Raw genomic sequence first — 57671 nt, 5'->3', positions numbered from 1 at the left:
TCGATTTTGTGCAGGTAGTGAAGGTGAAGGGTAGTGGTAAGACCAATTTGGCCGGTAAGATAGAGTTTACCTTGTGTAATGACAGGACCTGTTTACCGCCGAAGACTTATGTTTTTTCAGTGGGCATTGGAGGATAGTAAGACGTATGCAGAACTAAAAATATTTGATCAATATAAACGGGTTCCTGTGCAAGGAGCTCGTTTTATTTTTTCTCACAGCTACAGATCATGAATAAAAAAATCTACTTAGTAGGGGTATTCATTCTTTTATCACTTACTCGTTTATGGGCGCAGGATTCCATAGCCACCCATGTCCAGTGGCAGTTTCAGGCCTTGAAAAAAGCCAATCACGAATATGTGCTGACCCTTCAGGCTACGGTACAGCCAGGATGGCGCCTGTTTTCAACGACCGCAAAAGACGACGAACTCAATACGCGTGTTGTTTTCGACAGTGCAACTACTGCGAATATCACCAGTCAAACGGTGAGTGAGATTGGTAAGTTGCAACAGGCCAAAGAGCCGCTTCTTGACAATATGAACATTAAGTTCTTTGAAAATGAGGCGACGATCATGGCTACAGTGCAAGTAAAAGATGGATTGAAGAAGATCAGGGGTACGGTTACCTATATGGTGATGAAAGGAGAAGAAATTCCCAGCCCGGTCGAGGCTCCCTTTTTATTTGTGATCAATTCGGCTACCGGCGATATCAGCGTGCAGGCAGGCGGTATTCAGGAATCGGCTGAAGCTGCAAAAGAGCTCAAGCGCGAAAATATCGACCTCAACAATCCGGTTAATAACTGTGGAGGTACAGGTATAGAAGACGATCGTTCGAAGAGCCTGATGGGTATTTTCATCCTGGGTTTCCTGGGCGGTCTTATCGGCTTGTTGACACCCTGTGTTTTTCCCATGATCCCGCTGACCGTATCCTTCTTCACGAAGCAATCGCCTTCACGTAGTAAGGGCATTTTCAATGCCGTCATGTACGGGGTATTCATTCTACTGATCTATGTGATCCTTAGTATCCCCTTCCACTTTGTGGGAGCCAGCAACTCGCAGGTGTTGAATACGATCTCTACCAATGTTTGGCTTAACCTCTTCTTCTTTATCATATTTGTCGTATTTGCGTTGTCGTTCTTTGGGTTATTCGAGATCACCATGCCGAGCGGACTGGCCAACAAGGCGGATGCCAAAGCCAGTTCCGGTGGCCTTATCGGCATCTTCTTTATGGCGTTGACACTGGCGCTGGTGTCTTTCTCCTGTACTGGTCCTATCCTCGGTTCCTTGCTGGCAGGCTCGCTGTCGAGCGATGGCGGTGCTATGCAGTTGACAATGGGCATGGCAGGGTTTGGCCTCGCGCTCGCTTTGCCATTCACCATATTTGCTTTATTCCCCAGCCTGTTGAAGTCATTGCCACGTTCTGGTGGCTGGCTTACTTCGGTAAAAATCGTGCTCGGTTTCCTGGAGTTGGCGCTGGCCGTTAAGTTCCTCTCCAATGCCGACCTGGTTGAGCACTGGGGTATTCTTAGACGGGAAGTGTTCTTTGCGATCTGGATTATCATCGGTATCCTGCTAACACTTTACCTGTTCGGTATCCTGCGTTTCAAACACGAAGGCAAGCCTAAGCTGACCAAGGTCCGTATCGCATTAGGTATCCTGTTTGGTGCATTTACCCTGTACCTGGTACCCGGCCTCACGAATTCAAAGTATGCCAACCGTTCATTGATCAGTGGGTTCCCTCCACCGCTTACCTATAGTATCTATGGTAAAGATGCATTCAAAGGTGTGGAGGCGCAGGTAGTGAACAATTATCAGAAGGCGCTGCAGCTGGCTAAACAACAGAGCAAGCCAGTGTTGATCGACTTCACCGGATGGGCTTGTGTGAACTGCCGTAAAATGGAAGAAAATGTGTGGCCTACACCGGAGATCAAAGAGTTGATCGAGAAGGAATATGTGCTGGTGTCGCTGTATGTGGACGATCGCGCCAAGCTGCCAGCTGATGAGCAGTTTAAGTATACTTTCCACGATGGCTCGGTTACAGATATTGTCACAGTTGGAAATGTCTTCGCAGCGATGCAGAGCATTAATTTTGTCAACAGCTCTCAGCCATTGTATGTATTGATCTCACCTGATGAGCAATTGCTGACCCGCCCTGTTGGTTATACGCCCAGTGAAAAGGAATACCTCGAGTGGTTAAAATGTGGGCTGGAAGCTTTCAAAAAGGTGCAAAAGAAATAAGCTTGCAATAAGAAATTGATATACGAAGGACCCGCGAGGGTCCTTTTTTTGTGGCCTATGCCAGGCCGGAGTCTTCGTAAATGTCTTTCAATGGGATGCCAACCTGTATTGTTTGTATCATCAGGGAGGAATCAATGTCTTTGTATTCCTGCAGTTCCCAATGACCGGTAGAATGGATATAAAAGGCAGATACGCTTATAGCGGTTGAATCGATCAGGATGTATTCTTTGAGTAGTGAGGGAATGCTTCCCTGCTGTTGATTATACCTCCCGGATTTGCGTGTAGTGGCAATCATTTTGCACACTGGGAAACGACCTCCCTCATAGGGAGATCAAATCTTAATCGAATCTTTAAGACGGGCGCGCAATAACGTTATTGGGGTTGATAATGAGTGTAATAGGAGCTCAATAAGGCATTTCTACTAAAATGGCACGGTGCTTGAAATGTAGTAAGTATAGAGCATAAAAAAATCCCCGCTCTATATGTGGTAGAGCGGGGATCAATTAGGCGTCATTCTGTTCCAGCCTTCCGGCGGCAAGCAATGTCATTATTCAAAGGTCGGAGGGAGGGCCAGAATGACAGTATCTTTCCAGTCTCGTTTGGTTTGGTCACAAAGCTAATTAGTTATCCGTTCCCAATTATACGGTACTCGTTAAACTTTTGTAAAGAGACAGGTAAAATTATACTATAGGGCGATCTTTTTCTGCATCATCATTTTACGCAGGTTGATGAGCCCGTAACGCATTCTTCCCAGCGCTGTATTGATGCTACAGTTGGTAAGAGAAGCGATCTCTTTAAAGCTCAGGTCTGCATAATGACGAAGAATGATCACTTCACGCTGGTCTTCAGGTAACAGATCCAGCATTTGGCGAACACGATCGTGGCTTTGTTTTTTCATCATCTTCATGTCGGCACCTTCTTCAGTGAAATTGATCACCTCAAAGATGTCGCGGTCATCGCTCGTACGGATAGAAGGCGTACGCTTAACCTTTCTGAAATGATCTACGCACAGGTTGTGAGCAATACGCATTGCCCAGGGTAAAAACTTACCTTCTTCTGTGTAACGGCCACCACGAATTGTGTCGATGATCTTAATGAGAACGTCCTGGAAAATATCTTCAGCCAGATATTTGTCTTTAACCAGGAAAAGAATGGAAGTGTACATTTTGTCCTTGTGACGAAGCACTAAGGTCTCAAGCGCATGCAGGTCTCCGTCCTGGAAATCCTGGATGAGTTCATGGTCGGTCTTTTTGCGTAGTAAATTCATAAACTTCTACGGTTTTGAAGGTGATAGGATATTTTAAATGAATGGATTTTGTATTGAACGGCTTTTCTGTGTAGAAGTGACAATGTCGATAGGCAGTAAAATTTTAGTTTTCCTCTTTATTGTACAAATTACCAATTAAAGATAGAGAGTTTTTTCAATAAACAAAACTTTAAGAGAACTTTTAAACTTTTTATGCACTCAGTGGTAAATAGTTATACCTATTGACATATCGCAAATGCCGACAGTGCCATCCTGATATTAACAATATCTAATATTATTCACAAAACATATTTGAATCAGTTCCCGACCTTTTGCAATACTTTTGTGATCCTTTCTTATGCCTACTACAGCGAAAAAAAACGAGCAAGAAAAATCCATCCGGCCAGTGAAAGCTTTTGATAATATTTTTATCAAAGGTGCCCGGGTTCACAACCTGAAAAATGTTTCAGTAGAGATACCGCGTAATAAATTGGTGGTGGTGACTGGTGTTTCCGGTTCCGGGAAGTCTTCCCTTACTATCGATACCCTCTTTGCCGAAGGACAGCGACGCTACGCCGAAAGTCTTAGTGCATACGCCCGCCAATTTATGGCCAGGATGGTAAAACCAGATGTTGATTTTATTAAGGGTCTTTGTCCGGCCATTGCCATCGAACAAAAGGTGATCACCCGTACACCACGGTCAACCGTGGGCAGTATGACCGAGATCTATGATTACCTCCGTTTATTATATGCCCGCGCCGGCAAAACCATTTCTCCGGTCTCTGGCAGGGAAGTGAAGAAAGACGATGTGAAAGATGTGGTGGAAGCCGTCAGTAAAATGAAAACGGGCGACAAGGTACTCATCCTGATCCCGTTCAAACAGCACACCCACCGCAATGTGCAGGAGGAGTTGAACATCCTCATGCAAAAAGGCTTTTCCCGCTTGTACGATGGTGCCATCCTGCGCATCGAAGACCTGCAGGCAGATGCCGATTGGAAGCCGGCAAAAAATACCTATGTATTGATCGACCGACTGGTGGTAAAAGATTTTGATGAAGACGATCAGCATCGCATAGCAGATTCCGTGGGAACCGCTTTTTACGAAGGGGAAGGTGCCCTGACCCTCGAGGTCAATGGCAGCCAGTACCTCACCTTCTCTAATAAGTTTGAACTCGACGGTATCGTGTTCGAAGAGCCGGTACCCAATCTCTTCTCCTTCAACAACCCATTCGGCGCCTGCCCTACCTGCGAAGGTTTTAGCCAGGTGCTGGGTATCGATAGCGACCTGGTGATTCCCGATAAACGACTGAGCGTGTATGAAGGCGCGGTAGCTCCCTGGAAAGGGGAGAAACTGGGCTGGTGGAAAGAACAGTTTATCAAAGGCGCCAAAAAGATCGACTTTCCCATTCATAAACCCATCATCGATCTCACCAAGGCACAATACAAAATGTTGTGGGAAGGCAGTGGCGGTGTATTGGGAATCGACGATTTCTTCAAAGAAGTAGAACAAAACCTGTATAAAGTACAATACCGTGTATTGCTGTCGCGTTACCGCGGTCGTACACTTTGCCCCGATTGCAAAGGTTATCGCCTGCGTAAGGAAGCCCTGTATGTACAGGTGGGTGCCAGCCATATCGGTGAGTTGTGCGAAATGCCGGTCAAAGACCTGGTTCAATGGTTCGAGAACCTTCACCTGAGCGAATACGACCAACAGGTGGCAAAACGTGTATTGGTAGAGATCAACCACCGGTTGAAGACGCTCATGGATGTGGGCCTGGGTTACCTTACCCTCAATCGCCTGGCCAACTCGCTGTCGGGTGGTGAAAGCCAGCGTATCCAATTGACACGTTCGCTCGGCAGCAACCTGACTGATTCATTGTATATATTGGATGAGCCCTCTATTGGTCTCCATTCGCGCGATACGGAACGCCTCATTCGTGTGTTGAAAGAACTACGTGACCTGGGCAATACCGTGGTGGTGGTAGAGCACGATGACATGATGATGCGGGAAGCAGATCATATCATCGATATGGGACCACTGGCTTCGCACCTGGGTGGTGAAGTGGTAGCATTCGGTAATTATGATGAACTGATCGCCAATCCCAAGAGCCTTACGGGTAAATACCTGAAAGGCGAATTGACCATCGAGGTGCCTAAGAAGCTCCGTAACTGGAACCGCTCCATCAAGGTGGAAGGTGCCCGACAAAACAATCTCCAGGATCTTACAGTCGAATTTCCGCTCAATACCCTCTGCGTAGTAAGCGGAGTAAGTGGCAGCGGTAAGACGACGCTGGTAAAACAGATATTATACCCTGGCTTGCAAAAAATAAAGGGTGAGTTTGCCGATAAGGTAGGCCTCCACAAAGCAATAACCGGTGATATCGAATACCTGTCGCAGATAGAGATGGTGGATCAGAACCCCATCGGTAAATCGTCCCGTAGTAACCCCGTTACCTATATCAAGGCTTACGATGAAATCCGTGATCTCTATGCCCGGCAGCCTTTGTCGAAGATCCGTGGTTTTCAACCAAAGCACTTTTCCTTCAATGTTGATGGTGGTCGTTGTGACACCTGTAAGGGAGAGGGCGAACAAGTCGTAGAAATGCAGTTCCTCGCCGATGTACACCTCACCTGTGAGGTATGTGGTGGCAAGAAGTTCAAGGAAGAAGTGCTGGAAGTGACTTATGAAGGCAAGAGCATTTATGATGTGCTGGAAATGGGGGTCGATGAATCGCTCGAATTCTTCAAGGCAGAAAAAGACATCATACAAAAGATAAAACCCCTGAGTGATGTAGGGTTGGGGTATGTGAAGCTGGGGCAATCGTCCGACACCTTATCGGGTGGTGAAGCACAACGCGTAAAGCTGGCTTCCTTCCTGGGCAAGGGTAAAGCACAGGGGCATATCCTGTTTATCTTCGACGAGCCCACCACCGGCTTGCATTTCCATGATATCAAGAAGCTATTGACCTCTTTCAATGCCCTGATCGATCAGGGACATTCCATCCTGGTGATCGAGCACAATATCGACGTCATCAAGAGCGCCGACTGGATCATCGATCTTGGTCCGGAGGCGGGTGATGGTGGCGGCAGTCTCGTGTATGCAGGCGTTCCCAACGGACTAAAAAAGATCAAGGAAAGTCATACAGGACGCTTTCTGTAAGCTATTACTGGCTGGGCCCCGCCCAGCCAGGCCCTCGTGGCGCTGCACCTGGACAAAGGACTGCATGCCCCTTTGTAGGAGGACTGGCTACTAAAAGACGGTAATAATCAATTCTTTGAGGTACCCTGCTACAGTACCTGTACTGTCCCTCCCGCAATTTCTGACGGCCTTAACATTTCAACTGCTTTCTTTGCACAAAAAAGGATCCTGGCTATGCGCTATTGGTTGATACCGGTTATTCTGTTGGCATTGTCTCTGCAGGTCGACGCCCAGGCAAAGTTCAATATATCGAAACCCAAGCCTGTGACACGGCGACCCACGTCGGAAGCCAAAGCGGCGGCCAGGGCTAAATTGAGCCAGCCTCGGCTGGAGGTCAATGACCTGCTGGAGATGTTGGACTGGGACGATTTCCGCATGGATACGACGCTGAAGCGAAAGGGCTACCTGCTGATGCAAAAAGATGTCGATTCGACCAGCTCCTTATTCCAGTATTCCAATGTAACCCACAAAGAAGATGAGCCTATAGGCGTACGTTCCATTTCCTATATGGACGCTACTGTGCGCGATATGAAGGCCAGAATGATCTCCTACCGCACCTACGATAAAGATGAGTTCCGCGATATTTCAGGCTACCTGCTGGCCAACAATTACCAGCAGACAAACAAGTTCGACTTCGACGAAGCCAAGCACACTATCTATTCCAATGGCCATCAGGAGATCCGCATAAAAGTGATCACCAGCCATGCCGGGAAAAAGACCTTTACCGCGTATGAGTTGGAATTGGGGAAATAAGCTCCCCATTACGACGGCGCCACGATGGACGCCGTGTTCAATCATTGATCTGTGGACAGGTTACAAAACAGATAACCGGCAGCTTCTTACAAACTGACCGGTATTATAAAGTAAAATATGGTTGAATAGCGTGGAAACCTGGCTTTAGCGCAGGCGATCGAGGCTTTTCACCAGTTTTTGATCGCGGTAAATGCCGCGGATGGCGAGGATGATCATCACCGGTACCACCAGGGTAATAATAGCGGTGAGGTCAAAATTCCCTTCGTTGGGCACGAACTTGCGGCTTTGTACGTAGAAGAGTATGATGTTGAGGCCAGACAGCAACAAAGCCACCATGCTCAGCCGTAACTGGAGTTTGCGGTCTTTGAAGAGGAAGATCGCCACCAGGCAGAGCAGGGCAGTGGCTACTACGGAGATCACCAGCAATACGTTGTCGGTCGCTACCAGGGACGAAAAGATCTTGGGTTGCCCTTCCTTGATGATATTACCACTATAAAAAGAAAGTTTTAAGGTCAGGAAGGAGGCAATGGCGGCCAGTAAAAACCAAACAGATTGTATACGTTGGATCATTTGGGTAAAAATTGTTATCTCAAAAATAAGCAATCTGGTTGGTATAAAAAGTATGCCGGGGCGAGTGATGTTATCCTGGTAAGGGGCAGCCACCGTTTCTACCAAAAAAAATAAGTGGCAGGAGACGAAATCCCGCCACTTTTTCCATTTTATACTCCTAACTACAAGAGTCTGTTCTACGCCAGTTTCACTGGTCGTTTAATGCCTATCTACAGGTGCCTTTCCTAGGTTTTCCTTGTTGCCTCTGTGCCTGTTTGCCTCGGTGCCTCAGTGCCTGGCCTTTTTCTTTCATTGCCTTCCCTACGTCGTTCCGTCTTGAGACGGGGATGCCTCAGTACCTGACCGCTTCTTTCCATTACCTTCCCTACATTGCGCAGCCTTGAGGTGCAACTGCCTCGTTGCCTAATTCACTTTCCCTGGCGGGGTGATCTCGCTCATCTCTCCATTGTACACCCGCACGATCCGCCAATCTTTGCCTTCGTGGATGTGCAACAGGTATATGAACTCCCTGTTGACCTGGATCTCCTCGGCACTCGACACTATAAAGTCGAGGTAGTTGCTGCGCACGATGCGCCTTACTTCGCGGGGTAATTGTTTTTCATAGAGGTAACGGATGGTGTACAACCAGTTGCCGTGCTGATCATAGTCGGTACGTACATTGGTACTGTCGACCCTGAACTTGGCCATAAAGCCATTCTGAATGATGTACCAACGTTCATCCTGCGCTTTGGGGTAGGTGTCCTTGAAATGCCTGACCGCGCGGATGCTGATGTTGTTGCGGTACACTGTAGGGCCGATCGATGCGGTAAGTGCCTTGTCGGGCATCAGGTCTGGCGCGAGACCATTGTTGTGGTAGCTGCTGGTAACTTTTCCTGTGGAGCATGCCTGCAACAGGATAAGCATAACGGGTAGCAGCCATCCATGGAGGGTGTTGAATTTCATGGCTATACTTTTTATTGTCAAAGTGACGCGTTCTGCTCGCATATGTTACAGCTCTCAGCCTGTAATCGCGTGCTCATGATAAAGTAAACACATGATTTAACAATATCCGCCCGGTTTTAGATGTATGACACTGGTAGCCGACAGCAAACTGGTTCCTGTTCAATTGCTCGATGTACGCCGTTTGTCGAAATATGCGGCACCCTCCTTGACAATTTGGTAACTTTAATACTGCAACATGGGATATGTTTAAAAATAAACTTCTACGCACCAACCTCATTTTCTGGACCTGCTGGTTCCTCTACGAGTGGCTTGCCAATGCTGCCTACGACAGCAACTATAAGTTTCACCTCATTCAGTCGACGCTGCTGCTGCCCCTGCTCATTGGTGCCACCCTATTCACCATTTTTGTCTTGATCAAGCAGTTTTATTCCAAAGGAAAGAAGGTGGAGTTCTATATAGGGCTGGTGAGCAGCATCCTCTTTTTTGGTATTGCCCGGCGAGCCATCAACTATTTTGTCATCTACCCACCCGAATGGAGGGTTAGCCAAGCCTTTCTTTTCCCGCCCAAGATCATATTCGAGATCGCAGCCACCTACCTGGTCGTTGGTCTCAACGCCATGTTCTATTTCCTGCAGGCCTGGTACGAGCAGCAACAAATTGCACAAACCCTGCAAAAAGACAAAGCAGAAGTACAGCTGGAATTACTGAAATCGCAGGTACAGCCGCATTTCATCTTCAATACCCTCAACAACATCTATTCGTTGTCTACGCAAAACAGTCCCAAGACACCCGACCTCATCTACCGGCTGTCGTCATTGCTGAGTTATTCGTTGTACGATAGCCGACGGGCCAAGATATCGCTGGAGCAGGAACTGGAATACATCAGGAACTATATCGAGCTCGAGAAGATCAGGTATGGTGAACGACTGGATATATCGGTCAATGTGCTCAATGACATTGGGCAAATCAGCATTGCTCCCTTTCTGTTGTTACCCATCGTAGAAAACTGCTTTAAACATGGGGCCAGCAATGAGATCGATGAATGCTGGATCAGGCTGGATGTATTGTACAAAGACGACTGGCTCATCATCAAAGCCGAGAACAGCAAACCCTGCAGCGCCAGAAGCAATGGTACACACAACGGCATTGGTTTGGAAAATGTGCGGCAGCGGTTGGAGATCCTGTATCCTGCCAGTTATGAATTAAAATGTATGGAAGATGAACAGAGTTACCTGGCCGTGCTCAAAATTAAAATGATAGCTCATGAAGATCAAGTGCTTGTTGGTGGATGATGAACCGCCTGCGGTAGACCTGATGTCGGCATACATCGAACGGGTAGGCGATCTGGAGATCGTGGCCCGGTGCAACAATGCCATCGAAGCATTTGGTTGGCTGCAGAAGACAAAGATCGATTTGCTTTTTCTCGATATACAGATGCCCAAGATGACGGGGCTTGATCTGATACGTGCCCTGCACGACCGGCCCAGGATCATCATCACTACTGCTTACCGTGAGTTTGCGGCTGATGGTTTCGATCTCGATGTGCTGGATTACCTGGTAAAGCCGGTATCTTTCGAGCGGTTCCTGAAGGCGATTGCCAAATACAACCAATATAATCTGTTGCGACAAGCCGATACACCTGAAAAAGCAGTCGATGCATTTGAGCAGGCGTATATGTATTTCAAGGTCAATAAGCAGGTGAAGAAGGTGTACCTGAAGGATATCGTGTACATCGAAAGCATCAAGGATTATGTAAAGATTGTAACGACCGACAAGGCCCTCATTACCTACCAGCGCCTGAGTTATATGGAGGAAAAGCTACCCGAGAACAAATTTCTGCGTATACACAAATCCTATATCATCGCCATCGACCGGATATCGGGTTATAACAATGACCTCATCCACATCGAGGGACAGGAACTGCCACTCGGCAGAAGTTACAAACAGGGATTTCTGAAGGTAGTAAATGTATGAAGTTGGAAGTGGAACAACGGGACACGGCCAGCGCGTGGCAATAGCCGGGGCGAAACCTGCAGCCCATGCTGCCATTGAAGGCTACAGTTTTTGCTGTCTGCCGATCAGGTAGTATAGGATGGTGCCTACAAAAGGAATAAAGATCACAATGAGTACCCATACGATCTTCGTAATATCATCCCGGAAGCGAGCATTGACGATGTCAACCAGTGCCCAGATCCAAAGAATGAGGCATAATAAGCCAAACAAGCCGAAGCCAAAAGTGAACATAGTTGATTGTTTAATTCATTAGTCGATAAAGATATTCGTTTATTACAATCTCCATCAGCTACCTCAATAAAAAGAGGCTGCCCGGGGAGACAGCCTCTTCTTGTAATAGCCTGGTAGTGAACCGGCTCGTATGTTTGTTGGCCGTTGGCCAGTTGGTTATCCTAACTCGGGATACAGGGGGAACTGCTTCATAAAGGCTTGTACATCGCCTTTGACTGCCTTGATCACGGCTTCGTCGTCGGCGTGGGTCAATACCTTGTCGATCATGGCAACGATCGTTTCCATATCGGCTTCCTTCATACCTCGTGTAGTTACAGCAGGTACACCCACACGGATACCGCTGGTCACGAACGGACTTTTGTCGTCGAATGGAACAGCATTCTTATTGAGGGTGATATGTGCTTTGTCGAGCGTTTCCTGTGCTTTCTTACCGGTGATGTTCTTGTTGCGCAGGTCGATCAGCATCAGGTGGTTGTCGGTGCCCTGGCTGATGAGGTCATAACCGCGGTTCACCAGTGAAGTGGCCATCGCCTGTGCGTTGGCCAGGATCTGTTTGCCGTAGGTCAGGAAGCTGTCGCTGAGGGTCTCTCCGAAAGCGATGGCTTTGGCAGCGATCACGTGTTCCAGCGGACCACCTTGTATACCGGGGAATACGGCCAGGTCAAGCAGCTGGGTGATGGTACGGGTATTGCCTTTGGGATCTTTGATTCCCCAGGGGTTTTCGAAGTCGTGACGCACCATGATGATACCACCACGGGGTCCACGCAATGTTTTATGGGTAGTAGAAGTAACGATGTGGCAATGATCGAAAGGATCGTTGAGTAATCCTTTAGCGATCAGACCAGCAGGGTGCGCGATATCGGCGAGAATGATGGCGCCAATTTCATCGGCTACAGCACGGATACGGGCGTAATCCCAATCGCGGCTGTAGGCAGAAGCTCCACATACGATCATTTTAGGTTTCTCGGCGCGGGCAATCGATTCCAGTTGCTCGTAATCTACGAGGCCGGTTTCTTTCTTCACACCATAGTGAAGGGCGACATAGTTTTTGCCGCTGAAGTTGGCAGGGCTGCCGTGAGTCAGGTGACCACCCATGCTCAGGTCGAGACCCAGGATCTTGTCGCCGGGTTTCAGACAAGCTAAAAATACAGCTGCGTTAGCCTGTGCACCACTGTGCGGCTGCACATTCGCCCAGCTGGCGTTAAAGATCTGCTTCAAACGGTCAATAGCCAGTTGCTCGATCTGGTCCACGATCTCACAACCGCCATAATAACGCTTACCGGGGTAACCTTCTGCGTATTTGTTGGTTGCTACAGTTCCCATTGCCTGCATTACCTGCAGGGAGGTAAAATTCTCGGAGGCGATGAGCTCTATGCCATGGCGTTGACGATCAAGCTCCTGATTGATGAGGTCAAAAACTAAGGTATCTTTTTGCATGGCGCAAAAGTAGGTTAAAACGAATAAATGCGCTAGTCTGCGATGTGGATAAAATTTGCCGGAATAAGTAAATACCATGCTAATTGTCAAGCGACTTATCACAAAAATACCCGTACGAATAATTTTCCCTATTTTCACGGCTTCATAAAAACAAACTACTTGTTTTTCAATGAAAGCGATCATTCCCGTAGCTGGTGCAGGAACCAAGTTACGTCCCCATACTTATACACAACCCAAGGCACTGATCCCTCTCGCGGGCAAAACAATTCTGAGCATAATTGTTGATCAGTTGAAAGAGGCCGGCATCAATGAATTCATTTTCATTGTCGGCTATCTCGGTGAGAAGATACAGGATTACGTCAAGGAGAAATATCCCGGACTACAGGCGCATTTCGTATACCAGAGTGAACGGCATGGCATTGGGCACGCGATACAGCTTACACGCAATATCGTTGCCGATGATGAGATGTTCATCGTATTGGGTGATACCATCGCCGAATACGACGTCAAAGCGTTTCTGGATATGCCTGGTTCGGCATTGGGCGTTAAGCGGGTAGATGATCCACGCAATTTTGGTGTGGTGGAAATGGGTGAAGATGGGTTTATCAGCCGGGTGGTGGAAAAACCGCAGATTCCAAAGTCGAATATGGCGCTGGTGGGTATCTACCGCATCAAGGAATCGAACCTGCTGTTCAACTGCCTCGACAACAATATACGCAACCAGGTTATGAGCCGGGGTGAGTTCAGCATCACCGATGCCCTTGAGTGTATGATACAGCAAGGGGCCAGGATCCAGCCTTTTAAAGTGCAGAACTGGTTCGATTGCGGCCGGAAGGAAACCCTGCTCGAGTCGAACGCCACCCTGCTCAAGAAGTTTGGCGGTGTCATTGCCCCCGAGCTCAATCTCGATAACACGATCATTATACCGCCCGTAAGTATTGCAAAGGGGTGTAATATAAAAAACTCCATTATTGGTCCCAATGTCACCATTGGTGAAAAAACCACCATTAACTACTCCATCATCAAAGATTCGATCATCGGCTCCTTTGCCGATCTGTATGACATCGTGCTCACTACCTCACTGATCGGCAGCGATACCGAAGTAAAGGGGGAAAGCCGAAGCCTCAACATCGGCGACAATACGGAGATCGACCTGGGCGAATCTTGATAAGTTGTTTGATTAAAATCCACGCCTGATGCGGGAGAGTGCCGAAGTTTAAGTAACTTTCTGGTCAAATATGCAACATTCTTAATGGACCGCGTGTCTTTTACAGCGTGAGGCATACAGACCCCGTGATGAGTGGCCGCAACCAAACTACACAACCTTTTAAACGCTAAGTGTATGAGAGGAACGAAACAACTTCTATTGCTTGCAGCAATGCTTCCTCTTGCCTTGATTGCCAAGGCTACTGATAACAACGAAGGCCGTGGAAAACCCGAGCCAGCCATCTCTGGATTTGTTTCCGAGACAGGTAGCAAGAAACCGGTTCAGGGTGTTACTGTTTCCATCTCCGGAAAAGGCCAACAATCCAAAGACAAACAAGAGTTTATTACCGATGCCACCGGCAATTTCAAGGTTCCCCAAATGCCCGCCGGCGAACTGATCATCATCCTCGAAAAGAAGGGGTACAAGACTTTCCGGAAGGAAGGTGTTACGCTGAAAGAAGGCGTTCCCCTCAAATTGAGCTTCGACATGAGCAATGACGGACCGGATGATGAGAGCGATACCTTTCATCCGTTGCGGATGATGGATGGAGAATAATAACCAATCTCACTACAAGATAGTAACCGGTCGCGCCCCTGGCGTGACCGGTTTTTTTGTGCGCAAATGAAGCTGACTTGTAACCCATTTGTTGCTAAGCGGTTGTGGGTGTGCAGAGCCAAGGTCGCACTGGGTATTTGCCCATATTGGCCGTTAAACTGTACGTAACTAGCTCATAAACAGCCTGTAATAGCTAGCTTGGTAGCACCGGCATACAGGCTATGTAGCACTGTGTAGGCCAGTGCAGTGCGACCTTCAGTACTACTCAGTGCGACCTTGCAAGCTGTTGCTGGCTATTGGCAGGCAGCAACCACACCAGTTGAGCATTTTCGGAAGCCTGGCGAAATGGGTTGAAGCGGATAGCCTAAAACGACCACGGGGCCGCGCAGCGGCCCCGTGGGTTGATCCGGTAGGAGAGTGGCTAACTTAATCAACATCTACATCCATCTTCCCGTTCTCTTTACGGATCGTTGTTTTGTCATGGCTAAAATACTTGCTATACTTATCGGCGGTCACCTTTGACTGGGCTTTATCGTTGATGAAAAGGTCGCCGTTGTTGAACTTAACGCTATAATCGCCTTTGGTGCTCAGCAGGCCCGCTGCTTCCATATCATAGATCATTTCCTGGTAACCCTTGATTTCGGCCTTGGCTTTGTCAATGTCTTTCCAGGCACCTTTGAGATCTTTGCGCCATTCGCCCTTTTCGGTTTTCAGCTCCTTCAGGGCTTTGTCGAAATCGACCTGCGCCTTCTCCAGGTCCCGCTGTAGCTTGTCTGAGTTGAGCTCTTTCAGGTCGGCCAATTCCTTGTTCCAGTCTGTCTTCTTCATCTCCCGCGTCACATCTATTTTAGCTGCATCGAGCTGCTTGCGGATATCAGCTGCATCGATCGAGGATAGTCCTTCCTTCACGGCTTTATCGATATCTTCCCGCAGGTCTTTAAAATCTTCCTTGTCCATCGATTCGTTGATCTCCTGTTGAAGCTTCTTGAAGTCGATATCTTTCAGCGAAGCATCGACCTGTAATTGGATCTTTTCAAAGTCGATGTCTTTCATCGCTTTATCGATATCCAGCTGTATCTTTTTCATATCCACCTGCTTCAGGGCATCGTCTACCTGGCGTTTGATATCAGCATTGTTGAGCTGAAAGCGTGCGCTTTCCAGGCTTTCGGATATTTCATCCCAGTTGATGTCTTTCAATTTTTCACGGGCCGATTCCAGCTGTCTGAGTTCTTTATCAAAATCCTTGTCCTTGCTGTCGGTCGCTTTGGATTTGGGTGCAGGCACGGTATCCTGTACAGACGGGTTGGGCGTGCCGGCACGGCGCGGACCTTGCTTCCAGGCTACCAGGGTGATGACAGTTGCGAGGCCTAGGGCGGGGATGCTCCAGCTGAGCAGTTGCTTGTTGATTTTCATCTGTAATGGTTTGTTTGGGATGGCTAATACGATGTTCTTCGTATTAAATGTACGATGCTTTTCGTAAAATGTTGCATGCAGGGAGAAAATTGCGGGATTTTAACAAATATGTCTGGTCTGGCGGATGGGCTTTTAGTGGATGATGAGTCTGGCGGTGGGAGCTTTTGGTGGGGCGGGGAGGGTGACTTCAGTGAGCAGCGAAAGTCGGATGTGTGTAGGGGGTAATGTACCCGGAATGGTGCAATGTCGTCCGGAATACCTTGTATTGGCGAAAGGATAGGTTATCCTTAGCCTTAGCCGGGTTTTCTTCGGGAATTCTTCGTGTTTTCATTGGTAATCCCCCGGTATTTCCCGAAGAAGACCCGAACAAGGGGCGAAGAAGCCTCGAAGCAAACCCAGCTGAAAAGTGTGCTGTATTCAAGGTGAAAGACTGCCCCATAGGGATAAAAAGAAGTGGCAGACCAACTGTAGGGATCAGCTGACTGCCACGGTATCTGGTTCTTCCTTTCTAGCGTTTTCGATCGCCGGCCTTTGATCGGGTACGGACAGCGATGCATTCACCTGGTACTTACCTTTTCGCAGTAACGCGCTGCGTGGACGCCATGGTCTTACCGGCCAACGCCCGGTACTACAGGCAGGCTTTCATTGCCTTCCTCACCCACTGCCTGTACAGCAAAGAAATAGTTATCCTTCGAGTAAGGCAGTTGCATCTCCGTTTGCGTAGTATAGAACTTCTTCTGCCAGAAAGGCCAGTTGCTTTCCCGCATCAATACAAAGTACCCTTTCGGCTTTCCGTATTGAGGGGCTTTCCAGTTGAGGATGGTATAGTTGGTCAGTTTACGTACTTCTATCTTCACCTCCTGGGGCATGCCGGGCGATTTGGCGAGGTTGGCCAGCGAACTCAGGTTCATGGCGGTGTTCTTGCGCAGGTACTCGAAGTCCATGAATTCGGGCAGGTCGCCGTATTGTATACCATTCTCCACCCGTACATCCTGGTGCTGGTGGTAAAAGTTTTCGTTCATCTCCGTAATGCGTACAGCGGCATAGCCATTTTGTACATAGGGGGTATGATCGCCACCCCGCAGAAAACGATCGTTTCTATAGATCAGCACCACTTCGAGGTTGTCGACATAGCGTTCGCTGGTCTCTTTCACGTAACGGGCCAGTTGACGGGCTTTACCATCGTTTTCGAGGCCGAGGTTACGGATATTGGCGGCTGCTTTGTCCAACTCATACGCCGGCAACCCCTCGCTGAATACCCGGATCTTCGTGTTGTTGATGATATTGGTTTCGCTACTGTTGTTGCTGCCCATGATATCATTGTTCAAAACGGCTTCGATGTACTTGTTGTCTTTCTTCAGCTTGTCGGCCATGAATTTGGCGCCCAGCAATCCTTGTTCTTCTCCACTCACTGCAATAAAAATGACGGTGGCGGGAAAGGATTGACGGCTCATGATGCGGGCGCATTCCAGTACAGCCGCCACACCGCTGCCGTCGTCATTGGCGCCTGGGGCATCGCCGATACGGTCCATCACGCTGGTACGCATATTATCCAGGTGACCACTGATGATGAACAGGCGGTTGTCGGTGGGATCCGTGCCTTTCAGGGTGGCGACCACATTGCCCAGTAGCAGTGGCGCATCGACCCGGCGGCCATCGGGGGGCAGGGTAGTGGTGTCGATGAGGGCGGTTAAGCGGCCGCCGGACTGTTGGGCAAACTGGTTGAATTTGCCGAGCACCCATTGACGGGCAGCTCCGATACCTCGTTTGGGATCGGCTTGTGTGCTGAGGGTATTGCGGGTGCCGAAGGCGACGAGATGGGTGATATAAGATTTGAGGCTGTCGGCGCTCACGCCTGCCACCATCTTTTCAATGACGGGGTCGCGCTGAACAATGGTTTGGCCAACGCCTGTATAGGTGGCAATAGCCGATAACAAGAGCAGTAGTGATCTTCTCATAAACAGCAGATAGATTAGTAGACGAAATGCACAACCGGGCAGGCTGCCTGTATATAGACGTTAACGGCGGAGCTGCCTTGCCCTGTTGGCCCAATAAAAAACGGAGCTTTCAGTACAGAGGCGATGACGGTCGTAGAGTTAATGGCTGGCGATGCGATTGGCCTGCTCCTGGTGAGGGTATAAAAGGAAAAGGGTGTATCAAAACATTTTGATACACCCTTTTCTGCTATTGGCATTGGCTTAATTCTTTCTGAAAGCCCATTTTACCATTTCCTTCCAGGTAGGCTTCTTACCATACATCAGGATGCCGGTGCGGTAGATCTTGCCGGCCAACCAGGTGGTACACATAAAGCCGGCTACCAGGATCACCATGCTGAGGATCAATTCCAGGGCGGATACGCCATCTGGTACGCCATGCGCGATCCGGGCCATCATCACCACCGGTGAGGTGAGCGGGAACAGACTGCCAAATACGGCCAGTCCGCTGGTAGGGTCGTTCACTGCTTTGGTCATGATCACGATCGCGAAGATGATCGGCATGGTGATGGGCAGCAATAGACTTTGTGCTTCCTGGGGATCTTCGTTCACCGCGCTGCCTACTGCGGCAAACAGCGAAGAGTACAACAGATAACCACCGAGGAAGTAGAAGAGGAAGCAGGGCAACAACAACATCCAGTTGATCTGGCTGAGGTTGCCTAAGATCACGGCCATCGCACCAGATCCCTGGGCGGCCATGCCACCGCCGGCGCCCGGTACATTTTGTATGGCACTGGCGTCACCGCCGCCCATTAGCAGGGGCAATAAGGCCATAGTGGCTGTACCCAGCAGTATCCAGATGATGAACTGCAGCAGGCCCACGGCGCCAATGCCAATGATCTTGCCCATCATCAGCTGAAAAGGTTTCACGCTGCTGACGATCACTTCGGCTATACGGGAGGTTTTTTCTTCGGTCACCCCACGCATGACCATCGTACCGTAAATGAAGAGAATAATATAAATGAGAAAACCGGAAATAAAACCAACGGCGTAGGCGAGCCCGGCCTTGTTCTTATCGGCTTCGCCAGAGAGGGGCTTAAATTCTACGGCAGCGGTGCGACGAGCGCTATCCAATTGCGACTGGGAGATGTTGAGCGACAGCAAGCGTTTCTGTTCGATCACTTTATTGATCTTTCTGCCGATGCGCTCCTGGCTGATCAGACCGATCGTTTTGCTATAAATAACATTGATCGTATCTGTCGAAGAAAGCAGGTTGTAGTTTTCGGGAACGTATACATAACCGCTGATCTCCTTTTTGGTTACTTTTTCTTCCAGCGATTTTGCACTGGCATCATTCATGAAGATGAAGTTGACTTCCTTGTCGTTGTCCAGTTTCCCGTTGAACAGGTTGGCGTGGTCAGCGATCCCGATATTCAGGTCTTCATTGCCTTTTACGGAGAAATAGATCATCAGGCCATAGAAGCCAAAGATGACCAGGGGAAACAGTATGGTGCTCAACAGAAAGGTCTTCTTCTTTACCCTGCTGTTGAATTCGCGTTCGGCGACGATCCAGGTCTTATTCATATAATAAGTTTATGCAGTTATTTTTTCAAATTGGCGGGCGGTGGGGGTGTCGTTGACAACCCGGATAAAGATGTCGTGCAGGGAAGGCAGCTGCTCGGAGAAGCTGGTAATGGTGGCGCCGGTCGACAGGAAGTGTTGCAGCACTTCATTCGAGTTATGGCCTTCGTTTACCTTGAGCAGTAACTGGTCGTTGTCTGATTTGACGACCTCAAAAGCACTGGAACTGACGGTGGCAGGCAATTGATCGAGCCCAATGGTAAAGAGGTTTTCCTTGTATTGTTGCTTGATTGCCTTCACCGTACCGTCGAGCACCTTGATGCCTTTGTTGACGAGGATGATATGGTCGCAGATCTCTTCCACCTCTTTCATCCGATGGGTACTGAATATGATGCTGGCGCCTTCCTGGGCAAGGCGGAATATTTCATTTTTGATCAGGTCGGCATTGACAGGGTCGAGGCCGCTGAGGGGCTCGTCGAGGATGATCAATTTGGGGGCGTGGGATACGGTGGTCACGAACTGCAGTTTCTGCTGCATCCCCTTACTGAGGTCTTCCACCTTTTTATTCCACCAGCTTTCCATTTCAAAGCGTTTGAACCATTGCCGGGTCTTTTCCATGGCGTCGAGCTTGCCGAGGCCTTTCAGCCTAGCCAGGTACAGGGCCTGTTCGCCGATCTTCATTTTCTTGTATAAGCCCTTCTCTTCGGGCATATAGCCGATCTGTACCATGTCTTTGACGGGGTCGAAGGGGCGGCCATTTAAGAGAATTTCTCCTTCATCGGGAAAAGTGATACCGGTCAGCATGCGGATGAGGGTAGTTTTGCCGGCTCCATTGGGGCCGAGCATACCAAAGATGCTGCCGGGGGCAAGGGTAAAGCTGATATCGTCTACCGCCTTTTGGGTAGCGAAATACTTCTTCAGGTGTTTGACCTCCAGGATATTCATGAGTTGCGGTTTTAAAGTTGGAACGAACCTTACCTTGGAAAGGTAACTGAAACCGCTTTCTTAGTAGCTGAATTGACTGATTTATTACAACAATGTTTTAACAATTTCTGAAACTACCCGTTCGCCGTCCATGGCAGCACTCACAATACCGCCGGCGTAACCTGCTCCTTCGGCACAGGGATATAGCCCGGCTACCTGGGGATGCTGCAGTGTTTGTGGATCGCGGGGTATCCGCACGGGCGAAGAGGTGCGGCTTTCGGTAGCCACCAATATGGCTTCGTTGGAGAAATAGCCCCTCATTTTTTTGCCAAACTCCCGGAAGGCACCACTGAGGGCCTGGTAGATAAAATCGGGCAATACTTCGTTGAGTGGGGCCGATTGAAGCCCGGGCACGTAGGAGCAGTCGGGCAGGGTAGTGGATACTTTCTTTTGGGTAAAATCGGCCATACGCTGTGCGGGGGCTACGAATTTACCACCGCCATAGTCAAAGGACTTTCTTTCCACCCATTGCTGAAAATACATGGCCGATAAGGGGTCTTGCTGCGTAACCGGCGCTTTGTTGCCGGCCTTTTTGATCCAGGCTGCAATATCCGGCATTTCGACAGAGGCTACCATACCCGAATTGGCATAAGGGTTATTGCGTTTGGAGGGTGACCATCCGTTTACCACCAGCTCGCCCGGATCGGTGGATGCGGGGGCGATGATTCCGCCAGGGCACATGCAGAACGAGAATACGCCGCGTTCATTGACCTGCTGTACCAGGCTATAAGAGGCAGGCGGCAAAAAGGCGTCGCGTGTCGTGCAATGGTATTGTATACTATCGATCAGCGATTGGGGATGTTCGATACGTACGCCCAGCGCAAAAGGCTTGGCTTCTATGAGTATATTTTTGTCCCGCAACAGCACAAAGATATCTCTGGCCGAATGGCCGGTTGCGAGTATTACGGCATCGCCTTCAAAGCGGTCGCCGCTGGCTGTTGTAACGGCTTTAATGACGCCATCGGTTACAAGTAAGTCGGTTACTTTTTGTTCGAAGAGAAAGAGGCCACCACAATCCACGATCTTTTCCCGGATTGCGGTAATGATCTGGGGTAATTTGTTGGTGCCTACATGTGGGTGGGCATCATATAGGATTTTTTCATCGGCGCCAAATTGCGCCAATATGTTGAGTATGCGGTTGACGTCGCCGCGTTTAGTACTTCGGGTATATAGTTTACCATCGCTATAGGTGCCGGCACCGCCTTCACCAAAGCAATAATTGCTATCGGGGTTGATCACGCCCTCCTTATTTAATAAGGCCAGATCACGGCGGCGTGAGCGCACATCTTTACCACGCTCCAGCAGGATGGGTTGGATACCTGATTCGATCAGTTTTAAAGCGGCAAACAAGCCGGCCGGTCCTGCCCCCACCACAATGACTTTATGGGGAGCTTTGGACACATCCTTTAATATAAGGTGTTGTATTTCCCGTTCATGAAATGGCTCACCGATGAATACACGGAGGGTTAGTAATATCCAGGGTTGTCTGCTACGGGCATCTATGGATTGTTTGAGGATATGAAAGCCGGTAATCGCAGCGGGTGCAATACCAAATTGGGAAGCCGCATATTGACGCACCTTATCAGGTGATGCTGCTTCGGCTGGTAGCAGCTTGATCGTACATTGTTGTTGCATGATGTTAGGCAGTTAACCTAAAAATCGGTTGATGAAAGGTTGATAAAGAGCGGCCCCTTGGCTGAAGTGCAAAAATAGATATATATAATAAGTTCAGCGCTAAAATTAATACGGCAGATTGTCATGTCAGGTTATGCAATTGCACGACACAATTTGCATAAACTAACTATTGTTCTATTGCTCAGGGAGATCAAAGAAACCGTGTTTATACCCGAAAGTGGGTAGTGAAAATATTTGTTTTTTTGCAGGTAAAAAATGGGCTGATGATTATTAGCATGTTTTGGAAATGAGGCGCAAAAAAAGTCTGGTCAATATGCGCGCCGTATCAAAATAGTTGTATCTTCAATAGCATCACAACTTACATATGAAGAGAGCGTTTGTATTCCATATGACATCCTTTTCTTTCTTCATACGGTATTCCTGCAAAACTATCCTGAATTTCTTTTTTGTATTGTGTAGAATGCTATTTCAAGGATCGCATCAACCAGTAGTTGCCGGTGTCCGTAGCCGGCGCTTAAAACCTTGTATCGCCAATAACAACGTGTTGTATTGAGGGAGTATAGTAAAATAAGTTGGCATCGCTAACTTAATTTATTATTCGGTAGTACTTTCTTATTTAACGGTCGTTATATATACGACTGCCACCCTGTGAACTGACTGTAGCACAAGCTGATTTTATAGCAATAAATTAAATGTTGCCATTCGGGTCATACCCGAAAAAGAAGGCAGCAAATTTGCAGAGTAGGTATCTGTGCGCGCGATCAGATTACCAAGCAATAAAAAATTTTTTATTCAAATAGAAATTTTGATATTCGCACCCCTGCAAAACTTTTTTTGGAAGTATAGCACCATCCAACATCCATAGAAAAACACGGTTCAAGGCGGCATGATTTAGTTCAGAATAATCTTAACTCAACATAATAAACTGCTGTTAGCGTAATGACAAAGTCTTTTGATAAAGTTTGGGTCAATTGTTTGGAGATAATAAAGGACATCGTTGAGTGGCAACATTTCAAAACTTGGTTCGAGCCGATTAAACCTGTGGAGATAAAAGGCAACGTGTTGGTGATTCAGGTTCCCAGCCAATTCTTTTATGAGTACCTCGAAGAGCATTATGTAAACTTACTGGCAAAGACTTTGCGCAGGGTGTTGGGTAAAGAAGCGCAGCTGGAATACCGGATCATGGTAGATAGTGGAAATCATAACAACAAACCGTTGACTATGGACATTCCTACACATGGTTACAAAACTTACTCCAGCAATGAAATGGATTTTCCGCTCATTATTCACAATCCGGTAAAGAATCCATTTGTGATTCCCGGGTTGAAGAAGATGCAGATCGATCCACAGTTAAATCCCATTTACACATTTGAGAATTTTGTGGAAGGTGATAGCAACCGGGTTGCCCGCCGTGCCGGTAAAACGGTTGGAGAGAAGCCAGGTGCCAGCTCCTTCAATCCACTGGTAATATATGGTGGCGTAGGTTTGGGTAAAACCCACCTGGCCCAGGCCATTGGTAACGACGTAAAACGACTCCACTCAAACAAGGTCGTTTTATATGTTAGTTCCGAAAAGTTCATCAACCAGTTTCAGGACCATAGCCGCAACAATGCGATCAATGACTTCATTCACTTCTATCAGCTGGTCGATGTGTTGATCATTGATGACGTTCAGTTCTTCAACCGGGCCGAAAAATCGCAGGATGCCTTCTTTGCGATCTTCAACCACCTGCACCAAAGTGGTAAGCAATTGATCCTTACTTCCGACAAGCCTCCCAAAGACCTGGAAGGCGTACAGGAGCGTTTGTTGAGCCGTTTCCGCTGGGGGTTGAGTGCTGATCTGCAGGTGCCTGATTATGAAACACGTATCGAGATCCTGGACAGGAAAATGAAAAACGACGGCCTCGATATGCCGCGTGAAGTAGTCAAATACCTGGCCTATAATATCAATAGCAACGTACGGGAATTGGAGGGTGCCTTGATCTCATTATTGGCACAATCTTCGCTAAATAAGCGGGAAATCGACCTTGATCTCGCTAAACGCGTACTCCGTAATTTTGTGAAAACAAGTAGCAAAGAAATTACCATCGAAACCATCCAGAAAATGGTCTGCGAGTATTTCGATGTATCCTATGATAAGTTGCTGCAGAAAACCCGTAAACGGGAGATCGTGCAGGCAAGGCAGATCACTATGTATCTTGCCAAAGCTTTCACCAAGAATTCACTGAAAACCATAGGAGAACATTTCGGCGGTCGTGACCATACCACCGTCATTCACTCCTGCCAAACCGTTAAGGATCTTATGGACACTGACAGCACCTTCCGCGAAAGCGTGATGGAATTGCAACAGAAGGTTCAGCTTGCCGCCATGTGATAATAACATTAATTGCTTATAAAAAGTCCCGCTTCATCCAAGCGGGACTTTTATTTTAAGGATATCGCGGTATCCTGGAACAAGGAATGTGATTTAATACCGGCCGGAGTTGTATGCCCAAAAAACGAGCAATTTGCTACCGGAATATAATACACCTTTAAGAAAAATGGCAGAACTTAGCAGTAATAACTTCGACCCTGCCTGCCATCAGATTACCCGTGCACCTATTAAATTGTACAATATGCTGATCAAACCTGTCGGCTGGATTGCTATTATAATGCTTCTGATGATCTCCTGCATCAAGGACCCTCCCTTAAACCCGGAAGCGGACATCGAATCATTTACTATCGATAAGGATCTGCTGCTGGCTGATGTTTTCATTGACCAGGTAAACAGCAAGATCGTATTGCATCTTACTGACGATGCCTATGATAGCGGTTTTGCACCTTTCATTACTACTTCGGCCGGGGCAACGGTAACGCCTGCTTCCGGAGACTCCATTTTTTTTGGTGGCGACACCATTCATTACGTGACCCGCTCACAAGATGGTCGGTATGCCAAACGTTATACCGTTGAGCTCGCTTCCATCGGCAATTGGGCTTTCGATTTTGAACACTGGGAAATACAACCAACCGATAAGTATGCATACCCGGTAGAGGATGATGGAAGCATGGTGTGGACGACTGGCAACCCGGGTGTAGCTTTATCCGGTGTCAGTAAAGATCCTTCATCTTATCCCACCCGCTCTACCTCAGATCATATGTATGGTATGAAAGCGGCTGAACTGGTCACCTTGAAGGGAACAGCGCTCTCGGGACTTGTTGGTATCCGGCTGTTCGCTGGTTCGTTGTTTACCGGCACTTTTAATTCGCTGAATGCTTTCGTCAATCCGCTGACCGCAACGGAATTCGGCCAGCCTTTTGCCGGACGGCCCAGACGCTTTTCGGGATATTTTAAGTACACAGCGGGTTCGATTTTCCAGGATAAAGAGGGTAATGCAGTACCAGGCATGAAAGACAGTTGTTCGATCTATGCGGTATTGTTTAAAGGTAATACCCGGCTGGATGGCACTAATATCAATACATCCGACCGGATCGTAGCCACAGCTCGTTTGAAGACAACCGGGGATCATGCTCAATTCACCCGTTTCGATATCCCCTTCGAGTATGCAACGACAGCCCCACTGACGGGCAAACACATGATGGCCATTGTGGTCTCATCAAGTCAGTATGGAGATACCTATCGTGGGGCTATTGGCAGCCGCCTGGTCGTTGACAGTTTGCGTATTATCTATTAACACGATCTATGAAGCAATCTCTATTGATCTATTTAATGTTATTGACGGCTATAGCTACGGTTGCCCAGTCGTCTGACAAGGAAACGGTACGAACGCGCCGGCATGAAAGCAATGTATTGGCTGGCTTCAACCTCGGTGCTGCGGCTCCTGTACCATTTCCCAATACCATCCGAAAGATAGATGGATGGTGGCCAAGGATGTCACCTTCTATCGGGTATGAATATATATACCTGCTGCCCCAAAAATGGGGTATCGGAGCTTCTGTGAAGCTTGACTATAAAGCAATGGGCACACGTGCACAAGTGATCTATTTCCCCACCATCATTTCTGTGAAGGACGGCGACCAGACCAATGATTTCACCGGCACCTTCTCCGGTAGTAACGAGACCCGGATGAGTAATGCTTATGTAACCGTTCCGGTATATGGGGTTTACCAGTTCAATCGCCGCTGGAAGGCCAGGCTGGGCCTGTATATGTCATGGTTATTCAGTTCCGAATTTGAAGGCAATGTATCAGATGGCTATATCCGAAATGGAGGTCCTACCGGTGAAAAGGTAAATATAGACGTGGCTACCTTCGATTTTGGCGATGAGATCAACAGTTTTGACGTGGGATTATATGGTGGCGGTGACCTGCTGATCGCCCGTAAATTATCGGCTTCGGTACAATTAAGCTGGGGTCTGCGCCCTTTGTTCCCGTCTTCCTTTCAGGGCATGGATTTTCCGCTCTATAATATTTTCGGTACGCTGGGCATCACCTATCACCTGCATTAGTTGACCAGTCACACGGATTAGTTTGTATATTGGTTGTCGAAACATGCCAATATGATCAAACTAACTGTTACTGCTTTATTTGCGGGTATTATTATCTCCTGCCAAACGCCACCTGCGCCGGTCAAAGCGGCGCCTGCCCTGATAGGTACCTGGAAACTGCAAACCGGTACACTCATCGAAAAAGGGGATACGGTGGTGACCGACTACACGAAAGGTCAGTCCTTTATCAAGATCATCAACGACGATCATTTTGCCTTTTTGCACCACGACCTGGCGAAAGGGAAAGATTCGGCAGCCATCTATTCTTCTGGTGGGGGCAGCTACACGCTGAAGGACTCCCTGTATACCGAACACCTGGAATATTGCACTGCCCGCCAATGGGAGGGAAATTCGTTTGAATTTACTGTGACTATCAAAGGTGATACGCTGGTACAGCGTGGGGTAGAGCATATCAAAGATCTTGGAGTTGACAGGCTGAATATCGAGCAGTATGTTCGCCTAAAATAGCGTCTAATACTCATGATGAAATCGCTTTCTCTTACCTGCCTGCTGATGATGGGTGTTGCCGCCTTGGCCCAGCAGCGAACGAAACCCTATTTTCCGCCCCGGGACCGTTGGGCGCATCGTTTGCCACAAAACCTCGGGCTGGACCCGGTAAAGATCGATTCTGCCATAGCATTTGCCAAGCGTTATGAATCGAAGCAGCCCCGGAATATGGTGGCGGCGCAACGGCAGTCATTTGGGCGGGAGCCTTTCAGTGAGCCGGTAGGTGCCTTGGAAGACCGGGCAGATCCCAGCGGACTTATTATTTACAAAGGATATGTGGTCGCAGAATGGGGCAATCCCTGGCGGGTCGATATAACCCATAGTGTTACCAAGAGTTTTCTATCTACCGTGGTAGGATTAGCGGTGGATCGGGGATTGATTCGAAGTGTAAATGACACAGTAGCTAACTATATACCGCCGATCGAAGTGTTTCATCCGGGCGGCGCTACGGAAGTGATCACGCCTTTTGCCTCGGCTCACAACCGCATGCTCACCTGGGAGGTGATGCTACGGCAAACGAGTGACTGGGAAGGTACGTTATGGGGCAAGCCCGACTGGGCCGATCGTCCGCAGGGCGATAGCAGCACCTGGCGTACCCGGGCACGCAACAATCCTGGTACGGTCTATAAATACAACGATGTACGGGTAAATGCGTTAGCACTGGCTGCTACGCAGGTATGGCGGCAGCCGCTGCCCCAGGTACTAAAAACCCAGATCATGGAGCCGATCGGCGCTTCCACTACCTGGCGCTGGATGGGCTACAACAATTCCTGGATCGTGCTCGATGGTGTTCCGGTACAATCCGTGAGTGGCGGTGGGCACTGGGGCGGTGGCATGTACATACATGCCTATGACATGGCCCGTTTTGGCTTGTTGACCTTACACCGGGGCAAGTGGGAGGGCAAGCAGCTATTATCGGAACAATGGGTGAAACAGGCATTGACGCCGACTGCCGCCAACAACACGTATGGTTATATGAACTGGTTCCTGAATACCGACCATAAGATGGCCGCCAAGGCACCGGTCACCTCCTTTATACATGTCGGCAATGGTACCAATATTATTTATGTCGATCCGGAACACGAGTTGGTAGCCGTGGTGCGGTGGATAGAGAACAGGAATATGGGAGAAATGATCGGCAAGATATTAGAAGCGCTGCCGGCTCAGAAATAGATGAATGCATTATACCTTCCTCAATTAGATTTATTTGTAATTCACTGATATTCACTCTTCCTAATATATATTTAACAGGCTGCTGGCGCGTTTATTTCGGCTTTTGTCTATATTCGCAAGGACATGCAAAGCCTTGTTAAAATATTGACCGCAATTTGTTTCCTGCTGTTGCTGGGGGTGAACTTCTACCGCCTGACGACACCCGTGAAAACGAAGCTGGCCGATATTGAATCTGCGCTTTGTGCCGAAACGGAAACAGAAGCGGTGAAACACCTGATCGATGAAGATCCTTCTTTCATGGAGGAATACGACCTGAGTCACTGGACCGGAGATCAATTTAAGCCATCGGGTAAGATCAGCTTTTATGTTCATCGCACGGACAATCTTCCCTGGCAACATGGCGATGATCTGTTATTACCTCCCGAGCTTTCCACTCATTTGCTGTAACCAGCCTGTTCTTATTGACCAGTTGCGACAAGCGTAACCGGCTATCCCCTACATTTTTGAATCAATATGCCCAACCCTGGTCTTTACACGACTGCGGTATTGAGCTGTTATTTTATACATCCCAAAAACAAACAAAAAACTTCGATCATGAGGACACATAATAAAGAAACGCAGTCAACGACGACTCCTGAAATGGCCCTGGAATTCCTGAAGGAAGGCAATAAACGCTTTATCAGCAACCTGAAATACAACCGTGATCTGCTACAGCAGGTAAACGAAACCAAAGAGGGGCAATGGCCTTTCGCGGTGATCCTGAGTTGTATCGATAGCCGTACTTCTGCTGAGCTGGTATTCGACCAGGGGCTGGGTGATGTATTCAGCGTACGTATTGCCGGCAACGTGGTGAACGACGACATCGTGGGCAGCATGGAGTTTGCCTGTAAAGTGGCTGGTTCCAAGCTCATCGTGGTGTTGGGACACAGCAAATGCGGCGCTATCAAGGGAGCCTGCAACCATGTAGAACTTGGTAACCTGACCGGATTGCTCAAAAAGGTGCAGCCTGCGATCGACAAAGTCAGTGAAGAGGGTAAGGAGGGATCCGGTCCTGAGTTTGTAGAGGCAGTAGCCCATGCCAATACCCAGATCTCCCTCGAAGAGATCCTGGAGCGCAGCCCCATTCTCCGTGAAATGTATGAAAATGGTGAGATTGGCCTGGCGGCCGCTTTTTACCAGGTGGAAACTGGTGAAGTGAAATTTGAAAAAGAGAAGATCCGTAAACCTGAGCCTGTCGCTTAGTTAGATAATTATATTATAAGTGTTCTGGCCTGTCGTTCATTCGGCGGGCCAGTTTGCTTTTCAGCAGGCCGGTTGGGTTGGCTGACTCGCCGGTTGGGTTGCTCTCAGTGGTCCGCTGTACGAGGTTAGGTATCAAAAAAGCGCAAACTGGTAACGGTACGGTGAGGGGCCTATTTTACGGCTTGCCTAATTGACTAACTTTAACCTGTTGCCGAAACCAACCAAAATGAAAAAGCTTGCGCTATTGATAGCTGTTGTCTTTCATTGCTCCATAGGCTATGGGCAGTATTTGCCTGGAGAAATTTGGATAGGTCAGGAACGGATACCTGCCTTGCTGACCGAATTACAGCATAACCGTACAGATGGCCGAAAGGTCGCCACCCTATTGCAGCTTGGCTATGCCTATCTATATAAAGATGGACAGACCCAGCGTGATCTTGACAGTGCATTGGTCTTCGGTCGGTTACTGGGTGAAGTCGGCACCCGCCTTCATAGTGAGACCGTGGTGCAGCAAGCCATGTTGCTGAGAGGTATGATCCATGTGGAACAGGAAGATTTTTCATCGGCCGAGAAATTACTGCCGGTAATGAATGATACCACCAGGCTTAAGCTATTGTTGTGTCTGACGATCTTCAATTGCCATAGGTCAGCTTCTTTCCCTACAAGCCGAAAAATCCTGGACTCTGCAATAGCCTATAGTGAGGTTGCCCAGCGATTGGCACGCAAAACAAAAGCACAGTGGAATGGAACCGTATTGGCCCTGGAGCAAATTGCTAACCAGTACAAAGGACGACACCAGCCGGCACTTGCAGAAAAATATTATTTCCTGGCACTTACGTATGATGATGGGCAGGGGTATACTTCCCGGACAAGGGTATTGTGTGATGCAAGCCAATTATATGCTGGCGAAGGTAATTATTACAAAGCCATGGACTTTGCCATACAAGCGGAGAAAACGCTGCAGGCAAACAGCCGTGATGAGGATGTTGCCTTGGTCTACTTCTGTTTGAATGTCCTAAACGGCCGTCAGGAAAAGCACGACAAGGTGGTCTATTACGGCGGGAAACTGCTCGCTGATCCGTTTCGATTTGCTAAGACTGTTAGTATGTATGCAGTGGCCATCAATTACTGTTATAGCCTGCAGATGCTTGGGCGAACGGTGGAAGTGTGGCCGGCGCTACAATCGCTGCAACGAAAATTGCCTATGCAGTCGGATATCGATCGAAGTTTTTTTCATTTGGCACAGGCCCGTGTGCATGGTGAAATGAAGCAGTACCGGGAGGCTGAATTGAATTATCAGCAATCTATTCATTTCGCCGAATTGAATAATATGCCGCATGGCAAGGTGTATCATTACCTGGGCAAACTCTACTATGACTGGGGGAATATTAAAAAGGCCGTTGAATTTCTGCGTAAAGCGCAATCCATGTTGGGTGTCGAAAATAATTCCGTGATCGCCAATAACCTACAGTACCTGGCCAATGCGGAAGCCGCGATTGGGCAATATGAACAAGCGTACCAATTGTTGTCAAAAAGCAAAACGCTCTCCGACTCTTTGTTTACGGTGGGTAAGGCCCGGCTCGCGGAAGAGCTGGAGACGCAATACCAAACCAGTAAAAAGGAAGCTGAACTGCGTGCCCAGAAAGAAAATATTCTGATCCTCCACCACAACGCCGAGAGAATGGAACAGGAAGCGCAGATCCGGGAGGCCAAGTTGACAGAGACATCGCTGCTTAGCCAAAAAAATCAAATTGCCTTGCAACTCAAAGCCCGGGAATTTGAAATCCTCGAGAAAAACTCTCTGGAGCAAAAGGCGAATATCGACAGAGATAAAGCACGCCGGAAAGTTACGCTGCTTGTCATCGCCCTTTTATTGGTGATCGTTGCTTTGCTCTGCTGGTTGTTCTGGACCAAACTGAGGTCGAACAAAGTTATTTCCGATAAGAATGCCCTCTTGCAGCAACTTGTGAAAGATAAGAGTTGGCTATTGAAGGAAATGCATCACCGCGTTAAAAACAACCTGCATACGATTGTCAGTTTATTGGAGTCGCAATCCACCCACCTGCAGGATGATGCTTTGGAGGCAATACAGCATTCCCAATCACGTATCTTTTCGATGTCACTCATTCACCAAAAGCTTTACCAGACAGACGATAACAAGACGATTGATATGGCCGACTATATACCTGAACTGGTAGACCATCTGAAAGAGTGCTTTAGCCAGTACCGTTCCGTTCGTATTGATTTGGACATCGACCACACGGCCTTCAATGTAGAAGAAGCGGTACCCCTGGGCCTGATCATCAACGAGGCGGTAACCAATTCCATGAAATACGCATTCGGAGACCACTTGGGAAAGATCAGCATTTGCCTGAAAGCGACCGATGATGATGTGTATGAGCTGGTGATGGCGGATAATGGCAGAGGACTTCACCATGATTTTGATTTTACCAATTCTACTACCCTGGGTTTTCAGTTGATAAAGGGATTGACCGAGCAGATCAAAGCCCACCTTCAAATTGTCAATGAAAATGGGTTGAAGATCATCATTTCGGGTATATCAGCCTATCGCACCATGAAGGTGAGGGCTATGGAGCAGGAAGTGAAAGAGCAGGTCGCGCTGTAAGCCGCTGCGGTGGCCTTATTGGTAAAGTCCTGGTTGGGATTTCTCTGCAGGTTATGGGGATTTTATCCGCTTTTGCTGTAGGTTGACCGGGAATGACGTAAATTAGGGAATAAGCCAGCCATATGCGTTATGCGCGCCTTCTATCCTGCTTGTTCTTGTTCTTTTCCCTATCGGTCCGTGCTCAGGATATCGATGCCATCGTAGCCAGTATTGAAAAGAAATTGCCTTTGAGTGACACCGCGCGCGGTGTAGCCGACCTGTATCTTCATACTGATAAATCTGTCTATGCCCATACAGATGATATCTGGTTTACTGCCTACCTGTTACATAGTGCCGATATAAGCCGCTACCATACTTTGTACATAGCACTCGTCAACGATATGACGCAGCAACCTGTCTGTTCGGGCAGGTATGTGTTGCAGCAAGGGCTGGGTAGTGGCAATATGCCTGTGCCAGATTCCCTGCAAGCAGGTGAATACAGTCTTATTGCGTATACCAATCGTTTTTTAGAGGCTGATCAACTGCCTGTTTTCCGGCAACCCATCACCTTATTAGGGGCCGGTAAACCTCCTTACGGGATCAGGTTTTCGGTAAAGCCTTCGCAGGCCAATGATTCACTGCGCCTCCTGGGACGAATTACCACAGCAAAAGGCGGGTTGGCGGGCAACACCAGTTGCCGGTATTTTCTGTATGCTGACGGGCAGCTTATCGGACAATCAACTGGTAAAACCGATGCTTTTGGAGAATTTCCGGTCAGTGTGTCCACTTCTCATGCGGGAGGTGTATTGGAGATCAGGGGGCAGGTAGGCGGGCCAGACAAGTGGATGCCTTTTAAACAAGTGGTGCAATGGGAGGCACCGGAATGGCTAGCCCGCTATTATCCTGAAGGTGGTCAATTGGTCAGCAGCGTAAAGACGCGTATGACGGTGCAGGTGCACAATAGGAATTACCACACATTGGCGACGCGGCTGGTGTTGTTGGAAAACGGAGACAGTGTTGCCAGCTTTCAGACTGATCGTACAGGTATAGGGGCCTTCGTATTTACACCAGTGGCGGGTAGGGAGTATACATTACGCATGCCAGGCGATGCAGTACTACATGGATCGTTTCCTGCGATACAACGATCGGGCTATGGACTGCACGTACGCAACCCTATAGTGAAAGACAGCCTGTTGATGGAGGTCATGGTGCCAGCACCCGGTAAGCAATGTCTGTTGGTCGCGCACGACCAGCGGAGTTTGTTGTTTAATATGATGGTGGCATTGCCTGCCGGTAGAGGTTTGGTAAAATTGCCGGTAGCCGACTGGCCGCAAGGGCTTATCAACCTGGTGATGTACGATGAACAGGGAACCTGGCAACAAGCCTGCAGGGTAGTAGTGCTGCCACGCGATCATATGATTGCCAACGTTATAACCGATTCCAGTCAATACCGTACGCAATCTATAGTGACGGCAAGGATTTCCTTAAAAGATCAACAGGGGCGACCGGTAAAAGGTGCTTTTTCCTTCTCGGTGGCCGCTGCCAAAACGCTTGGTAGTCAGCCGGTCGATATTGTGCAGTATGATGGTATTGGGCGGCATATCGGGCAACCGCCCTCGTGGGCTTTTTCTGACATGCCACCCGGACGATTGGAAACAGTGCTGCCTATGCTGGCAGGTCATGTTCCGGATGCTTTCCGGGATATAGTTCCTGCCGGACCTTTGCGTGGTGGAGCTGTTGTGTATACGGGACGCAAGTTGAAAAAGCCAGCTCAGTTGCTACTGGCCGGCGAGTCGACCATCATCCTTTCAACCGACGAGGCTGGTCGCTTTGATCTGCCGGCAGCTGCCTTGCGGGGACAGGCACAGAGAAAGTTATTGTTGTCGCTGGTATCGAAAACGCCTATAGGGTATGAAGTGCTGCTCGATAGTACGGAGAAACTAGTAAACGAGCAGCTTGCGCAACGGTACTATCCGTTGAACGGATTGCAAGCCGATGAATTGTCCTGGGAAGAAAAGGATCAGTTGCGGGCGGCGCCAGGAAAACTATTGGAGGAGGTGGTGATTACGAGAACGGTAAACCGGGATGAATATGTGTCGAAGATGAACGATAATGGTGTGTGCGATGACTATGTGTGCCGTCTTGGTTTTTTGAATTGCCCGATACACCCCAAAGGTGCAGAAGGAACGCGGTTGCCGGTAGAAGGAGAACGATATGCTGTAGAAGGGGCGTTGGGTACCAGGTCTGTCATTTATCATTGTGCTTACCCGGGGCGACCTAAGCATATACAGTCCATCAATGCTACCTGGTATCCGGAGGTGTTTTATGATCTGGATGTAACCGCTGATAATCCGCCCGAGTTACTTCATAGAACGACGCTTTATTGGGCGCCCTTGTTGTTGACGGATGATCAGGGCCAGGCTGAAGTATCATTTCATACCAATCTTGTTACCGGCACTTTTCAATGTATGGTGCAGGGTATTACTGATACGGGGGTGTTTCAGGGTAAGGTGTGGTTTACAGTAAGGTGAATTGCTATTGAGTTTCGCCATTAGCCAACCTGATCCGTAAAGGCTGCGTTGGCGTACAAGAGCTGCATGCTCTGAAAAAACAAAACCCGCAGCTTTCGCTGCGGGTTTTTTATCAGTCGGGAAGACAGGATTCGAACCTGCGACCCCCTGGTCCCAAACCAGGTGCGCTACCGGCCTGCGCTACTTCCCGAGTCGACTGCTTCAACAATGCATTGGGCAATCTATTTTCTTTGCCGGTGTTCAGGCGTTTTACTTCCTGAAGGTTGCTTCTGCAACCGGGAGCGGAGAGGGAGGGATTCGAACCCTCGATACAAGTTTAAGCTCGTATAACGGTTTAGCAAACCGGCCCTTTCGGCCACTCAGGCACCTCTCCGTTTTTTCGGGAGGGCAAAAATAAGAGTAAAAATTCAAATAGCAAATTCAAAAACAAGAACTTGAAAATTAATTTTTTATGTGCCCTGTATTTTGTCACGGTCATTTGCCGGATACGTAGTGCCGACGGCTATTTCCCAGCCTTTCCGGTTTACGCAGATGGGAAATTTTTATCGGTGGCTGACCTGGTATGGGGTAGGCGTCTGAACCTGGTTTGCGTATAAACAGGCACTCTTTGCCTGATGATCAAGCTATTCGGGCATTGGCTGCAACGAGCCACTGCGGCCTATCTGCCTTGATTATATTGCTTTCTAGCTGATCGATTGCGTTGCACATGGTTCCGTCAAAAGGAGCGCCGTGCCTGATAATCAGGTATTAAAATTGCATGAACAGCCGGGAAAAAAAGATTGGCCCATTCCACAATCATTGTAATATTGTTCCATCAAATATAAAACACACACCTATACTATGGCAAACACCACTAATAACCGTCGGGAGTTCCTGAAACAAACAGGAAAGGCCGGACTGGCAGCTGCTTTTGCATTGCCAGTGCTCGATTCACTGGCTGCCGGTTGCAATCAGGCCCCTGCCGTAACTGCCGGCGCTTCTACGCCGTATGAACAGCAACCGCTGCCGTACGCCTACAATGCCCTGGAGCCCTCTATCGACGCCATGACGATGGAGATCCATTACACCAAACATGCGGCAGCTTACGCCAAGGCTCTTGGCGAAGCGGTTACTGCCGAAAAGGTCGATACCAAAGTGACTTCGCTGGAGACTTTACTGGCAGGTGTATCCAAATATTCTCCTAAAATGCGTAACAACGCCGGTGGGCATTATAACCACGAGTTATTCTGGAAAACGCTCAAGGCGCCCGTAGATGGGGCTAAGCCTTCGGGTAAGTTGTTGTCTGCTATCGAGAAAGACTTCAACTCATTCGATGCCTTCAAAACACAATTCTCCGACGCTGCCAAAGGACGTTTCGGTAGTGGATGGGCCTGGTTAATAGCGAACAATGACAAGAAACTGTCTATCGTTTCCACGCCCAACCAGGATAATCCGCTGATGGACGTCGCGGAAGTTAAAGGATTTCCGATCCTCGGGCTCGACGTATGGGAGCATGCTTATTACCTGAAATACCAGAATCGTCGTCCTGACTATATTACGGCCTGGTTCAACGCTGTAAACTGGGATTTCGTGGGTAAACGTGCCGCTACAGTTATCGGATAATACCGCACCAAACAGTATCGCTATACAACCGAAAGGGCAGCCATTACAGCTGCCCTTTCACCTTTTATCGACCTACCTCCTTCGGGTCGGCTTACACCAATCTGCTTATTTTCATTATAGGTTTCCACTTAGTGTTGTTGGCGACATCTTAACATAGATCAAAATAAATATACTTTTAACATTGAAATGTTGAGAATGGGGCGAAATCTCGTTAAACTTGTTCCGCAATTCTGATTAGTCCCAAAGGCGTAACAACAGTAGCACCACACTTCCCCTGACCGACAACCAATGCGTCGAACTCCGTACAAGTTGAAGACATACCCGAAGTTTTAGGCTGAATCGATTGGCTGACCGTGCGTAGGCATGGCTGATAAGATATTGACATTCCATTAAACCTTAGCTATATGTCCATTCACCTTACCTATGTCTTGTACATTAACCTTGTCTGTATGGGAGCTGTTACCAGCCATCCCGCTCCATCTGTTGCGAATGATCCCATTCCAGTTTCAGCAACAATACTTTCTCCCAAAGGCATCAACTCCTTGAGTCTGGGCGAATGGTCCAGGCATAAGGAGTTGATCCTTGCAAAACGGGATAGTCTTTCCTACGCCATCCTCGACCGGGCCAAGTGTAAAAGCGATAAAGCGCAACAGGATCTGGCTGTTCTTCAAGCAAGATTTGACAAGTTAGAAAAGGTCATTGCCCAGATCGGCATACTGGAAAACAGCGATGTTGAGTATGTGCTGAAAGGAACCAGCAATGACGTGGGCTCTACCTCCTGGGATGTTCATAAAAAGTGCATCATACTTTCTGTAGGCTCTACTGCCAACTTTATTCACGAACTGATGCATGGCTGGCAATATGAAACCGGTGAGATCATGTTTGATGCCCGCTTCAATAAGTGTTATCTGCAAGACCTTGAAGATGAAGTGGAGGCCTATAGAGCGCAGTACGCGTTTGATCCAGGTTCGGTGACCAACCTACCTGCGGCCTCTACCCTCCGATCTATGCGCGGCATTACCCCTGTATGGGTATCGGGCCTTACCAATAAAGATGGGGAGAAAACCTATGCAGAACATGGACGGGTACGGGTCAATGTCAATTCTTCCAAAGCGATGCTGATGTTGGCCTATCCTCAACTGCAACAACAATTTATTACCTGGCAGGAAACATGGACCATGAAGAACGTTCCTGACATGATCTATAAACAGCATCCTGTAGCTGATTTTGATTGAGCAGGTACAAAAAAAAGTACACCGGTGCAGTCCGGTGTACTCAAACACATAAACGAAAACTAACTGTAGCTGAAAACTAATTACTTAACCTTGTTCACAACAGTTTCCTCAACAATGCTGCGGTTTCTGTTGATCTGGTATACTTCAGACTTATCGTTCTTCTTTGACTTTACTTCTACATTCAGCACATTGTCACCAATTTCTTCCGTGTTCAACATGAACTTTTTGGAGATGTTGCTACCTTTTACTTTGGCAGCATACAGTACGTTGCCAAACTCATCACGGAAGGTGATTGCGTATTCGTCTTCAGTGGCATTGTTCAGGTTCAGTTGGAAAACGGGTTGGTTCTCGTAGTGGCCGATGAATTTCAGCTCTATAGTTGATGTTGCGGGAGTCTTTTCGCCATTGGCCAGGGTTGTAGTTGAAAGGGCTACAAATGCGATCAGCAGGATTGCGATGTTCTTCATGATTTTCATACTCTTTATATTATTTTGTTTTTTACGAAATGGTTCAGCAGGCCTGGCAATCGGTTGGAATCGTCGGCGCCATTTCCAGGCTGCCTGCCCCTTCTGGGGACTTATTGTCTACCGCTTTAGTGTTCTTTTGTTCTGAAGGGGCGGTGTTTTGTAATTCCCTTCGTTCATGATGCAAACTTACAGCGGGATTTACCGCTCCACAACACAACAAAAGGCTGATTTCAGCATGCTAAACGCGTGAGGGAAATGTTAAAATGTAGACTGGTACTGCGTTTCAGGTTTTTGGAGCCATGATGCCCAAGCCGTTTTTGGCCCCAAATATTATTTAAATTGCAGGCCGATTTCCCGCAGGAGGCACTTGCAGGGAGGGCTGTAAAAACAGCCCAAGCCGGCTCGCAACGGAATCTATCGGTAAAAATTCAGCGGGATGTTATAGTTTTGAACGCCCCAAACTGTCCGTAGGGTGGGTGATTTTTAAGGTTTTAAGGAAGTTTACATAAACAAGCGTACATCATGAATGAAATGATCCAGGAGATACTCAACAATCCGTGGGCTGCGTTGGCGGTCGTTGGGAATCTCATTGTTATTGAAAGTCTGTTATCTGTGGATAATGCTGCCGTGCTCGCTACGATGGTCATGGATCTGCCAAAGGAGCAAAGGAGCCGGGCGCTGCGTTATGGGATCATTGGTGCCTATGTGTTTCGTGGTATTTGTTTACTGCTGGCGGCCTATATCATTAAGATCTGGTGGTTGAAACCACTTGGTGGTTTATACTTATTGTACCTGGTATGGGATTGGTGGAAGAGTAAAAAAACGATCGAGGAAGAAGATGATACGTTAGACAAAAAAAGTAATTGGTTGTATCGGGTAACAGTAGGTGCGCTTGGTAATTTCTGGGCAACAGTAGCCCTGGTAGAGATCATGGATCTGGCTTTCTCTATCGATAATGTTTTTGCCGCAGTTGCTTTCTCCGACAATATCATCCTGATCTGGTTGGGCGTATTCATCGGTATACTTGCCATGCGCTTTGTGGCGCAGGGATTTGTTAAGCTCATGGAGAAGTTTGCTTTTCTCGAGACGGCAGCCTTTATTGTCATTGCCATCCTAGGTCTCAAGTTGATGTTATCGCTTTATGAACATTTTCAGCCGGATACCACCTTCAGTAAGTTTCTGGGAAGTCATGCGGCCGATTGGGGGGTATCTATCCTGACTATTTCCATCTTTGTGGTCCCCATTTTTTATACTACATTGTTTGGCAAGAAAAAGCAAACTGACGTTTAAAAGCAGCTTAATTGATCGGACTATATAAGAGAAAAGGGGCACCGCAATATGGCAGTGACCCTTTTCTTTTGTGTATGTAGTGATAACATCATTTCAAAGCCAGCTCAAACATCCCCATCGTAAAAAGAAAAGGGAGCATCATTGCTGATACTCCCTGTTTCAAGAAGGTAAGCGGCCTGTAAACTATTTTATCTTGCTGACAACTGTTTCTTCTACGTAGCTGCGGTTTCTGTTGATCTTGTACACTTCGCTTTGAGCGTTCTTCTTAGATCTTACTTCCACATTCAATACATTGTCACCGATCTCTTCTACATTCAGCATAAATTTCTTGGAGATCGTTGTGCCTTTTACTTTAGTGCTGTACAGTACGTTGCCGAAGTCATCGCGGAAAGTAATGGTAAACTCATCTTCTTCTTTGTTGGTCAGGTTCAGTTGGAAAACCGGTTGGTTTTCGTAGTGACCAATGAACTTCAGTTCTATAGCGGCAGCTACTTTTTCTTTTTCGTTGTTAGCCAGTGTGGTGTTTGTAAAGGCTACAGTAAAAGCCACCAGGGCGATCGCCATCATTCCATAATTTCTCAGCGTTTTCATAATAGTATGTTTAAAAGTTTTTAAATACAGTTTTTGAGAAAATCTTCGTATGGATGGGCAACCGGGCAGGCAATTGAAGGCAGAAAAGAAGGAGGAGTTTCTCCGGAGATGAACGCCTGATCTGCGTTCTCTTTATTTCATGATGCAAACATAAACCGGGAATTCACGCCCCCAAAACCAAAAAAAGCCTGGTTTCCCTATCGTAAAGCTTCGATAGGCTTTGTGAAACGCAAGTCCAGCAAGGGTTTAGCTAATAAATTGCCATGATGTCCAACGCTCAAAAAAGGTAAAAAAAGAGTTTAAAAGTATCTATCCCGTATGGTTTTCTTAACAATTTGGACATATTAGCGGCAATTTGGGGGCAGGGTAGGGCAGAATAGTGGTATTGTTAATTATTTAATATGCCAAGCGGGGAGCAGGTTCGTAAAAATACGATTGTGACTGTGGAAAAATTGGGGTTAACCCCTTGCACATCTCAATAGCGGTATTTTACGTGTCAATTTCCCAGTTTAAGAAAGCCTGAATGCCTTATCCAATGGGGTTATGCGTAATTATACCCATCCTGAAATAAATTCCCAAAACGATACAATTTTATCGGCATCGGAAAAGTTATAGGTGTTATATATAGGTGAATTATGAATGTTTGAGGGGATATTTTGAATTCCCCGAAACAGATATAATTTTACACGCAAAGCATCAATCCAATATCGATCCTAAAAACCGTATACTAAACTTTTTAAAACCAATATCATGACCCTAACCCCTACACTATCCAGGCCTTTTCTGCCTTTTGTTTACCGGGTGTTATTAAGCTGTCTCGAAGAGAGTACGCAACACAATGGCGACACAGCCAACAGTGCGGCGGCTATTCAACGTTGACAGGGGTTACACCGTGCATTTTACTTTTCCCTGTAATCAATAACCTAATCATTACTTACCGGTGTCACCGGTAACGATCATCGTATCTATAGTGCTTTGAAGCATTGTAGCGCAGTAATAGATTTTGATATTGACTAAACTCTATACCGTATGGTTACTTTGTCAGAACCCGCTGTCCCCGCGATCGTAACTGGGGCTAACCGTTTCAAAAGCTATTTGACGGTACTATTTGCCATGCTTGTGTGTATGCTGGGCGTACATACGGGCGTTTTCGCATTTACAGGAGACGCGGGCAAGCCGCCTGTGGCAACCGACCCGGATCTGACAAAGTCGCAATTCGTTATTGTCAAGAATAACTCGATCGCTAACGGTATTGACCAGAATATTGTTAAGGTAGTGGTAGTGGATAAGGACAACAATCCGCTGGATAAGGTTCCGGTGTACTTTTTCTTACCTGATGGAACTACGCAAGCACCGGTGACACAGCCGGATGGTTCGATAACGTTTTCCGTAGGGCGGACCTCGGTGGGAGCGTTTACGATCTCCATCTCTATTGGTACCAGCCCTGTCAAGAAAACAGTGACCGTATATTTTAAAGCGGAAAATCCTTCTGTTGATTCCGAAAATACCAGGATCGATATTATTAAAGGAACGGCCATTGCCAATAATACAGACCGAACCATCATACGGGCTACCGTAAAGGATAAATGGGGTCTACCCATCGATAAGGCAGCCGTACAGTTTATACTCCAATCGGGTACAGCCACTCCGGTCAGCACTCAATGGGACGGCCTGACCAACGCCTCTGGGGTATTTGAAATAGAACTGACAAGTTTTGTAGCAGGGAAAGTGATATTAAAAGCCCAATTAAATGGCATCGACTTTAAATATGGAGATATCCCTACGATCGTTGAATTTATAGCCGATGTTCCTGAACCAACCAATCCTTCTACGGTTCTGCTTACCGTTGAGCCAGTAGCCACGGCGGATTACCTGGATGAAGGTGTGGTGAAAGCCCGCATAGTCGATGCCAATGGCAATCCGGTACCCGGTGCTGCGGTGAGCTTTGCGCTTACGAGTGGAAGTGTGGGTGAGTTTAAGCATAATATCTTTTCTGGGGTCACGGATGCGAACGGTGAATTCTTTGGTTACCTGATCAGTAAAAAAGCAGGTGATGCAGTCGTTACTGCCACCGTGAACAATATTCCAATTATAAACCCTCAGCCTTCTGTTACTGTAAAATTTGTAGCTGGCCCGCCGGATGTTGTAGGCGGGTCGACCAGGTTGTTTGTTGTAGATGACATGGCGATTGCTGACAATGTGGACCGTAACCGTGTTCGCGCAAGGATCGCCGATGCTAATGGAAACCCGGTAGGAGGTGCACAGGTAACTTTTGTGGTTGTAAGCGGAACCGGTAATCCGGTGGGCAGCGCTACCGTCACTACTTCTGCAGGCGGCAATGCCTATCTCTACTACACCAGCCCGGTTGTAGGGCAAGTGCATGTCAAGGCTTACGTTGATGGCCAGGAGATCATTAACTATAGCCCGGCGATCATTACTTTCATTCATGATGTGCCCAGCACAACGCATCCAAGCACAAAGTTATTCGTAGATGACGATGAAGCAGTCGCGAATGGTACCGATCAAACGGTGCTCCGCGCGCACATCGTCGATAAATTCGGTAATCCCGTTAAAGATGCCGAGGTGGTATTTACCATCTCGGGTGGTTCTGTAGCCGGGACCGCTGTATTTGACGAATTTACCGGTATTGTAAAGACTGATGTCAATGGCAATGCCATCATAAAAGTTACCAATAAATACGCAGGAACCGTATCGGTAACGGCCACCCTCGGTGGACAGACTATTTCTGGCAGTCCGGGTGTTGTTCGCTTCGTTGCGGATCAGCCTAATACCGGTAACCCATTAACGAGGTTGGTTGTTGTGGTGGGTGTAGCCAAGGCCAATGATGCGGATCTTGCCGTGGTGAAGGTGATTGTTGTAGATGCCAACGGCAATCCTGTTCCGAATGCAACAGTACAATTTGTTAAGCAATCTGGCGATGCCAGCTTTGTTCCCGCTAACGGTGTTGCAACAACCGGTCCCAATGGCGAAGCTACCATCAGTCTAAAAAGCGCTGTTGCCGGTGACGTTGTGGTAGGAGCTATCATCAACGGTAATCCGGTCGGTAATACGGTTAGCGTGAAATTTGTAGCAGATGACCCTTCCACCACCCGTCCGGAAACCACCTTGTTACCCGGTGATCCTGTAGCGGTGGCAGACTATATTGATTTTGCTACGGTGAAAGCCAAAGTGGTCGATGCCAACGGTAATCCTGTTCAGGGACAGCTGGTGATATTTTCGATCGAGCCCGGCGGAACGTCTACTACGGCCGCTCTGCCAAATGGCTCTGCTTATACCAATACCAGCGGTATTGCTGAGATCATAGTTAAAAGCACCAAGGTGGGTACTGCCAAAGTGGTGGCCACTGTCAACGGTCAGCCGATCGTGAATGGCAGTCCGCAGGTGGTGACTTTTGTAAGCGGTCCGCCAGATGTAACCAAGCCTGCCACTTATCTGCGGGTAAAACAAAATTATGCCAAGGCCAATGGCATTGCGGTCAACATTGTTGAAGCCTTTGTCGTGGATGCCAACGGCAACCCGGTAAGCAATGTGGTCATCACCTTTAAGAAGAATGGTGCGGTGTTCTTTACCAGCGCCACGCCAACACTGGTCAACGGCCAGGCCGAAATACAATTGACCAGTACTGTAGCCGGTGAATTTGAGATCACGGCAACGGTGGATGGAAAAGATATCACCAACGGCAGCCCGACTGTTGTCATATTTGTGGCTGATGATCCGGAGCCCGCCAATCCGCTGACCACCCTTTCTGTGGTCATTCCAAAAGCTATAGCGAACGGAACGGCGATCACCAAGGTCAAGGCTCATATCGTCGATGCCAACGGAAATCCTGTGAAGAATGCGACGGTAGAGTTTTCCTGGATAGGTGCTGCCAATGTAGAGGACGATAACAACCAGTTCAAAACGGATGACAACGGAGATGCCTATATAGAATTTACCAGTACCGTGGTAGGCATTGTCAGCGTGACGGCGAAAGTTAATGGTGTTGCTATCCTGAACCCGGCTCCTGGTGGCCAGGTACAGGTGGAATTTATCGTTGACGAGCCGGCGACCAGCAATCCTTCTACCAGACTTATTGTGAAAACTACCGGCGCGCTTGCCAATGGAGTGGCGGTGAACGAAGTTCGCGCACATGTGGAAGATGCGCAAGGTAACCCGGTACCCGGTATACGGGTTGACTTTACGAAGGCCAGTGGAGACGCTACCTTCTTTGGTGACGCGTTCGGTATCACCGATGGAAACGGGGATGTGATCGTGGCATTGGTCAGTACCGTTGCCGGTAAAGTGGATGTTACGGCAGTGATCGGCACTAAGTCAATTGAATATGGTAGTCCGGCCCAGGTAGAATTTATCGCTGGCGATCCGGATCCCGGACATTTGGAAACCAAGCTGATCGTTGTGATCGAGAAGGCATTAGCCGATAATAAATCACTTACCTCCGTCAAAGCCCATGTGGTGGATGCTTTTGGTAACCCAGTGCCCAATGTAGTGGTTAGGTTTACCATTGCGGCGGGAACGGCTAGCTTTAAGGATGGGCCGACAGTCACTACGAACAAAGACGGTGACGCGGTGGTGACCCTTTACAGCGATGTAATTGGAACGGCAACGTTGACTGCAGAGATCGTGTCTCCTGTTGCTGCTCCCATCACGCATCAAAGTCCCGCGACTGTAGAGTTTATTTTAGGCCCACCAGATCCTGGCAATGCATTTTCCTATATCGCCGTTCAGGCCGACAATGCAAAAGCAAATGGGGCAGATCTGAATAAAGTAGTTGTCAAGATCGTCGATGCGGGTGGACACCCTATTCAAGGCGCGAACATTGTATTCACGTTCGTTTCCGGTACAGCCACGATCGCTGAAAATGGCCCGATCCTGACCGACGCCAATGGGGACGCACACATTACCTTATATAGTACGGTGGCTGGCAGGGTAAACCTGACAGCGACAGCCAATGGAGTCGAGATCGTCAATGGCAGTCCTGCTATCGTCACCTTCGTAGCTGGAGAACCTGAGCCTACCAATAAATCGACCGAATTGGTGGTGCTGGCTGATAAAGCAAGTGCCAACGGGATTGCCACCAACAGCGTAAAGGTTCGTGTGGCAGATTTCTATGGTAACGCGGTGCCCGGTGTGCCTGTCGAGTTTACCGTGGCAACCGGTACGGCAACCATTGTCGAGGCTGGCCCTTATGTGACGGATGAAAAAGGGGAAGTGATCATTACGCTCACCAGTACCATTGGTGGAACCGTGGAGATCACGGCTAAAGCTGATGGCCTGGATGTCATCAACGGTAGTCCGGCAACGCTCCTTTTTGTCTCGGATCCTGATGTTACTCATCCTGAAACGAAGTTGATCGTTGTGAGCAACGATGCCATAGCCGATGGTGTTGAAACAAACAGTGTCAAAGCTCATGTGGTGGACGCCAATGGTACGCCGCTTAACCTGAAGGAAGTCTTCTTCCGTATTGAATCGGGGGATGCCACTGTGTTGACCATACAACCGGTGCTGACCGACGTGAATGGTGATGCTACCATCTTACTGGCCAGCAAAACTGCCGGTGCAGTAACGGTTACAGCCAAAGTGATTGATAAGCCAATTGTTTTCGGCAGTCCGGCCAAGCTGCGTTTTGTGCCGATCGATATCTATGTTCCAAGAGTGTTCACGCCGAACAGTGACGGAAAGAACGATGTCGCGAAGCCAATCGTGGTTGGATTGACTACTTTCCACTACTTCAGTATTTACAACCGGTGGGGTAACCTGTTATTTACGACAAAAGATCCGAACATGGGTTGGGATGGCAGGTTCAAGGGCGTACTACAACCGGTAGAAACTTATCTGTGGATAGCGGAAGGTCTTGATAAAGACAAAAAGAAGATCGTTCGCAGGGGAATGATCTCGCTGGTAAGGTAAGCGTGCCCCAATATTATGTGTAATGATCAGGGTATATCCGATATCAAAAATTAAAACCAAGGCCAAATGAAATCAGTTTGGTTACTCATCGCGGGCATCACATGGACGGCAATCGCCGGGGCGCAGGAGATCAACTTCTCCCGGGTGCAGGATATGGCTGTCTGGTACAACCAGTCGCTGAAGACGGATAAACAGAATAGCATCAAGCTAAACTACCGGAATGTAAAATATGGCGGCCTGATTGCGTACAATAGTATCAGCGCGATGGCCGATATGCCGATCCTCTCGAAGGAGAAAAAGGAGGCTGCCAGTAGCGGAGGATATTTCAGCGCCAGTGCGGGTGCGGCTTCCGATAAATCGAATCAGGGCATACTCAACAATACCCTCGGCTTGCTGGGGATTTCGTATGCCATTCCCATCGACAAAAAAGAGACCTATATCGCGGCTGGCTTTCAGGGGGTGTACTACCAAAGCAACCTGAATATCAATGGGGGGAACCTGTTTGGCGACCAGTTTGACAAATATGGTCCGGTAGATGGGATGGCCAGTTCCGATCGTTTTGCGAATGGCTGGTCGTATGGATATTTTAATGTGAATGCCGGCATCTCAATTTTTAATAATTCAGCGTTTAATAAGTGGTATGTCGGTGCTTCCGTCATGCACATCAATAAGCCTTTCACGGATAAAGAAAGAACAAAGGACTTTAAACTGCGCCAGGCGATTGGTATACAGGGCGGATACAAATTTGCGACTGGCCTCGATGACGATGAGTGCGGGGTGTATGTGTCGATGAACTGGCAGGGTAGGGCCTATAAGCATTTTTTCAACGGTACCTATGCTACCCCCATCAAACAAATGCCGGGGGCGGCTGTCGGGTTCGGACTTGGATACCGCTATGAAGATGCCCTGGTACCGAACCTGGAGTTACGGTATATGAAACTGATACTTGGTATTTCGTATGATGTCAATATTACAGAGCTTAATGCTGCCGGTATAAAACGTAATGGATTGGAGATGGCCATTCGACTTGATTTCTAAGACTTACCTTGATACCTATGCAATAACCCTTGAAAAATCAATAACCAATGAAAAAGGTATTAGTCTGTTTGGCGGTGTGCCTGGTGCTGGCCGCAAAAGCCATCCACGCACAGGAGGTGGCGAGGGAATGGGATAACAGATGGTTTATTTCACCCCTCACTAAATTCCAGATCCAGGAATTTGGTATGCTGGAGAAAAACAAACATGGTTTTGTCAGCAACGCCAATGAGCTGCCGATCATGGATAAGATCAATGCATCCTTTGCGGCGTCTGCCTACAAGAATATAGTCGGCCGGCTGTCTTTCAGTGTAGATATTGGCCTGGCATATGGTCATGTTACCAGCAAAGACCGGTTGATCAGTACTACCAAGAAGGAGACTTATAACCTGCTCAATGCTACCTTGTACTATCATTTGTTGAGCCATCGTTACCGGCTGCAGCCCTTCATTTCGGCGGGCATCAATAACCTGATCAATGATTCTTCTTATACCAGTGCGCCGATGGGCGTGGGTTTGAAGTTCACTTCCAAGAAGATCATGATCATGGGCCAGGCAGCTTATGGCTATTCGGTCAGCAAGAATATGGCTAATACCCTGATGTATTCTGTGGGTATGTATATAGGTATCAACAACAAGAAAAAGAAGAAATCGGACAAGGATAAGGCAGCGGCTGAACAGGCGGCTCTTGATTCGATGAAACTGGCCGATAGTCTGGCGAAAAAGCCGGATAGCTCCAAAGCGACGATTATTAACAACTACTTCTATAATGTGAATGTAGATTCATTGCTGAAGGCGCAGCAAGGGGCGAATGGTGGTATCAACAATGGCGCCACTGGCACCGAGGCGGGAGGCCATAACAATGGTAACGCCGGTGTGGATGAAAATGGTGGAGATGGCAGCCAGGGTGGTCAGGGAAGCCAGGGCAACAACAGCCAGGGTAAGATTGGGCAGGGCAAAAATGGGCAAGGTAATGCCAGCAAATTACCCAGTGGTAAAAACAAGAATAGTGACTGGAGCAACAACCGGGAAGATGGTCAGAGCGACTTCGGAGATTCTCTGGCGGGTGGTAAAACAGCCCAGGCCTTTGATCTGATCGATTACCAGGTGGATACCATCAACGGTAAACAAGTGATTAAATTCACCGTATACTTCTACTACAAAGACTTTTCACTGACCTCGCGGGCATTTGGCACGATCGACAAGGTGATCACCCAACTGAAAAATGACCCGACTAAGGTGGTAGACATCAAGGGGTATACGGATAACGTGGGATCTACAGAATACAATAACTTCCTTTCGATGAGACGTGCACAAATGGCATTCAATTATATGACGAGCCGGGGCATTGCAGCCGAAAGGTTGATCGTCAGCTACTATGGTAAAGAATATCCTGTAGCGGAAAATACACCGGCCCATGCATGGCTCAACCGACGCGTTGAAGTTGTGATCCACGACAAAGATTAACACGTTCGCACACTGTATAATCAAGCGGGCGCTCCTGATAAGGGCGCCCGTTTTGTATGTTGGGGTACAGCAGCCTGCCCATGTTCTTATTGATCTCAGGCATGGCTCAGGCTTCGCCACAGGTAGAATACCAGGTAGCTTTCCCAGCCCTTGAACTGTTTGAACAATTTGTCGATGCGGGTATGGTCCTGGCGGTCTTTGATCAACTGGTGATTGGTGAGGGCATTCAGCAGCCCCACGTCTCCCATCGGTATCGCCTGCAACTGCTTCAGCGATTTCATGATCGCATAATTAGCCGTCCAGACCCCGATGCCACGGACGGCTGTTAGTTGAGCGACCTGTTCGTTGTAACTGCTGCATTGCTGCAGGCGTTCTTTGCTCAAGGTGCCAGCTGCGAACAGACTTGCGATGGATAACAGGTATTCTGCTTTGCGGGTAGAAAATTGCAGCGCGCGCAGTGCTTCCATGCTGACTGATTGCAATACCTCAGGTGCCGGGAAGATGTGGAGGGTATGATCGTTGAACGATATCGGGGTACCATATTGTTCCACCAGTCTTCTTTTGAGGATATAGGCGAATGTGAGGTTGATCTGCTGGCCGATAATGCTCCAGCACAATGCTTCGAAGAGATCGTGTATACCGATCAGGCGAAAGCCGGCATAGTCGGTGGCCATGTAGGCCAGTTGTTTGTGTTTGGCGAGCAGTTTGTAGAACGGCGTGATGTCCCGGTCGAGGTCAAACCAATCGCTGATATAGCGTTCCAGTGCCTGCTCTTGTTGAGGAGATAGCTGCTGATCTCCCAGGTGCAACAGGAGGTGCCGTTCATCGGCCTGCAGGGTGAAGGCTATGTTCTGTCCGTTGATACAGATCGCCTTATGTATCTTACCCGGTTCTATGACATGCAGGCAATCATCGTAGTTCCGGTTCAGGAACCACAGGCATTCGTCAAAGCTGAACAGGTTGGGCCTGGGAATCAGGATACGCTTCATGGGCCAAATGTAAGACGCCTTATATATACGGCCCCACCTGAATCTTGCGGCAAAGGCTCTTTCGATGCAGGGGGGCTGGCTGGCTGGGTTGCGGTGTGCTATCGACTGCCCCCTGCTTACCCCTTACCTATACCTTGCCTGACGCTCTAGCGGTTCTCTCTATAACCTCTCTATAACGCTGCTATAAGCTCTCTATAAGGTCTCTATAACTTTGTTACCCGTTACGGCAGGTGACTAATAGGATACGAATAGGGTATGGCTCCGGTACGGAAGGGGCGTTAAGAACCTATGCAGCAACCTGCTACCATCCTACTGCGTACCATAAGCGGACGTCTCTATATGTACTCTATATGTCTTCCTTATGTGCTCTATATGTTTTTGATGTGTTACGGCGCCTGTCAGCCGTATTGCTGCGATCTGGTGCAGCCAATCGCAGCTTTACCGGCCTGGGCGGGCGTTTTAACAAATTAGTCTACATTGTCTGTAGGAATTATCGGAAAAATCCCTTTATATTTGTAAGCCTATATGGATTTGCCCATCATGACATTTCAAAACCCACATAAAAATTGTTGTTGCTGTTGTTGTCAACACACCAGGGTTATTGGGGTGGGCGATAGCCATGGGTAGCAGCTGAATATCTATTATTCAACATATTGTGAGCTCCACCGTTGTGTGGGGCTTTTTTTATGTCTATATCAGTCAACCTATTCAAAAACTAACTTTAACACAGAGCCGATGCAAGACCTGATCGCTGACCCCGTAGATGAGCAATTGCTGGACAGCACCCGTTTGCTGGGTAACCAGATAGGCAACACACCTTTATATAGGATAACCAAATTGTTCAGTAAGCCCAACGTTGCCATTTACGCCAAGCAGGAATGGCTGCAGTTATCGGGCAGCGTGAAAGCCCGCGCCGGTTATAATATTTTCAGGTCGGCGATCGAGCGGGGGCAATTGACCAGGAATAAAGTGCTGTTGGATGCTACCAGTGGAAATACAGGCATCGCTTATGCGGCTGTTGGTCATCAGCTACAGGTACCGGTTACACTGTGTCTTCCTGAAAATGCTTCCAAAGAAAGAAAAGAGATCCTGCAGTCATTAGGGGCAACTATCATTTATACCTCGAAGTACGAAGGTACAGATGGCGCCCAGGCCGTTGCCAAAGAACTTGCCCTTAAGCATCCTGATCAATTTTTCTACGCCGATCAATACAAGAATGACAACAACTGGAAAGCTCACTACCATGGTACGGCGCTGGAAGTTGTTCAGGATCTTCCCGGCATTACTCATTTTGTAACGGGCCTGGGCACCAGTGGCACCTTCGTCGGTACGGGCCGTCGTTTGCGCGAACTGGTTCCGGATGTACAGCTCATTTCTTTGCAACCGGATAATCCGCTGCATGGTATGGAAGGGTGGAAGCATATGGAAACTGCGGTGGTGCCTACGATTTACGATACTACCGTAGCCGACGAAAACCTGGAAGTAGGTACAGAAGAAGCCTACGAAATTTTAAAGGCGGCCTACCAGTATGAAGGATTGTTACTCAGCCCATCAGCTGCCGCCAACCTGGCGGGTGCTATCCGCGTAGCCCAGCGACTGGACGCCGGTACAGTAGTAACCGTATTTCCTGACAATGCCGATAAATACAGCGAAGTAATCAATAAACTCATACAGCGATGATCCTTATTCAATCTACAGCCCGGGAACTTATGCTAGCAGATGCCGTACAAGCTTTCCCCGATGAATGCTGCGGCTTTCTATTTGGGCAGGAAGACGGTGAGGGACACCGGACGATCACTACCATCCGGGTAGTCAATAATGCAAAGGAAGGCGATAAGCGCCGGCGTTTCGTCATTGCGCCGTTGGACTATATCCAGGCGGAACAATTCGCCGAGGAAAGCGGATTGACCTTGCTGGGTGTTTACCATTCGCATCCCAATCATCCAGCCATCCCGTCGGAACATGACCGCATAGCGGCACAACCTTTTTTCTCTTATGTCATCGTTTCTGTGCTGGAAAGAAAGGTGGGGCCGGTGCGTTCCTGGAGATTGAACGATGAGGCACAGTTTGAAGAGGAATCGGTAGCAGTGCCTGTGCTGTCGACGGGCGCTGAAAATGCATAACCCCGTTAGCCATTAAACAGTATCCGATTCATCTATTTTACACAACAAATACAACATCAACGATCATGGCAACAGTAATCATTCCCACACCATTGCGTAAGTTTACCAACAACACGGCCCGCCTGGATATCAAGGCAGATACGATCGAAAATACCGTGCATGAATTAACCCTTAACTTTCCTGACCTGAAGAAGCATTTGCTGGACGACAAGGGGCAGATCCGGTCATTTGTCAACATCTTTGTCGGAAACGATGATATCCGTGACCTGCAACAAGGTAAGACGCCTGTGCAGACCGATACTGTAATCAGCATTGTGCCTGCCATTGCAGGAGGGTTTGCCTGAGATTAAGGTCAACCTGGTCTTTACCCTGTGGCAGCCACACCTGCTTTTAATCATCATTCAATCAAACAACAATGAGTAATCATTCCAACATAACCTTTTCCAAAGAAGAACTGGCCCGTTACAACAGGCATATCATCATTCCTGAATTTGGCCTGGAGGCCCAGCAGAAGCTGAAAGCTGCCAAAGTATTGATCGTTGGTTCCGGAGGTCTGGGCAGTCCGGCCTTGCTGTACCTGGCTGCGGCAGGCGTTGGTACTATAGGTATTGTGGATTTTGATGTGGTGGATGACAGCAACCTGCAACGCCAGATCCTGTTTGGTGTGGAAGCTGTCGGTACGCCCAAGGTAGAGGCCGCCAAGGCACGGTTACAGGCACTCAATCCGCATATCCATATCATTTTACACAATACACAACTTACCTCGAAGAACGCGCTGGATATTCTGAAGGACTATGACCTGGTAGCCGATGGTACGGATAATTTTCCTACCCGTTACCTGGTCAATGATGCTGCGGTACTACTCGGTAAGCCCAATATTTATGCCTCTATTTTCCAATTCGAGGGCCAGGTTTCGGTATTCAACTATACCAATAAAGATGGAGTGGTAGGCCCTAACTACCGCGACCTGTATCCAACACCTCCACCGCCGGGTCTTGTGCCCAGTTGTGCTGAAGGTGGGGTATTGGGTGTACTGCCCGGTATCATTGGCAGTCTGCAGGCGCTGGAGGTGATCAAAGTGATCACGGGGGTGGGAGAGCCGCTGGTGGGGCGTTTTTACATGTTCGACGCGCTCAATTTCGAGAGCCGTACGTTCAATATTTCACGCCGCGAAGACAACCCGCTGAACGGTAAAAATCCTACGATCACGGCGTTGATCGATTATGAACAATTTTGCGGTATGAAGGCTGTTGAGAAGCCCGTGAAGGAAATATCTGCCCGTGACCTGTATGATTGGCAGGTGAAGGGAGAAGCGTTTCAGCTGGTGGATGTACGGGAACAGGATGAATATGATTTCGTCAACATTGGGGCCGAACTGATCCCACTGGGTACAGTCGCTGCCAACGCCGATAAATTCAGCCGCGATGTAAAGGTGGTGGTGCATTGTAAGATGGGTGGCCGTAGTGCCAAAGCCATTCGAGAGCTGGAGGAGAAATTCGGATTCACCAATCTGTACAACCTGAAAGGGGGCATCCTTGGCTATATTGACGAGGTTCGTCCCGAACTGTCAAAATATTAAGCGTCAAAAAGCCGGTCCTGATAGACCGGCTTTTTTTATACATTGCTCCAGGAGAACGTTTACAGTTCAGGGCTGCCTATGGGATGTGCGACAGGTTGCCCGTTCTTTATTCTCCCTTTAGTTCGGTAGCCTTGTGCTTTACGGCAGCCAGGTATTTCTGGCGGATCACATCCTGTACGGGGGTGTTGTTGATCTTGCTTTCGAGCCAGGAAATGATATCGAGGTACATGAATGCCCGTGTTTCGAAGCGATTGCGTTCATGTTGTTTCAGTTTGTTCAACAGCTTTTCAAACTCTCCTTTCAATTGTTTCGGCGATACATGAAACGACCTGCGCAGGAATCGGAAGATCTCTTCTTCTACCACACTCAGGTTCTCCATCTTGGCCATAAAGCGGTAAACTGATTTGAACAGGTATTCGAGCAGATCGAAATTGCCGAGTTCATAGTGTGCGATCAGGTGCAATAGCCGCGAATAACATTGCAGGTCGGTGCGGAGGTCGACTTTCCAGTTGATGATCTTGTTGAGGTAGTCGATCGCCTGCTCATAATGAGCGCTGCCAAAATACAGGGAAGCAATCTTATAGTAGAAGATAAGGATGCGGTGGCGGTCGAGATACAGGTAGTAATCCTTTAGTTTGGCTTCCGTTTCGGGTACCAGCGCCAGTCCTTCACTGAAAGTGCCTTCCATAAAGTGCTTGTTCATCCGGGCGATCTGCAGGTATACGAAGGTCTGGATGCGGCTGTTGGTATTGATGTCGGCTGCCTCCGAGCGGGCGAATGCTTCAAATTTGCCGAGGGTTTCATTGAACTTCTGGTAGTTCTGCAAATCAAAATGGGCACTCAGCAGGTTGTGCATGCCTTTGATGAAGTGGGCGGTTTCCACTTCTATCATAAACGGTTCTTTCTCGAATAGCTCCACCCATTTTTGCGTATACCGGTAGTATTGTAACAGGTCCTGTCGGATAAACGAATACCAGCAATAGCTTTGGTACAGGTAGAGTTTTTCGTAAAAACCTTTGATCTCCTCGCCGGCAGGGGGGATATGGGATTCGAAGAAGAGACGCACGGCCGCTTCGTCTTTTTCGTTGCGGGCATGTCCGTTCTTGATGTACCAGCTGTACAGCATCAGCGACAGGTTGGAGAGCTTGCCGGTATTGACGAGTTTGTTGTTGACCTCATTCACCTCGCTGGTAAGTCTTTCGGCCCGGTCCTGCATACTGCGCGTGATGTGGAGTGCCTCGATCTTCTTTTCGAAGAAAAGGGCCTGCAGGAGGTAAGTGACCTGGTTGTGGGCCCTGGCCGTTTCTTTCATGCGGTCGAGGATCTTCAGGCTTTGCAGGTATAGCCCCTTGTTGTACAGTATGCGGGCATAATCCATCTGTTCGTGCAGCTGGATATCGATATTGCTGTCGTCCTTCAGCAGTCGCAGGCTGGAGAGGATCTGTTTGTATAAATGGGCCTTGATATTGGATAGTTGCTGCTTCCTGATGCTTTCATTTTTCCGCAATAGCAGCACCTCGTCATATTCTTCCATCTTATCCAGTGCGTCGAATAACTGCACGACCTTCAGCTCCTCGCTGGAGGAGTTGCGCTGGACATACAGTTTAAAATTCCGCTTTTCAGACTTCTCCAGGGAGTGAATCAGCTGAAAAAGAGCATCGGTTGAGCGATTGGGCATCGTATTTAATAAACGTTAAACCTGTTGTAATTCAAATAGTTATGTATTGGTGTGCAGGGGTTAAGCAGTGTAAATTACTCACAATTTTGATTTCCCTTCCTCGGTAAACAGAGATAATTTCGGTAACGCAGGTTGTTTAAATGGTATCTAAGCAAGCAACACAAATTTAAGCAGCCTGCTCCTTTATCTTATTACCCTTTTTCAAAATTTATTATGCCAGGACAAAAGGTCTTCATTTTTGACACTACTTTACGCGATGGGGAGCAAGTACCCGGATGTAAGCTGAACACTACCGAAAAGATTGAAATAGCGTTGGCGCTCGAAGCACTGGGAGTAGACATCATCGAAGCTGGTTTTCCCATCTCATCACCTGGCGATTTCCAAAGTGTTAATGAGATTGGTAAGGTCATCAAGAATGCGGTGGTGTGCGGCCTGAGCCGTGCGGTGCAGAAAGACATCGAGGTGGCTGCAGAAGCTTTGCAGAGTGCTAAACGGAGGCGGATCCACACCGGTATCGGTACCTCCGACTTTCATATTAAATCAAAGTTTAATTCTACCCGCGAAGAGATCCTGGAGCGTGCTGCCCAGGCTGTAAAGTGGGCGCGCAACTTCACCGACGACGTGGAGTTTTACGCGGAGGATGCTGGCCGTACCGACAACGAGTACCTGGCCCGGGTAGTAGAAGCGGTGATCGCAGCCGGTGCTACCACTGTCAATATCCCCGATACAACAGGTTATTGCCTGCCACACCAGTATGGCGAAAAGATCGCTTTCCTGGTCAACAACGTACCCAATATCGATAAGGCGGTACTGTCTTGTCATTGCCACAACGACCTGGGTCTGGCTACTGCCAACTCCATTGCCGGTGTGATCAGTGGCGCCCGTCAGATCGAATGTACCATCAACGGACTGGGTGAAAGAGCTGGTAATACCTCCCTCGAAGAAGTGGTGATGGTGATCAAGCAACACGCGAGTACCCTCGGTTTCTATACCGATATCAACAGTAAGCAGTTGAATCCGCTCAGCCGCCTGGTATCGGATACCATGCGGATGCCGGTTCAGCCCAATAAAGCCATCGTAGGGGCCAATGCTTTCTCGCACTCCTCCGGTATTCACCAGGACGGGTTCCTGAAAGATGCACAAACCTATGAGATCATCAATCCGGAAGAAGTGGGTGCAGATGGCAGCAAGATCGTGCTGACCGCCCGTAGCGGCCGTAGTGCGCTGGCTCACCGCTTCCAGAAGCTGGGCTTCCAGTTCAACCGGAATGATGTGGATGTACTCTATGAACAATTCCTGAAAGTGGCCGATAGAAAGAAAGAGGTGGGTGATGAAGACCTGCAGGAACTGGCTACCCAATATCAGGGTAAAGCCATTGTAGCCTAAGAGAGCAGTATTTTCTCATAATCATGTAGTTTTTGTTTAGGCGTGGCGCTTTTGCGCCACGCTTTCATTCCCGAAGGAAAGCAAGCACAAAAAGAAATGGGCAAAACATTATTCGATAAGATCTGGGAGAAGCACGTCGTCAGGCAAATTGACGGTGGGCCTGCGGTGTTGTATATCGATAAGCATTTCATTCACGAGGTGACGAGCCCCCAGGCATTCAAAGGATTGGAGAAGCGCGGCCTCAAGGTATTCCGTCCGCAGCAGGTTGTAGCCACGGCAGATCACAACGTTCCCACCGTTCAGCAGCACCTTCCCATCAAAGATGAGCTCTCGCGCAACCAGGTACAACAACTCATCGACAATTGTAAACATCACGACATCGAATTATATGGCCTTGGACACCCGTTCCAGGGCATTGTGCATGTAATAGGTCCCGAACTGGGCGTTACGCAACCTGGCATGACCATCGTTTGTGGCGACAGTCATACTTCTACCCACGGCGCTTTTGGATCGATTGCCTTTGGTATCGGTACCAGTGAAGTGGAAATGGTGATGGCTACGCAATGCCTTATGCAGAGCAAGCCCAAACTGATGCGCATCAACGTAGAGGGGACATTGAATAAAGGAGTGGTATCGAAAGATATCGTGCTGTACATCATTGCGCAGTTATCTGCCAGTGGTGCTACCGGCTATTTTGTAGAGTTTGCCGGCTCGGCCATCCGCGGCCTGAGTATGGAAGCGCGGATGACGATCTGCAATATGAGTATCGAGATGGGCGCCCGTGGCGGTATGATCGCTCCGGACGACATTACTTTCGATTATATCAAAGGCCGGCTGTTTGCTCCAGGTGTTGCCCAGTGGGAACGTAAGCTGGCTGCCTGGAAAGAGTTGTATACCGATGCCGATGCAGTATTCGACCGGGAAATAACGATTGCGGCGGCTGACATTGAGCCTATGATCACCTACGGTACCAATCCCGGTATGGGTATGGGTGTTTCGGGACATATTCCCGCCGAGCACGAGATTGAAGCCAAGGAAAAGCCTTCCTTCCTGAAATCTCTAGACTATATGGGACTGAAGCCCGGTACGGTCATCAAAGGACGTAAGGTAGATTATGTTTTCATTGGCAGCTGTACCAACAGTCGCATCGAGGATCTGCGCCTGGTGGCGTCGTTCGTAAAAGGACGGAAGAAAGCCGATGGTGTAGAGGTTTGGATCGTACCCGGTTCCAAGCAGGTAGAAAAACAAGCCATTGCCGAAGGCATCGATAAAATATTTGAAGAGGCTGGATTTCAGCTTCGTCAGCCTGGTTGCTCGGCCTGCCTGGCCATGAATGAGGACAAGATCCCGGCTGGTAAATATTGTATCTCTACTTCCAACCGCAATTTCGAAGGCAGACAAGGCCCCAGTGCCCGGACCCTGCTGGCGAGTCCGCTGACCGCTGCGGTGGCTGCTATTACCGGTGAAGTGGGTGACGTACGTGAGTTTCTGTAGTCAACAATGTAAATAATGAGCAAAGCGATCAATATAATTAAGAGTACGGCGGTTCCGGTCAATATCGAAAATATCGATACTGATCAGATCATTCCGGCGCGTTTCCTCAAGGCTACCAGCCGTGATGGGTTTGGTAAGAACCTGTTTCGCGACTGGCGCTTTCAGAACGATGATGAGCAGCAGCCCAAACAGGATTTTGTGATGAACAATCCGGCCTACAAAGGCAGGATACTGGTGGGTGCCCGTAATTTCGGTTGCGGATCTTCCCGTGAGCATGCAGCCTGGGCCATCAAGGATGCTGGCTTTGATGTAGTGGTCAGCAGCTTCTTCGCAG

General features: G+C 48.4%; 46 protein-coding genes and 2 tRNA genes (2 of these 48 only partly in view). 31 read left to right on the top strand and 17 right to left on the bottom strand.

Annotated features, from left to right (window positions below):
• A protein-coding gene (locus P2W70_RS28930; protein ID WP_276485063.1) for a protein-disulfide reductase DsbD domain-containing protein crosses the window boundary here: on the top strand, positions 1-137 show its end. The gene continues 313 nt to the left of window position 1, outside the view; only the last 137 of its 450 coding nucleotides appear in the window; its start codon lies beyond the left edge, outside the window; the stop codon is at positions 135-137.
• Positions 138-227: 90 nt separating this feature from the next.
• Positions 228-2234: a protein-disulfide reductase DsbD family protein gene (locus tag P2W70_RS28925; protein WP_276485062.1), complete on the top strand. Its 2007-nt coding sequence runs from the start codon at positions 228-230 to the stop codon at positions 2232-2234.
• 55 nt (positions 2235-2289) lie between these two features.
• On the opposite strand, the gene P2W70_RS28920 is transcribed toward P2W70_RS28925, so the two are convergent.
• Together P2W70_RS28920 and P2W70_RS28915 are read right to left on the bottom strand one after the other, a co-directional pair.
• Positions 2290-2529, bottom strand: a complete 240-nt coding sequence (locus P2W70_RS28920; RefSeq protein WP_276485061.1) for a hypothetical protein — start codon at positions 2527-2529, stop codon at positions 2290-2292.
• 390 nt (positions 2530-2919) lie between these two features.
• Complete coding sequence (locus P2W70_RS28915) at positions 2920-3501, bottom strand: RNA polymerase sigma factor (RefSeq protein WP_276485060.1); 582 nt, start codon at positions 3499-3501, stop codon at positions 2920-2922.
• Positions 3502-3838: 337 nt separating this feature from the next.
• On the opposite strand from P2W70_RS28915, the gene uvrA reads away from it, so the two are divergent.
• Together uvrA and P2W70_RS28905 are read left to right on the top strand one after the other, a co-directional pair.
• Entirely contained in the window at positions 3839-6640 is a 2802-nt protein-coding gene (gene uvrA, locus P2W70_RS28910; protein ID WP_420832404.1) for an excinuclease ABC subunit UvrA, read from the top strand.
• 213 nt (positions 6641-6853) lie between these two features.
• The gene (locus tag P2W70_RS28905; RefSeq protein ID WP_276485058.1) at positions 6854-7432 is read left to right on the top strand and encodes a hypothetical protein; all 579 of its coding nucleotides are present in this window, start codon (positions 6854-6856) and stop codon (positions 7430-7432) included.
• A 144-nt stretch (positions 7433-7576) separates the two neighbouring features.
• On the opposite strand, the gene P2W70_RS28900 is transcribed toward P2W70_RS28905, so the two are convergent.
• Both P2W70_RS28900 and P2W70_RS28895 read right to left on the bottom strand, forming a co-directional pair.
• Positions 7577-8002 (bottom strand): DUF4293 domain-containing protein, encoded by a 426-nt coding sequence (locus tag P2W70_RS28900; RefSeq protein WP_276485057.1) that lies wholly within the window; start codon positions 8000-8002, stop codon positions 7577-7579.
• A 402-nt stretch (positions 8003-8404) separates the two neighbouring features.
• Complete coding sequence (locus P2W70_RS28895) at positions 8405-8944, bottom strand: hypothetical protein (protein ID WP_276485056.1); 540 nt, start codon at positions 8942-8944, stop codon at positions 8405-8407.
• 242 nt (positions 8945-9186) lie between these two features.
• On the opposite strand from P2W70_RS28895, the gene P2W70_RS28890 reads away from it, so the two are divergent.
• A complete protein-coding gene (locus tag P2W70_RS28890; protein ID WP_276485055.1) occupies positions 9187-10236 on the top strand; it encodes a sensor histidine kinase in 1050 nt (349 codons plus the stop codon).
• Positions 10208-10918, top strand: a complete 711-nt coding sequence (locus P2W70_RS28885) for a LytR/AlgR family response regulator transcription factor (protein ID WP_276485053.1) — start codon at positions 10208-10210, stop codon at positions 10916-10918. The genes P2W70_RS28890 and P2W70_RS28885 overlap by 29 nt, the downstream gene beginning before the upstream one ends.
• A gap of 81 nt (positions 10919-10999) precedes the next feature.
• Here the strand turns inward: P2W70_RS28885 and P2W70_RS28880 are convergent, their stop codons facing one another.
• Both P2W70_RS28880 and P2W70_RS28875 read right to left on the bottom strand, forming a co-directional pair.
• On the bottom strand, positions 11000-11188 hold the full coding sequence (locus P2W70_RS28880) for a PLD nuclease N-terminal domain-containing protein (RefSeq protein ID WP_276485052.1): 189 nt from the start codon (positions 11186-11188) through the stop codon (positions 11000-11002).
• 156 nt (positions 11189-11344) lie between these two features.
• Positions 11345-12625: a serine hydroxymethyltransferase gene (locus P2W70_RS28875; RefSeq protein ID WP_276485051.1), complete on the bottom strand. Its 1281-nt coding sequence runs from the start codon at positions 12623-12625 to the stop codon at positions 11345-11347.
• 169 nt (positions 12626-12794) lie between these two features.
• Here P2W70_RS28875 and P2W70_RS28870 point away from each other — a divergent pair, with 169 nt between their 5' ends.
• Positions 12795-13793 carry a sugar phosphate nucleotidyltransferase gene (locus P2W70_RS28870; RefSeq protein WP_276485050.1) on the top strand — a complete coding sequence of 333 codons (999 nt, stop codon included), beginning with the start codon at positions 12795-12797 and terminating at the stop codon, positions 13791-13793.
• 174 nt (positions 13794-13967) lie between these two features.
• Complete coding sequence (locus P2W70_RS28865; protein ID WP_276485049.1) at positions 13968-14387, top strand: carboxypeptidase-like regulatory domain-containing protein; 420 nt, start codon at positions 13968-13970, stop codon at positions 14385-14387.
• Positions 14388-14813: 426 nt separating this feature from the next.
• Here the strand turns inward: P2W70_RS28865 and P2W70_RS28860 are convergent, their stop codons facing one another.
• From P2W70_RS28860 to P2W70_RS28840, 5 genes are all read right to left on the bottom strand, one after another.
• A complete protein-coding gene (locus P2W70_RS28860) occupies positions 14814-15800 on the bottom strand; it encodes a coiled-coil domain-containing protein (RefSeq protein WP_276485048.1) in 987 nt (328 codons plus the stop codon).
• A gap of 608 nt (positions 15801-16408) precedes the next feature.
• Positions 16409-17758, bottom strand: coding sequence for a M20/M25/M40 family metallo-hydrolase (locus P2W70_RS28855; RefSeq protein ID WP_276485047.1), 1350 nt, complete (start codon positions 17756-17758; stop codon positions 16409-16411).
• Between the two features lie 240 nt (positions 17759-17998).
• Positions 17999-19318 (bottom strand): ABC transporter permease, encoded by a 1320-nt coding sequence (locus P2W70_RS28850; RefSeq protein ID WP_276485046.1) that lies wholly within the window; start codon positions 19316-19318, stop codon positions 17999-18001.
• A gap of 9 nt (positions 19319-19327) precedes the next feature.
• A complete protein-coding gene (locus P2W70_RS28845) occupies positions 19328-20260 on the bottom strand; it encodes an ABC transporter ATP-binding protein (protein ID WP_276485045.1) in 933 nt (310 codons plus the stop codon).
• Positions 20261-20344: 84 nt separating this feature from the next.
• Positions 20345-21934, bottom strand: coding sequence for an NAD(P)/FAD-dependent oxidoreductase (locus P2W70_RS28840; protein WP_276485044.1), 1590 nt, complete (start codon positions 21932-21934; stop codon positions 20345-20347).
• A 939-nt stretch (positions 21935-22873) separates the two neighbouring features.
• On the opposite strand from P2W70_RS28840, the gene dnaA reads away from it, so the two are divergent.
• From dnaA to P2W70_RS28795, 9 genes are all read left to right on the top strand, one after another.
• The gene (gene dnaA / locus P2W70_RS28835; RefSeq protein WP_276485043.1) at positions 22874-24307 is read left to right on the top strand and encodes a chromosomal replication initiator protein DnaA; all 1434 of its coding nucleotides are present in this window, start codon (positions 22874-22876) and stop codon (positions 24305-24307) included.
• A 241-nt stretch (positions 24308-24548) separates the two neighbouring features.
• Positions 24549-25604, top strand: a complete 1056-nt coding sequence (locus P2W70_RS28830) for a PCMD domain-containing protein (RefSeq protein WP_276485042.1) — start codon at positions 24549-24551, stop codon at positions 25602-25604.
• A gap of 8 nt (positions 25605-25612) precedes the next feature.
• Positions 25613-26377: an outer membrane beta-barrel protein gene (locus tag P2W70_RS28825; protein ID WP_276485041.1), complete on the top strand. Its 765-nt coding sequence runs from the start codon at positions 25613-25615 to the stop codon at positions 26375-26377.
• 51 nt (positions 26378-26428) lie between these two features.
• On the top strand, positions 26429-26884 hold the full coding sequence (locus tag P2W70_RS28820; protein ID WP_276485040.1) for a hypothetical protein: 456 nt from the start codon (positions 26429-26431) through the stop codon (positions 26882-26884).
• Between the two features lie 12 nt (positions 26885-26896).
• Positions 26897-28096: a serine hydrolase domain-containing protein gene (locus P2W70_RS28815; protein WP_276485039.1), complete on the top strand. Its 1200-nt coding sequence runs from the start codon at positions 26897-26899 to the stop codon at positions 28094-28096.
• Between the two features lie 123 nt (positions 28097-28219).
• Positions 28220-28543: a hypothetical protein gene (locus tag P2W70_RS28810; RefSeq protein WP_276485038.1), complete on the top strand. Its 324-nt coding sequence runs from the start codon at positions 28220-28222 to the stop codon at positions 28541-28543.
• A 147-nt stretch (positions 28544-28690) separates the two neighbouring features.
• A complete protein-coding gene (locus P2W70_RS28805) occupies positions 28691-29338 on the top strand; it encodes a carbonic anhydrase family protein (RefSeq protein WP_276485037.1) in 648 nt (215 codons plus the stop codon).
• Positions 29339-29564: 226 nt separating this feature from the next.
• Entirely contained in the window at positions 29565-31964 is a 2400-nt protein-coding gene (locus P2W70_RS28800) for a tetratricopeptide repeat-containing sensor histidine kinase (protein WP_276485036.1), read from the top strand.
• A gap of 122 nt (positions 31965-32086) precedes the next feature.
• The gene (locus tag P2W70_RS28795) at positions 32087-34474 is read left to right on the top strand and encodes a hypothetical protein (RefSeq protein WP_276485035.1); all 2388 of its coding nucleotides are present in this window, start codon (positions 32087-32089) and stop codon (positions 34472-34474) included.
• Positions 34475-34590: 116 nt separating this feature from the next.
• Here P2W70_RS28795 and P2W70_RS28790 read toward each other — a convergent pair.
• A tRNA-Pro gene (locus tag P2W70_RS28790) sits at positions 34591-34664 on the bottom strand.
• 92 nt (positions 34665-34756) lie between these two features.
• Positions 34757-34847 (bottom strand) — tRNA-Ser (locus P2W70_RS28785).
• Positions 34848-35314: 467 nt separating this feature from the next.
• Between P2W70_RS28785 and P2W70_RS28780 the strand changes: the two genes are divergently transcribed.
• Together P2W70_RS28780 and P2W70_RS28775 are read left to right on the top strand one after the other, a co-directional pair.
• Positions 35315-36076 carry a superoxide dismutase gene (locus tag P2W70_RS28780; RefSeq protein WP_276485034.1) on the top strand — a complete coding sequence of 254 codons (762 nt, stop codon included), beginning with the start codon at positions 35315-35317 and terminating at the stop codon, positions 36074-36076.
• A 404-nt stretch (positions 36077-36480) separates the two neighbouring features.
• Positions 36481-37311 carry a hypothetical protein gene (locus tag P2W70_RS28775; RefSeq protein ID WP_276485033.1) on the top strand — a complete coding sequence of 277 codons (831 nt, stop codon included), beginning with the start codon at positions 36481-36483 and terminating at the stop codon, positions 37309-37311.
• An 80-nt stretch (positions 37312-37391) separates the two neighbouring features.
• Here the strand turns inward: P2W70_RS28775 and P2W70_RS28770 are convergent, their stop codons facing one another.
• On the bottom strand, positions 37392-37778 hold the full coding sequence (locus tag P2W70_RS28770) for a hypothetical protein (RefSeq protein ID WP_276485032.1): 387 nt from the start codon (positions 37776-37778) through the stop codon (positions 37392-37394).
• A 522-nt stretch (positions 37779-38300) separates the two neighbouring features.
• Here P2W70_RS28770 and P2W70_RS28765 point away from each other — a divergent pair.
• Positions 38301-39068 carry a TerC family protein gene (locus P2W70_RS28765; protein WP_276485031.1) on the top strand — a complete coding sequence of 256 codons (768 nt, stop codon included), beginning with the start codon at positions 38301-38303 and terminating at the stop codon, positions 39066-39068.
• A 183-nt stretch (positions 39069-39251) separates the two neighbouring features.
• Here the strand turns inward: P2W70_RS28765 and P2W70_RS28760 are convergent, their stop codons facing one another.
• On the bottom strand, positions 39252-39659 hold the full coding sequence (locus tag P2W70_RS28760) for a hypothetical protein (protein WP_276485030.1): 408 nt from the start codon (positions 39657-39659) through the stop codon (positions 39252-39254).
• A 750-nt stretch (positions 39660-40409) separates the two neighbouring features.
• Here P2W70_RS28760 and P2W70_RS28755 point away from each other — a divergent pair.
• The 4 genes from P2W70_RS28755 (at position 40410) to P2W70_RS28740 (ending at position 48088) form a co-directional block, all read left to right on the top strand.
• Positions 40410-40538 carry a hypothetical protein gene (locus P2W70_RS28755; protein WP_276485029.1) on the top strand — a complete coding sequence of 43 codons (129 nt, stop codon included), beginning with the start codon at positions 40410-40412 and terminating at the stop codon, positions 40536-40538.
• A gap of 216 nt (positions 40539-40754) precedes the next feature.
• A complete protein-coding gene (locus P2W70_RS28750; protein WP_276485028.1) occupies positions 40755-45587 on the top strand; it encodes an Ig-like domain-containing protein in 4833 nt (1610 codons plus the stop codon).
• Between the two features lie 66 nt (positions 45588-45653).
• Positions 45654-46625, top strand: a complete 972-nt coding sequence (locus P2W70_RS28745) for a type IX secretion system membrane protein PorP/SprF (protein WP_276485027.1) — start codon at positions 45654-45656, stop codon at positions 46623-46625.
• 47 nt (positions 46626-46672) lie between these two features.
• Positions 46673-48088: an OmpA family protein gene (locus P2W70_RS28740; protein WP_276485026.1), complete on the top strand. Its 1416-nt coding sequence runs from the start codon at positions 46673-46675 to the stop codon at positions 48086-48088.
• Positions 48089-48183: 95 nt separating this feature from the next.
• Here the strand turns inward: P2W70_RS28740 and P2W70_RS28735 are convergent, their stop codons facing one another.
• Positions 48184-49077 (bottom strand): DNA-3-methyladenine glycosylase family protein, encoded by an 894-nt coding sequence (locus tag P2W70_RS28735; RefSeq protein ID WP_276485025.1) that lies wholly within the window; start codon positions 49075-49077, stop codon positions 48184-48186.
• A 735-nt stretch (positions 49078-49812) separates the two neighbouring features.
• Between P2W70_RS28735 and P2W70_RS28730 the strand changes: the two genes are divergently transcribed.
• From P2W70_RS28730 to moeB, 4 genes are all read left to right on the top strand, one after another.
• A complete protein-coding gene (locus P2W70_RS28730; RefSeq protein WP_276485024.1) occupies positions 49813-50757 on the top strand; it encodes a PLP-dependent cysteine synthase family protein in 945 nt (314 codons plus the stop codon).
• 29 nt (positions 50758-50786) lie between these two features.
• Positions 50787-51200 carry a M67 family metallopeptidase gene (locus P2W70_RS28725; RefSeq protein ID WP_276485023.1) on the top strand — a complete coding sequence of 138 codons (414 nt, stop codon included), beginning with the start codon at positions 50787-50789 and terminating at the stop codon, positions 51198-51200.
• A gap of 65 nt (positions 51201-51265) precedes the next feature.
• Positions 51266-51544 (top strand): MoaD/ThiS family protein, encoded by a 279-nt coding sequence (locus P2W70_RS28720; protein ID WP_276485022.1) that lies wholly within the window; start codon positions 51266-51268, stop codon positions 51542-51544.
• A gap of 71 nt (positions 51545-51615) precedes the next feature.
• A complete protein-coding gene (moeB, locus tag P2W70_RS28715; protein ID WP_276485021.1) occupies positions 51616-52779 on the top strand; it encodes a molybdopterin-synthase adenylyltransferase MoeB in 1164 nt (387 codons plus the stop codon).
• A gap of 106 nt (positions 52780-52885) precedes the next feature.
• On the opposite strand, the gene P2W70_RS28710 is transcribed toward moeB, so the two are convergent.
• The gene (locus P2W70_RS28710; RefSeq protein ID WP_276485020.1) at positions 52886-54457 is read right to left on the bottom strand and encodes a hypothetical protein; all 1572 of its coding nucleotides are present in this window, start codon (positions 54455-54457) and stop codon (positions 52886-52888) included.
• 213 nt (positions 54458-54670) lie between these two features.
• On the opposite strand from P2W70_RS28710, the gene P2W70_RS28705 reads away from it, so the two are divergent.
• The 3 genes from P2W70_RS28705 to leuD all read left to right on the top strand — a co-directional run.
• Positions 54671-55843 (top strand): 2-isopropylmalate synthase, encoded by a 1173-nt coding sequence (locus tag P2W70_RS28705; RefSeq protein WP_276485019.1) that lies wholly within the window; start codon positions 54671-54673, stop codon positions 55841-55843.
• A 96-nt stretch (positions 55844-55939) separates the two neighbouring features.
• Complete coding sequence (leuC, locus tag P2W70_RS28700) at positions 55940-57337, top strand: 3-isopropylmalate dehydratase large subunit (RefSeq protein WP_276485018.1); 1398 nt, start codon at positions 55940-55942, stop codon at positions 57335-57337.
• Positions 57338-57352: 15 nt separating this feature from the next.
• Positions 57353-57671, top strand: partial view of a 3-isopropylmalate dehydratase small subunit gene (leuD, locus tag P2W70_RS28695; protein WP_276485017.1) — the 5' portion only. The gene runs 278 nt beyond the window's last position; only the first 319 of its 597 coding nucleotides appear in the window; the start codon lies at positions 57353-57355; its stop codon lies beyond the right edge, outside the window.

The organism is Paraflavitalea pollutisoli, from assembly GCF_029360705.1.
GTDB lineage: Bacteria > Bacteroidota > Bacteroidia > Chitinophagales > Chitinophagaceae > Paraflavitalea > Paraflavitalea pollutisoli.
This window is presented reverse-complemented; position numbering and strand designations above follow the sequence as displayed.

Coding starts and splice junctions, on each gene's coding strand:
- P2W70_RS28735 (WP_276485025.1), bottom strand. CDS start 49,077: ATGAAGCGTATCCTGATTCCCAGGCCCAACCTGTTCAGCTTTGACGAA.
- P2W70_RS28705 (WP_276485019.1), top strand. CDS start 54,671: ATGCCAGGACAAAAGGTCTTCATTTTTGACACTACTTTACGCGATGGG.
- P2W70_RS28745 (WP_276485027.1), top strand. CDS start 45,654: ATGAAATCAGTTTGGTTACTCATCGCGGGCATCACATGGACGGCAATC.
- P2W70_RS28925 (WP_276485062.1), top strand. CDS start 228: ATGAATAAAAAAATCTACTTAGTAGGGGTATTCATTCTTTTATCACTT.
- P2W70_RS28885 (WP_276485053.1), top strand. CDS start 10,208: ATGAAGATCAAGTGCTTGTTGGTGGATGATGAACCGCCTGCGGTAGAC.
- P2W70_RS28840 (WP_276485044.1), bottom strand. CDS start 21,934: ATGCAACAACAATGTACGATCAAGCTGCTACCAGCCGAAGCAGCATCA.
- P2W70_RS28845 (WP_276485045.1), bottom strand. CDS start 20,260: ATGAATATCCTGGAGGTCAAACACCTGAAGAAGTATTTCGCTACCCAA.
- P2W70_RS28860 (WP_276485048.1), bottom strand. CDS start 15,800: ATGAAAATCAACAAGCAACTGCTCAGCTGGAGCATCCCCGCCCTAGGC.
- P2W70_RS28915 (WP_276485060.1), bottom strand. CDS start 3,501: ATGAATTTACTACGCAAAAAGACCGACCATGAACTCATCCAGGATTTC.
- P2W70_RS28780 (WP_276485034.1), top strand. CDS start 35,315: ATGGCAAACACCACTAATAACCGTCGGGAGTTCCTGAAACAAACAGGA.
- P2W70_RS28820 (WP_276485040.1), top strand. CDS start 26,429: ATGATCAAACTAACTGTTACTGCTTTATTTGCGGGTATTATTATCTCC.
- P2W70_RS28805 (WP_276485037.1), top strand. CDS start 28,691: ATGAGGACACATAATAAAGAAACGCAGTCAACGACGACTCCTGAAATG.
- dnaA (WP_276485043.1), top strand. CDS start 22,874: ATGACAAAGTCTTTTGATAAAGTTTGGGTCAATTGTTTGGAGATAATA.
- P2W70_RS28800 (WP_276485036.1), top strand. CDS start 29,565: ATGAAAAAGCTTGCGCTATTGATAGCTGTTGTCTTTCATTGCTCCATA.
- P2W70_RS28920 (WP_276485061.1), bottom strand. CDS start 2,529: ATGATTGCCACTACACGCAAATCCGGGAGGTATAATCAACAGCAGGGA.
- P2W70_RS28810 (WP_276485038.1), top strand. CDS start 28,220: ATGCAAAGCCTTGTTAAAATATTGACCGCAATTTGTTTCCTGCTGTTG.
- P2W70_RS28850 (WP_276485046.1), bottom strand. CDS start 19,318: ATGAATAAGACCTGGATCGTCGCCGAACGCGAATTCAACAGCAGGGTA.
- P2W70_RS28870 (WP_276485050.1), top strand. CDS start 12,795: ATGAAAGCGATCATTCCCGTAGCTGGTGCAGGAACCAAGTTACGTCCC.
- moeB (WP_276485021.1), top strand. CDS start 51,616: ATGAGTAATCATTCCAACATAACCTTTTCCAAAGAAGAACTGGCCCGT.
- P2W70_RS28880 (WP_276485052.1), bottom strand. CDS start 11,188: ATGTTCACTTTTGGCTTCGGCTTGTTTGGCTTATTATGCCTCATTCTT.
- P2W70_RS28890 (WP_276485055.1), top strand. CDS start 9,187: ATGTTTAAAAATAAACTTCTACGCACCAACCTCATTTTCTGGACCTGC.
- P2W70_RS28905 (WP_276485058.1), top strand. CDS start 6,854: ATGCGCTATTGGTTGATACCGGTTATTCTGTTGGCATTGTCTCTGCAG.
- P2W70_RS28830 (WP_276485042.1), top strand. CDS start 24,549: ATGCTGATCAAACCTGTCGGCTGGATTGCTATTATAATGCTTCTGATG.
- P2W70_RS28900 (WP_276485057.1), bottom strand. CDS start 8,002: ATGATCCAACGTATACAATCTGTTTGGTTTTTACTGGCCGCCATTGCC.
- P2W70_RS28825 (WP_276485041.1), top strand. CDS start 25,613: ATGAAGCAATCTCTATTGATCTATTTAATGTTATTGACGGCTATAGCT.
- P2W70_RS28855 (WP_276485047.1), bottom strand. CDS start 17,758: ATGAGAAGATCACTACTGCTCTTGTTATCGGCTATTGCCACCTATACA.
- P2W70_RS28730 (WP_276485024.1), top strand. CDS start 49,813: ATGCAAGACCTGATCGCTGACCCCGTAGATGAGCAATTGCTGGACAGC.
- P2W70_RS28775 (WP_276485033.1), top strand. CDS start 36,481: ATGTCCATTCACCTTACCTATGTCTTGTACATTAACCTTGTCTGTATG.
- P2W70_RS28710 (WP_276485020.1), bottom strand. CDS start 54,457: ATGCCCAATCGCTCAACCGATGCTCTTTTTCAGCTGATTCACTCCCTG.
- uvrA (WP_420832404.1), top strand. CDS start 3,839: ATGCCTACTACAGCGAAAAAAAACGAGCAAGAAAAATCCATCCGGCCA.
- P2W70_RS28720 (WP_276485022.1), top strand. CDS start 51,266: ATGGCAACAGTAATCATTCCCACACCATTGCGTAAGTTTACCAACAAC.
- P2W70_RS28875 (WP_276485051.1), bottom strand. CDS start 12,625: ATGCAAAAAGATACCTTAGTTTTTGACCTCATCAATCAGGAGCTTGAT.
- P2W70_RS28755 (WP_276485029.1), top strand. CDS start 40,410: ATGACCCTAACCCCTACACTATCCAGGCCTTTTCTGCCTTTTGTTTAC.
- P2W70_RS28865 (WP_276485049.1), top strand. CDS start 13,968: ATGAGAGGAACGAAACAACTTCTATTGCTTGCAGCAATGCTTCCTCTT.
- P2W70_RS28725 (WP_276485023.1), top strand. CDS start 50,787: ATGCTAGCAGATGCCGTACAAGCTTTCCCCGATGAATGCTGCGGCTTT.
- leuC (WP_276485018.1), top strand. CDS start 55,940: ATGGGCAAAACATTATTCGATAAGATCTGGGAGAAGCACGTCGTCAGG.
- P2W70_RS28895 (WP_276485056.1), bottom strand. CDS start 8,944: ATGAAATTCAACACCCTCCATGGATGGCTGCTACCCGTTATGCTTATC.
- P2W70_RS28740 (WP_276485026.1), top strand. CDS start 46,673: ATGAAAAAGGTATTAGTCTGTTTGGCGGTGTGCCTGGTGCTGGCCGCA.
- P2W70_RS28770 (WP_276485032.1), bottom strand. CDS start 37,778: ATGAAGAACATCGCAATCCTGCTGATCGCATTTGTAGCCCTTTCAACT.
- P2W70_RS28760 (WP_276485030.1), bottom strand. CDS start 39,659: ATGAAAACGCTGAGAAATTATGGAATGATGGCGATCGCCCTGGTGGCT.
- P2W70_RS28765 (WP_276485031.1), top strand. CDS start 38,301: ATGAATGAAATGATCCAGGAGATACTCAACAATCCGTGGGCTGCGTTG.
- P2W70_RS28815 (WP_276485039.1), top strand. CDS start 26,897: ATGATGAAATCGCTTTCTCTTACCTGCCTGCTGATGATGGGTGTTGCC.
- P2W70_RS28795 (WP_276485035.1), top strand. CDS start 32,087: ATGCGTTATGCGCGCCTTCTATCCTGCTTGTTCTTGTTCTTTTCCCTA.